We start from the raw sequence: 57671 nt of genomic DNA, 5'->3' as shown, positions 1-57671 counted from the left end.
ACGTGTCGGCGTACTGGTCGGCGGCCTGGGCGGGCGGCAGCGTCCAGCATTTCGCGGGGACGGTGCCGGGCCGGGTGGCCAGGTCGGTGGCCCAGGCGCGGACCGCGTCGACCGCTGCGGGGTTGCCGGGCACCTCGCCGACGATCACCTGCGGCACCGGGGCAGGCGGCGTGGTGGTCGTGGGCTCGGCGGCGGATGTGGGCGCGGACACGGTGTCGGCCGGGGGCTCGTCCGTCGGGATGCCGGACTGCGAATCGCACGCCACCCCCGCGCCGAGGATCACCGCGACGACCGGCGCGATGAGCGCCCTCCTGCCCCTGCCAGCCATCTCCAGCGCGCCCTTTCTCTCGACTCCCCACCGAATGTCCGTCCCCGACGGCGGGCCAGATCGCGGATACCCGGCTACGCTAGCCGATTGTGGAACCCGTCTACCGAACCGTCATCGGCATCGCCCGCACCGTATTCGCCCTCGAGGGGCTGAAGTTCACGGTCGAGGGCGATCAGCACATTCCGTCGACGGGTGGGGCGGTGATCGCGATCAATCACACCGGCTACATGGACTTCACCTACGCCGGACTTCCGGCCCGCAGGGTGAAGCGGTACGTCCGCTTCATGGCGAAGAAGGAAGTGTTCGACAACAAGATCTCGGGCCCGATCATGCGCGCGCTCAAGCACATTCCGGTCGACCGGGCCGCCGGCGCGGATTCGTACAAGGCGGCCGTCGACTTCCTGCGCCGCGGCGAACTGGTGGGCGTCTACCCGGAGGCCACCATCAGCCGGAGCTTCGAGATCAAGGAATTCAAGTCGGGTGCCGCGCGCATGGCGATCGAGGCGAATGTCCCGATCATCCCGGTGGTCATCTGGGGGGCGCAGCGGGTGTGGACCAAGGGGTTCCCGAAGCGGCTGGGCCGCACGAACACTCCCATCTCGATCGCCGTCGGTGAGCCGATCCAGCCGTTCGAACCCGCGGCCGAGCTGACCGCGAAGCTGCACGCCACGATGACGACGATGCTCGCCGACCTCCAGCAGGGCTACGACCACCCGGCGGGCGAGTACTGGGTGCCCGCGCGCCTCGGTGGCAGCGCGCCGACACTCGACGAAGCGAACAAGATGGACGCCGCCGACGCCGAGGCGAAGGCGCAGTCCCGTCGGGCCCGGGAGACCGGTAGCTAGAGGGTGGCGGTGGAGCCTGTCTACGCGGCTGTCGAGTCGACGGCCAAGGCGTTGTCCCTGTTCCAGGGATTGAGGATGACGCGAGTCGGCCTGGACAACATTCCCACCGAGGGTGGTGCGGTGCTCGCGGTCAATCACACCGGCTACCTGGACTTCGTCCAGCTGGCACTGGCGGTCGGTGCGGTGGACCGCAAACTGCGGCTGATGGCCAAGGCCGAACTCGCGAACAACACGGTGATGGCGTTCCTGATGCGCGGGTGCGGGGTCATCCCGGTCGACCGGACCGCAGGCGCGGGCGCGTACCTCGCTGCGGTGGACCGGCTGCGCGAGGGCGAATTGGTGGGTGTGTACCCGGAGGCGACCATCAGCCGGAGCTTCGAGATCAAGGAACTGAAGTCGGGTGCGGCGCGCATGGCGATCGACGCCCGGGTGCCGCTCGTGCCCGTCATCGTGTGGGGCGCTCATCGGATCGCCACCAAAGGGCAGCCGAGACAACTTGGGCGGCATCGGTTCCCGGTGACCGTCGAGGTCGGCAGGCCGATCGAGCCGCGAGAACCGGCGGAGGCCCTCACCGCGACCCTGCACACGGAGATGGACGCGATCCTGCGCCGGGTTCAGGGCGGATTCGACCATCCGGCGGGCGCGTACTGGGTGCCCCGGCGACTCGGCGGTAGCGCGCCGACCATCGAGGAGGCCACCGAGATGGACCGCCGCGAAGCCGAGGAACGGCGGACCCGGTAACGGCCGCCCGGCGGCGCCGCGGACTCGGCAGGCAGAATGGCTGGGTGAGCCCAGACCGACCGAGCCTTGTAGCGTCCGATGTCGACGGCACCCTGATCGGGGAGGACGAGCGCATCAGCGCCCGCACCCGCGACGCCGTCGCGTCGGTGGTCGCGTCGGGAACGCCGTTCGTGCTGGCCACCGGCCGGCCCCCGCGCTGGATCCATCCCGTGGTCGAGGGCCTCGGCTACGCGCCGCTCGCCGTTTGCGCGAACGGTGCCGTCATCTACGACAGCGACAGCGACCGCGTGCTCAGCGCCGCGACCCTCGACGTCGACACCCTCACCTGGCTGTCGGAGATCGCGCTCCGCGTGCTGCCGGGCGCCGGGCTCGCGGCCGAGCGTGTCGGGGTCAGCGCCCACGACGCCGCGACACCGCAGTTCGTGAGCTCACCCGGCTACCAGCACGCCTGGCTCAACCCCGACAACACCGAGATGTCCGAGAACGAGGTCGTCGCGGCCCCCGCGGTGAAGTTGCTGATCCGGGTGCCGGAAATGTCCAGTCAGGCGATGGTCGACGCGCTGGCGCCGCACATCGGTCGCCGGGCGGATGTCACGTTCTCCACCGACAACGGGCTGATCGAACTGTCGGCGTCGGGAATCACGAAGGCGTCGGGTCTCGCGCTGGTGGCGGAACGGCTCGGCGTGACGGCGTCGCGGATCGTGGCCTTCGGTGACATGCCCAACGACATTCCGATGCTGAACCTCGCGGGCCGGGGTGTCGCCGTCGAGAACGCGCACCCCGACGCCAAGGCCGCCGCCGACGAGGTGACGGCCACCAACTGGGACGACGGGGTCGCGAAAGTGCTCGAGCGCTGGTGGTCCTGAGACCACCAGCGCCCGAGAGGGTGAAACCCGATCAGCCGGCTGGAACCGGTGCCGGCTCGACGGGTGCGGGTGCGGGAGCCGGAGCGGGCTCTACCGGAGCCGGCGGAACCTGCGCCGGGTCCGCGGGCGGTGCGACGGGGGCCGCGGCATCGACCGGGGCACCGTTCTTGTAGGCCTCCGCGTAGGTGTCGTTGTACGTCTTCAGCACCTTGGTGACGATGCCGGTGATCTCGTTGAAGATCAGCGAACCGTTCTCGAAGTCGGTGCGCAGACCTCCCGGGATCGGGTACTCGTCACTGGTCGGCAGACCCAGTTCGCCGTTGTCGGCTCCGAGGTTCTGCCACGTCTTGAAGATCTGGCCGAGGACCGCCCACACACCGCCGTTGGGCGAGGTGAAGATGGCGCCGTTGGCGAACTGTGCGCCCGAGTTCCCGGCCTTGGCCTGCAGCAGTCCGGTGATGGCCTGGCCGAGCCGGCCGGTGTCGCCGCCTTCCGCCACCCACTTCTGGGCGACCGGCGACGGGTCGGTGAGCCGCAGCAGTTCGTTGACCAGTGCGGGGATCCCGGAACCGAGGCTGGAGCTGGCGTCCGTGCCGGGACCGCCGGACGGCGCCGGAGCCTCACCCGAGGGTGCGTCCGCGGCCAGCGAGGCGTTGCCGCCGCCGAGGCTGGCCGCCGCGATCTGCCGGATCTCGTCCATGTGTGAGTACGCCGCGTCTCCCGGGCAGGATGTGTTGCCGACGTCGCGGTGCGCGAAGATCACCGGAAGATCGACAGCCTCACCCTCCGCGTAGGGAGTGAATTCGGTGCCCTCGGAGTACATCGTCGTCTCACCGAGTGGGTCGAGTCCGGCCTTGCCGAGCTTCCAGCCGAGGAACTTGCCGACGGCGTCGAGGGTGGCCTGCGGCGGATCCTCGGACGAGAAGTCGCCCATCATCGCGACTCCGGTGGTGTTCTCGTTGAACCCGCCGGCGTGCGCGCCCTGGACCGGACGGTCGAGACCGCCTGCGCGGCCCTCGAAGATCTGGCCGTACTTGTCGACCAGTGCGTTGTATCCGATGTCGCACCAGCCCAGCGTCTGCGCGTGGTAGGCGTAGATCGCGCGGACGATCTCGGCCGATTCGGCCTTCGAGTAGTCGTTGGCTCCCGCGGTGTGGTGCACGGTGGCACCGCCGATGAAGTCGTCGTAGTCGGGGTCCTGGCACCGGATGGACTCGTCGGCACCCCACTGCTGGCGGCTGATGACCTTGGGACCGCCGCTGTCGAGCGGGCTCGCGATGTCGCCGAGCGTCGCGTCGCCGGGGCCGCTGCCCGGTTCGATGAGGACGGCCGTGACGTCGTCGGCGCCAGCGCGTGCCGGCTGCTGCCGCAACGGCGTGTTGACGGCGGCGGGCGTGTAACCGAGCGGTGCGGCACCTCCGGCTGCGGGAGCCGGTGCGGGAGCAGGGGCTTCGGGTGCCGGTGCGGGAGCGGGAACTGCAGCGGGTGCACCGGCCGGTGTGGGCGTCGAGGTGGGGGTCAGGATCTGGATCGCCTTCGTCAGCCCGACGTAGACGGGTTCGGTGGCGACCTTGCCGTCCGACGCCGTCTTGTCCGTGCGACGCGTGTCGATCATGTCGGGGGAGACCCACTGTCCCCACGTTCCGTCGGCCTGCAGCGCGCGGACCTTCGACTCCGCGGACGCGAGGGTCTCGGAGGTGAGCGCCACCATGCTGAACGGGGTGTCGCGGGACAGTTCCTTGACGATCGCGCCGGGCTGCTGATCGGCCGGGGGCAGGATCGCGGGGTCGGAGACGTCGGCCGGCGCGGGGAGCTTCAACGGGATCTGCAGGTTCGGGATCTGGATTCCGCCGGGGAGCTGCACATTGCTGGGGATGTGGAGGTACGGCGGGATCTTCAGGTTCCGCAGGTCGCCGATGTTGACGTCGGGCAGGTTCAGCCCGGTCAGTTCCTTCAGCGGGATCACGATGTCGGGGATCTGCGACAGCACGACCTGCGCGATCTCGGTGGACACTGCGGAGTTGGAGGTTTCGTTCGTGGATTTGACGTCGGAGGGTGCGCTACTGATGCCGTAGACCGCAACGGGACTTGCGACAGCCAGAGCGGCGACAGCCCCGAGGACAATCGAGGGCTTCGGTCGACGGTGCGGCAAGGGGGACTCTCCTCAGTTGTAGTTTCCTGCGAGCGACCTCGCGTGTCTGCAACTCGTGATGCTCGTGTGACTGAAGAGACTGTTGTTGCTAACTCCAACCACTCTTGCCACACTAGTCACACAGGTCCATAACGCTCAACCTTACATTGAGACTTTATCCCGAATTTCTCGGACCCGCTGAGACGAGGTGCACGCCCCGTCTCAGCGCTCGTTGTTCAGCGATGAGGAGTGCAGTGATGGCGAAGACCGAATTCGGGGTTCGTGCAGGTAGACCTGCCTGGACCCGCAGGAGGCGGTACATCGCGGGCCCTCCCGCCCCGCGCGGATTCCGGGCCAAGCTTCTGCGCGCGTCGGCGCTCGGCATCGCACCCGTCCTCGTCATCGGCGCCGTCACCGGCGTCGTCGTGCACCTGCGCTCCTCCGGTCAGGACGTCCGGGAAACCGTCGCCTCCGACACGCCGTTCACGCTCTCCGGGCACGGCAACGGCCACGGCCGCGGGATGGGCCAGTGGGGCGCCTACGGATACGCGAAGGATCAGGGGTGGGCGGCCGAGCGCATCCTCGGTCACTACTACGGCGGCACCACACTCGGCACCCTCGCCGACGCACAGATCAGCGTCCGGCTGCAGGCGCGTGACGATCAGCCGCTCGACGTCTACTCGGACGCCGGCGCCGTCGTCGCCGGCAAACCCGTCGGACCGGGGGAGGCCGTCCACCTCACGCCGACCGCCGACGGCGGCGCCAACGTCGTGGTCACCCGCGGATGTGCCGGCGAGGTCCTGTGGCAGGACGCCACCGACCACCCGTGGGTGGACCCGGTCGACCTGGCCCCGGACCGTCCCGCGAACGAGCACTTGAAGCTGTGCGCCGGTGACACCCCCTATCGCGGCGCCCTCGGGGTCGCACTCGACGGCGCCGCCGTGCGCACCGTCAACGTCCTCGACATGGACGACTACCTCCTCGGTGTCGTGCCCGCCGAGGCGAAGGCCGGCTGGGCCGACACCGGTGGGGCCGAGGCGCTTCGGGCGCAGGCCGTCGCGGCCCGCTCCTACGCCGCCGCCGAGAACCGGGAAGAGTGGGCGAAGACCTGCGACACCCAGAGCTGCCAGGTGTACGGGGGTTCGGCGAAGGAAGACCCGCGGACCACCGACGCCGTCCGTTCCACCAAGGGCATGATTCTGACAAAAGACAACAAGCCCGTCGCCGCCGAATTCTCCTCGTCCACAGGCGGATACACCGCGGGCGGCGAGTTCCCGGCCGTCGAGGACCAGGGCGACACCGTGTCGCCGAACCACGACTGGGCGGTGACCCTCACCGCGGGCGACATCGCATCCGCGTTCAACGTCGGAGACCTCGAATCGTTCGAGGTGGTCACCCGCAACAACTTCGGGGTCGACGGCGGACGCGTCACCGGTGTGAAGGTGGTCGGATCGTCGGGCACCGCCGAGGCGACGGGCGCCGAGGCGCGGTCGAAGCTGAAGCTCAAGTCCGACTGGTTCACGGTCGGTGACGGGCTCGGCGTCCCCGCGCCGCCGGCCGCCCCCGAACCCGAGTCCACCCTCGCGTCCGCGGGCGAGGACGAGGACACCGTCGGCACCACCGAGGGTTCGCCGATCGCCGAGAAGTACAAGGAACTCGGCGGCGTCAACAGCACGCTGGGAGCGCCGATCGGTCCCGAGTTGATGCTGCCGTCGGAGGCGGGGAAGTTCCGGATGTACACCAACGGAACCATCATCTGGACCAAGAAGCTGGGCGCACAGGTGATCGACGCCAGCGTGCTGCGCGAGTGGTTACCGACGGGCGGCAGTTAGGCCGGGCAGCGAGGACCGGTTCCCTCGAGTACCGCGAGCATCCCGTCGACGGACTCGCCCCAGCCGAAGTCCTCGGCCCGCCGGCGGGCCGACGCCCGGCGCGTGCGCGAGGGGATCGCGAGAATGCCGCTGACCGCTTCGGCGAACGCAGGACCGCGGTCCCGGGCCAGGGCGCCGCAGCCGGGTGTGATGATCTCGGCGAGCGCCGACGACTGTGACGCGACCACCGGGGTGCCCGCCGCCAGCGACTCGAGCGCCGACAGGCAGAACGTCTCGTGCGGCCCAGGTGCCAGCGACACGTCCGCCGACGCGAACAGCGACGCCAGGCGGCCCTTGTCGCTGATGAACCCGGTGAAGTGCACGGGGAGCCCCCGGGCCCGGTACTGCAGCGCCTCGCGCCGCGGGCCGTCCCCGGCGATGACCAGCCGGGCGTCGTGACCCTGCCGGCGCAACAGCCGGACGGCGTCGATGCTCCGTTCCACCTGCTTCTCCACCGACAGCCGGCCGCAGTGCAGAAGGAAGCGTTGCGCCGGGTCGGCGAACGAGTCGCGCATCACCTGGTCGTGTTTGCCGGGGTGGAACATCGTCAGGTCCACACCGAGCGGGACCCGGTGCAGGTTGGGGGCCCCGATGCGGGTGAACTCCTCGCTCGCGAAGTCCGTCGTGCAGACGACGGCGTCGTAGTTGCGTGCCATCCGGCGGTTCGCGACATCGGCCCAGCCGCGGGCCACGCGGCGCGGAGCGACTTGGCCGAGCAGCCGGTCGAGGCGTTCGTGTGACACGACCACACTGCGCACCCCGCGGGCGCGGGCCCAGCCCCCGAAACCGCGCAGTGTGAGCCGGTCGGACACCTCCAGGACGTCGGGCCGCAGACCGCTGACCACGTCGGCCACCCGCCGCGGATTGACCACGCGATAACCCCCGGTCGCGGGGATGGTGGGAGCCGACCGGGTGATCCGCAGGACCCCGCTCGGCAGCAGCTCCTCGCAGTCGCGCTGACCTGGGACGACGAGGATCACCTCGTGTCCGCGTTCGACGTAGCCCTGACCCCAGTTGTGGAGGGCGGTGCGGAGCCCACCGGACCGCGGTCCGTAGAAGTTCGCCAGCTGGACGATGCGCACCCGCTCATCAAGCGCGATCGCCGCGTCGGCGGGAACAACGAGGTCTGCAGAACCGGTGAATACAGGGAGAACTCCTCGTGCGTGCCGAGGGGGTGCTTGCCCCCCTTGGCCGCGCACGGGCGGCGGAGTCGCTTACCCTGGTTCATCGTGACCGCTGCAACCCCAGAGACAACCGCCCCTGGCCGGTACGACCTCATCGTCGTCGGCTCCGGATTTTTCGGACTGACCGTCGCCGAGCGTGCAGCAACACAGCTGGGTAAGCGTGTGCTGGTGCTCGACCGTCGTCATCACCTGGGCGGAAACGCCTATTCGGAGGCCGAGCCCGAGACCGGCATCGAGATCCACAAGTACGGTGCGCACCTGTTCCACACCTCGAACAAGAGGGTGTGGGACTACGTCACCCAGTTCACCGAATTCACGAACTACCAGCACCGCGTGTTCGCGCTGCACAAGGGGCAGGCGTACCAGTTCCCGATGGGGCTGGGCCTGGTGTCGCAGTTCTTCGGGCGCTACTTCACCCCGGACGAGGCGCGGAAGCTGATCGCCGAGCAGTCCAGCGAGATCGACTCCGCATCTGCGTCCAACTTGGAGGAGAAGGCGATCTCCCTGATCGGGCGGCCGCTGTACGAGGCGTTCGTGCGCGACTACACCGCCAAGCAGTGGCAGACGGACCCCAAGAACCTGCCCGCGGGCAACATCACCCGCCTGCCGGTGCGGTACACGTTCGACAACCGCTACTTCAACGACACGTACGAGGGCCTGCCCGTCGACGGCTACACCGCGTGGCTCGAGAACATGGCGAAGGACCCGAAGATCGAGGTCCGGCTCGAGACCGACTGGTTCGACGTCCGCGACGACCTGCGCGCCGAGAGCCCCGACGCCCCCGTCGTCTACACCGGCCCCCTCGACCGCTACTTCGACTACTCCGAGGGCGAGCTGGGCTGGCGCACCCTCGACTTCGAGACCCAGGTGCTGGAGACCGGTGACTTCCAGGGAACCCCGGTCATGAACTACAACGACGCCGACGTGCCCTTCACCCGGATCCACGAGTTCCGCCACTTCCACCCGGAGCGGGACTACCCGAAGGACAAGACGGTCATCATGCGGGAGTTCTCGCGGTTCGCGGAGAGCAAGGACGAGCCGTACTACCCGATCAACACTCCCGACGACCGCGCGATGCTCGCCGCCTACCGCGACCGCGCGAAGGAGGAGATGGCGTCGAACAAGGTTCTGTTCGGTGGCCGTCTCGGCACCTACCAGTACCTGGACATGCACATGGCGATCGCCAGCGCGCTGTCGATGTTCGACAACTCCCTGCGTCCGCACTTCGAATCCGGTGCGGCCCTCGTGGGGGATGCCGAATGAGCGCCCGACATCTGCTCGAGTCCGAGAAGGTCACCGACGACGCCCCGTTACTCGGCAAGTCGCTGCTGCAGCGGGTGATCCTGCCGCGCGCCGGTGAGCCGCTCGACGTCCGCACCCTCTACCTGGAGGAGGCGAAGACCAACAGCCGCCGCGCGCATTCGCTGTCGCGCACCTCGCTGTCGGTCGGCGCCGAGGCGGAGGCGTCGTTCTGCACCTACTTCAACGCGTTCCCGGCCAGCTACTGGCGCCGGTGGAGCACCCTGAACTCGGTGGTGCTGCGTCTCGAGCTGTCGGGGCACTGCCGCATCGACGTGTACCGCTCGAAGGCCGACTCGTCGCGCATCCACGTCGAGGGCCGCGAGTTCCAGGACGGTGACGCCGCGCTGGAGTTCGAGATCGAACTCGCCCCGTTCGAGGACGGCGGCTGGATCTGGTTCGACATCACCACCGACACCGAGGTCGTGCTGGAGAGCGCCGGCTGGTACGCACCGGTCGATGCCCCCGGTGAGGCCACCGTCGCCGTCGGCATCCCCACGTTCAACCGGCCCACCGACTGCGTCAAGGCACTGACGGCGCTGGCGTCCGACGAACTCGTCATGGACGTGGTCAAGGCCGTCATCATCCCGGACCAGGGCACCCGCAAGGTCAAGGACGAGCCCGGCTTCACGGAGGCCGCCGAAGCGCTCGGCGACCGGCTGGCCATCCACGACCAGGCGAACCTCGGCGGGTCCGGCGGCTACAGCCGGATCATGTACGAGGCGCTGAAGACCACCGACTGCCAGCACATCCTGTTCATGGACGACGACATCGAGATCGAGCCCGACTCGATCCTGCGCGCGCTGGCGATGTCGCGGTTCGCGAAGACGCCGATGCTCGTCGGCGGGCAGATGCTGAACCTCCAGGAGCGCAGTCACCTGCATTCGATGGGCGAGGTCGTCGACCGGTCCATCTTCATGTGGACGGCCGCCCCGAACGTCGAGTACGACCACGACTTCTCCCGCTACCCGCTCAGCGACCGCGAGAACTCGCGTCTGCTGCACCGCCGGATCGACGTCGACTACAACGGCTGGTGGATGTGCATGATCCCGCGGCAGGCCGCCGAGGAACTCGGTCAGCCGCTGCCGCTGTTCATCAAATGGGACGACGCCGAATACGGCCTGCGTGCCCGCGATGCCGGCTACCCGACCGTCACCATGCCCGGCGCCGCGATCTGGCACATGGCGTGGAGTGACAAGGACGACGCCATCGACTGGCAGGCGTACTTCCACCTGCGGAACCGGCTCGTCGTCGCGTCCCTGCACATGCCGGGCAACGGCCGCGGCCTGGTGATCAACACCGTCAAGGCCACGATCAAGCACCTGCTGTGCCTCGAATACTCGACAGTCGCGATCCAGAACCAGGCCATCGCCGACTTCCTGCAGGGCCCCGAGCACATCTTCGAACTGCTCCCCACCGCGCTCGGCAACGTCCACGCGATGCGCAAGGAGTACCCGGACGCGGTGGTCCTGCCGTCGTCGACGAGCCTGCCGCTGCCTTCCGGTGAGGAAGTCGGCGCGGTCGGCCTGCCCACGAACCCGCTCGCGAAGATCGTGCGCCTCGGCAAGGGTCTGATCCACAACGTCAAGCCCGCGCACGAGCAGCACCACGAGCGCCCCCAGCTCAACGTGCCCACCATCGACGCGCGGTGGTTCCTGCTGTCCCAGGTGGACGGCGTCACCGTCACCACCGCGGACGGGCGGGGAGTCGTCTACCGCAAGCGCAACCCCAAGCTGGCGCTCGCGCTGCTGAAGGAAGCGATCCGGCTGCGCCGCGAACTGGCCCAGCGCTTCCCCGAACTCAAGCGCGAGTACCAGGACGCCGTTCCTGCCCTGACCAGTAAGGAGAGGTGGGAACGTGTCTTCGGCATCAAGTGAGGTCCAGATCCTGCAGGCCGTCCAATCGACGATCGCGAGCCGTCCCGGCGTCGTCTCGACGGCACGGGGTATGTCCCATTTCGGTGAGCACGCCCTCGGGTGGGTGGCCGTCGCCGGCATCGGCGCGGCACTCGACAAGCCTCGTCGCCGGCAGTGGGCGGGAGTCGCGGTGGGTGCCGTCGGCGCCCACGCCGCGTCGATCGTGATCAAACGCATCGTCCGCCGCCCCCGGCCGAATGACCCGTCGATCCAGGTCAACGTGTCGACGCCCAGCAAATTGAGCTTCCCTTCGTCGCACGCGACGTCCACGACAGCGGCTGCCGTGCTGCTCGGCCGCCTCACCGGGCTACCCTTGCCTGCGTTGTTGGTACCGCCGATGCTGCTCTCCCGGCTCGTTCTGGGAGTGCACTACCCGACCGATGTGCTCGCCGGATCTGCCCTGGGGGCCGCCTCTGCGGTCGCGGTGCTGAAGGCCGAGCAGAAGTTTGGAGAGAAATGAGCGAGGAACCGGCCGTCGTCACCGGACCCCCGACATCCCTGGCGGCAGGCATCGTCAAGGCCGTTCGCCCGCGTCAGTGGGTCAAGAACGTCCTGGTCCTCGCAGCTCCCGTCGCCGCGGGCACGGCGACGGAATCCGACGTCCTGCTTCCCGTCGCACTCGCCTTCGTGGTGTTCTGCATGGCAGCGTCCGGCATCTACCTCGTCAACGACGCGATGGACGTCGAGGCCGACCGCGCGCACCCCACCAAGCGATTCCGTCCCATCGCGGCCGGTGTGCTGCCCGTCAACCTGGCGTTCGGCATGGCGGTCGTGCTGCTCGGTGCGTCGATCGCCCTGTCGTTCCTCGCCAACTGGCAGCTGGCGGTGGTGATGGCCGTCTACATCGGCATCCAGCTGGCCTACTGCTTCGGTCTCAAACACCAGGCCGTCCTCGACATCTGCATCGTCTCGTCCGGGTTCCTGCTGCGCGCCATCGCCGGTGGTGTTGCCGCCGAGATCGCACTGTCGCAGTGGTTCCTGCTGGTCATGGCTTTCGGTTCGCTGTTCATGGCGGCCGGTAAGCGGTACGCCGAACTGCAGCTCGCGGAGCGCACCGGCGCGAAGATCCGCAAATCCCTCGAGAACTACACCACGACGTACCTGCGTTTCGTCTGGACGCTCAGCGCCACCGCGGTCGTGCTCTGCTACGGGCTGTGGGCGTTCCAGCAAGACGACCTGAAGGCCACCAACTGGTACGCCATCTCCATGGTGCCGTTCACCATCGCGATCCTGCGTTACGCCGTGGACGTCGACGGCGGTGAGGCGGGGGAGCCCGAGGAGATTGCGCTGGGCGACCGCGTGCTCCAACTCCTCGCGATTGCCTGGATCGGAGTGGTGGGTGTCGCTGTCTACCTCGTCTGACTTGGTAGGAGGCGCCGAGGACTCGGACGCCGCCGCGGAGCGGACCACCGAACGCCACCGGAAGGCCATCCTCTCGAGGGTGGTCTTCCTCGGGGGTGTGGCCGTCTCGGCTCTCCTGATGTTCTGGGGTGCCTGGGAACGGCGATGGATTGCCGACGACGGCCTGATCGTGCTGCGCACGGTCCGCAACCTCCTCGCAGGCAACGGTCCGGTCTTCAACTCGGGCGAGCGTGTCGAGGCCAACACCAGCACCGCGTGGACGTACATCGTCTACGCGTTCGGCTGGCTCTCCCAGGCCCGGCTCGAATACGTCGTCCTGACGATCGCGCTGATCCTGTCCACGGCGGCGATCGTGCTCGCCATGTTCGGCACCGCGCGCCTGTACCGCGGTGGGTCCTTCGCCGGCGGCGGCACGCTGTTCCTGATGCCCGCCGGTGTGCTCGTCTACATCGCGGTGCCCCCGGCCCGCGACTTCGCGACGTCGGGTCTCGAAAGCTGCCTCGTCATCTTCTGGATCGCGCTGCTCTGGCTGCTGCTGGTCCGATGGAGTCAGGCGACCACCCCGTCCACCACCTCGGTGCTCGTGCTCTCGTTCGTCGCGGGCATGGGGCCCCTCGTGCGCCCCGAGTTGGCGATCCTGGGTGTGCTGTCGCTGGCCATGATCTTCCTCGCGCCCGGTCTCACGTGGGTGGTGCGCGTGGCGATGGTGTTCGTCGCCGGCATCGTTCCGGTGGGCTACCAGATCTGGCGCATGGGTTACTACGCCCTCCCGTACCCGAACACCGCGGTGTCGAAGGACGCCGGCGGCGCCAAGTGGGCGCAGGGTTTCGCCTACCTCTGGAATTTGCTGGGCCCGTACCTGCTGTGGCTGCCGCTGGTCTTCCTTTTCGCCGGCGCCGTGATCGCCTGGCGGGGCCGGGACAAGTCCATCGAAGATGGTGTTCGTCACACCGCGGGGAATCGGCTGACGCGTCTGCGCGGATGGCTGCGGACGCAGAATGCCGTCGTCGTCTTCATTCTCGGGAGTGGGCTGATCCTCGGTCTGTACTCGTTGCGCGTCGGCGGCGACTTCATGCACGGCCGCGTTCTTCTCCCCGTTCTGTTCTGTTTCATCGTTCCCGTCGCCGTAATTCCGGTGCGTATTCCGGACCGGGCCGCGTGGGGGCGTAATAGGGAATCGTCGATTTTCCTCGCAATGGCTTCCCTGTGGGTCGGCACCGTCGTGTGGGCATTCTTCGCGTCGAACACGACGGGAATGCCGGAGGGTGTCGTTATCGGACGGTCCGGAATTGTCGACGAACGCGCCTTCTACGTTCTCAACACCGGTCATGCGCACCCGATTCGCGCGGACGATTATCTGGACTACCCGCGGATGCGCGCCATGGTCCAGACCATCTCGGACACCCCCGACGGCGGCCTGCTCATCCCGTCCGCCGATTACACGTACTGGTTCGTCGTTCCTCCGCCCCTTCCGATCCCGGACGGCGGCGCAGGCCACACCGTGTACTTCCTGAACCTGGGCATGACGAGCATGAACGTCGGACTCGACGTGCGGGTGCTGGACCAGATGGGTCTCGCCTACCCGCTCGCGGCGCACACCGAGCGGTTGGACGACGGCCGTATCGGGCACGACAAGGCCCTCTACCCCGACTGGGTCGTGGTGGACACGGGAATGATCGACAAGCACCCGTGGATGCCCGGATTCCTCGACGAGGAATGGGTGACCGAGGCGCGGGTCGCGCTCACGTGCCCCGAGACGCAGGACCTGCTGACGTCGTACCGGTCGGAACTGACGTGGCCGCGATTCAAGCAGAATTTCAAGGATGCGCTGCATTTCGCGAGTTATCGATTCGAGCGAGTGCCCGCATATGAAATTCAGCGGTGCAATCTCGAGCCGCCGTTCCCGGAACCGGCCAAATAGGGCGAACCGGGCGGGGCGGGTGTCACCGGGGCGTCCCGGGTAGATCTCGATGTCGGAACATCAGATCTCGTTTGTGTAACGCGGGAACTGTCGGCGACGATGTACGTCGATGATGAGTCATCGTGACGGTGGTCTGGAAGTTCCTCGAAAAGCGCTCCGTGAGCGTTTGTCAGGGAAGTTCGTGTGACATACAGTCCACCGAGCGCAGTGTGACTTGGAAGAGGTCCGCTGCCGACCCGGCTTCAACGCCCGGGCCGGCAGGTCGCCTGTTCCCCGACGGAATCCGCCGGAGCCGCCCAGTGGCGGAGTCCGCAGACGAAGAGAGTGAGCAGTATTCATGCGTTTTGCCAGACCGAGGTTGTCTCAGCGCCTCAAGCAGCGTGCGATGGCCATCGGAGCCGTCGCACTGGTACTGCCTATGGGCGCAGGAATCGCTGGCGGAGCCGTCGCCGCAGCAGCACCGACGCACGCGGGTCCCGCCAAGACCGCGCCCGCCGGTGGCTACGAGGAACTGTGGGTTCCCTCTTCCATGGGACCGATCAAGGTCCAGGTCCAGTGGGCAGCCCGCGGCGGTAGCGCCGCCCTGTACCTGCTCGACGGACTGCGCGCCCGCAACGACCGCAACGCGTGGAGCTTCGAGACCAACGCGTTCGACCAGTACCGCAACGACAACGTGACCCTGGTCATGCCCGTCGGCGGCGAGTCCAGCTTCTACTCCGACTGGTACTCGGCGAGCAACTTCAACGGTCAGCCCGTCACGTACAAGTGGGAGACGTTCCTGACGCAGGAACTGCCCGACTTCCTGGCCAACTACGGCGTCTCGCGCACCAACAACGCCGTCCTAGGCCTGTCGATGGGTGGCAGTGCCGCCCTGACCCTCGCCGCGTACCACCGCGACCAGTTCAAGTTCGCCGGTTCGCTGTCCGGCTACCTGAACATCTCGGCTCCCGGCATGCGTGAGGCGATCCGCGTCGCGATGCTCGACGCCGGCCGCTTCAACGTCGACTCGATGTGGGGCCCGCCGTGGAACCCGGCGTGGCTGCGCAACGACCCGTTCGTGTTCGCGCCGCGTCTGCAGGGCCTGTCGATGTTCATCTCGGCTGCCAGCGGTCTGCCCGGTGAGTTCGACCACCCGCGCGCTCCGATCGACTACTACAACACCGCCAACGGCATGGGCCTCGAGGCTCTCGCCCTGGCCAACACCCGCGCCTTCCAGGTGCGTCTGGCCACCCTCGGTGTCCCGGCCACCTTCGACTTCCCCGCCAACGGCACGCACTCGTGGCCGTACTGGGGTTCGGAGCTGTTCAAGGCGCGCGGCCAGATCCTGGACACACTGGGCGCCTGGTGATCTGACACCACCCTCGTGACGAATGCCGCCCCGCCTCTGTCAGTAAGGTGATCCCGTCGAGACGCCACCCGCGCAGCGAGCGCTGCGCGGGTGGCGTCTGTACGTGAGATTTTCACGAGAGTTATCGAGAGGTTGCCGCGGCCGCGGCGCGAGACGGATCAAGCGGAGGGAAGACGAGTTCATGCGAGTTGGGGGTTCGACGAGAACAAGCGGATGGGCCAGGCGTACCGCCGCCGCGATTGCTCTGGCGGTCGCACTGCCGCTGGGCGTGACCATGGTGGGCGGCGGCGCAACGGCATCCGCAGCCTTCGATCCCGCCGCGCAGGACTTCTGGGTCGATTCCGCCATGGGACCGATCAAGAGCCGCATCTGGCGTGCCGCCGACGGCAACACCAACCGGGTCGTCTATCTGCTCGACGGTCTGCGCGCGCAGGACGACCTGAGCGGCTGGGAGGTCAACACCGATGCGGGCCCGTTCCTCGCGTCGCAGAACATCAACGTCGTCCAGCCGGTCGGCGGACAGTCCAGCTTCTACTCCGACTGGATTTCGAACTCGAACCTCAACGGCCAGAAGACCCCGTACAAGTGGGAGACGTTCCTCACTCAGGAACTTCGCGACGCACTGGCGAACCGCCTCGGGTTCCAGTCCACCCGTAACGGCGTCATCGGCCTGTCGATGGGTGGCAGCGCCGCCCTGACCCTCGCCGCCTACCACCCCGAGCAGTTCAACTACGCGGGCTCGCTGTCCGGCTACCTGAACATCTCGGCTCCCGGCATGCGTGAGGCGATCCGCATCGCGATGCTCGACGCGGGCCGCTACAACGTCGACTCGATGTGGGGCCCGCCGTGGAACCCGGCGTGGCTGCGCAACGACCCGTTCGTGTTCGCGAACAAGCTTCGCGACAACAACACCCGCCTGTGGGTGTCGGCCGCCAACGGCATTCCCGCCCCCGGCGGAGCCGCACCGACCGGATTCATGGACGTCTTCAACGCGAGCACCGGCGCGAGCCTCGAGGCGCTGTCGCTGGCGAACACCCGTGCCTTCCAGGTCAAGATGGCGACCCTCGGCGCGAAGAACGTCACCTACAGCTTCCCGCCCCGCGGCATCCACACGTGGCGTTACTGGCAGCAGCAGATCCACGATCTGGCCGGCGACCTCGGCAACACGATCGGGTAGCTCGGAAGTAACAATTGCACCAGCTGTAACAGCGCGGCACTCCCACTCGTCTGTCGTTTGCGTGTAGAAAGAACCGGAACGCGAGGCCGTGCTCCGTGTTGGCCTCGACGCGCAGAGAGAGAGTGAACGTCATGCGAGTAGGCCTGTTCAAGGCAGAACGTCAGCGTTCGTCGGCCGGAAATGTTCGAAGGCGGACGCTGGCCTCGCTTGCCGCTGTGCTCGTGGTGCCGGTGGCGGTCGGGTTCGCCCAGACCGCCACCGTCTCGGCTGCGCCCGCCGCCGCGCACGCTCCGGTGGCCACACAGGCCCCGGGCGGCGCGACGATCCATCACGTCGACTGGCTCACCGACCGTCGGGTGGCGATCTGGATCAACTCCCCGTCGATGGGCGTGCCGATCCAGGTGCAGATGTTGCTTGCGCGCGACTGGAACTCGAAGCCCACCGAGAAGTTCCCGTCCGTCTACATGCTCGACGGACTCCGCGCGCAGGACAACGAGAACGGCTGGACGCTCGAGACCGACGCCGAATCGTTCTTCGCCGACAAGAACATCAACGTCGTCCTCCCGGTCGGCGGCCAGTCCAGCTTCTACTCCGACTGGGTGGCCCAGGACAACGGTCAGAACTACCAGTGGGAGACGTTCCTCACGAAGGAACTGCCCCCGATCCTCGAAAGCGACTGGCGCACCACGCAGACCCGCGGCGTCATCGGACTCTCGATGGGCGGCACCTCCGCGATGTTCCTCGCGGCCCGCAACCAGGGATTCTTCACGTTCGCCGCGTCGCTGTCGGGCATGCTCACCACCACCGCGCTCGGCATGCCGCAGGCCGTCGCGTACGCGATGAGCGACGCGGGCGGATTCGACGCGGACGCGATGTGGGGTCCCCCGACCAGTTCGGCGTGGGAGGAACACGACCCCTACCTGCTGGCCGACAAGCTCAAGGGCGTCAGCCTGTACATCTCCAGCGGTAGCGGAACCACGGGCCCGTACGACCAGCCCTCCGGAATCCCCGGCGTCAGCACCAATTACGCGGGCATGGGCCTCGAGATCCTGTCGCGGCTCACGTCCCAGACCTTCGCGACCAAGCTCAACAAGCTGGGCATCCCCGCCCAGGTCAACTACCGGCCGTCCGGCACGCACTCGTGGCCGTACTGGCAGTTCGAGCTCCACCAGCTGTGGCCGCAGCTCGCCAGCGCCGTCGACGTCGAACCCGACAAGCCGGTGTGCACCACAGGCGGTTCCATCGCCGGGGTCGCCGGCGCGAACCCGTGGATCGGCGACTGCCTGACCCCCGAGTACAGCCTCGCAGGCGGCACGGTCCAGGACTTCCGCAACGGCCGGATCTTCGCCAAGTCCGACACCGGCGCGCAGCCGGTGGCCGGCGCCATCGGCGGCGTCTACCAGGCGACCGGCGGTCCGGGTGGGCCGCTCGGCTACCCGACGACGCCCGAACTGGCCACACCCGACGGTCGCGGTCGCTTCAACCACTTCGAGCACGGGTCCGTCTACTGGTCGCCGCAGACCGGGGCGCACGCCGTCCGCGGCGCGATCCGCGACGAGTGGGCACGTCAGGGCTGGGAGGGCGGACCGCTCGGATACCCGGTGGCCGAGGAAGTTCCGACGCCAGGCAAGGACGGCGCGGTGCAGGGCTTCGAGATCGGCGCCATGTACTTCAGTCCCGCGAACGGCACCCACCGCGTGCAGGGAATGATCATGGGCAAGTACGCCGAACTCGGTTACGAGGGCGGGTGGCTCGGATTCCCGAAGACCAGCGAGATCGCGGTCAAGGACGGCGGCCGGTTCAACCAGTTCGAGGGCGGCAACATCTACTGGAGTCCGCTGTCGGGTGCGTGGGCCGTCGAGAACGGACCGATCTTCGACGCCTGGAAGAGCGCCGGCTACGAGGGCGGCCGACTCGGCTTCCCGATCAGCGACAAATTCGCCATCCCCGGCGGAGTTCAGCAGAACTTCCAGACCGGTTACGTCACAGTGATCGACAACAAGGCCGAGATTCACTGATGGCCGGACCGCACTAGAAATCTCACGCGCAGCGGGCGGGGCGGGGTCCAGCGGACCCGGCTTCCGCCCGATCTGCGTCTGTACCCTGTCGAGAGACAACGACTTGGAAAGCAAGGACGGAAATAGATGCCGCAGCACTCACGTATCAGCACCACCTTCCGACGGGCGATCGCCGTAGGCGCGCTCGCCGTCGCAGCGAGCGGATTGTTGGTCGGGTGCGGCAGCGACGATTCCACGGCGACGTCGAACCCGTCCACCAGCGCCGCGACGTCGGCTGCGGCGTCCAGTTCCGCCGAGAGTTCGGCGTCCGCCGCGCCCAGCGCGAGCGCCTCGGCTTCGGCCTCCGCGCCGGTGACGAGCCCGGGTGAGGCGGCGACCGCGCCCCCGCAGCAGCCCGAGGAAGTTCCGGGCGATTTCCCCGGCCCCGCCGAGGTCCCGGTCAGCGCCGAAGGCCAGAAGTTCCTCGACGCGCTGAAGAGCAAGGGCATCGAGCCGGCCGCTGACGGCACCATGGCCGTGAGCACCGCCGACTTCATCTGCCAGGCCAAGGCCGAAGGCAAGAGCGACGCCGAAGCGATGGTGTTCGTCACAGCGATGGTCGGCACCGAGGCGTCGGCTGCGGGTCAGGAACTGACCCAGGAGCAGGCGACGGCCAACGCCCAGACCTACATGGATGTCGCCCACGCGACGTACTGCAAGTAGACGCCGATGTCGTTGACCGGGCGCGGAACGCGGAAGAAGAAGAGCAGCCTCCTGCGCAAGCTGATGGTGCTGATCGTGATCCTGTTGGTGATTCTCGTCGCAGTGATCGCGCTCTGGTATCTCCTCGCAGGGCGGCTGCCCAAGCCGATCCCGACCCCTCCCGGTCCCGAGCGTCCCAACGCCCAGCCGGCCAGCTGCCCCGACGTCCAGGTGGTGGTCGTCCCGGGCACGTGGGAGTCCAGCGCCGTCGACGACCCGTATAACCCGACGGCCAACCCGGCGTCGCTGATGCTCAACGTGTCGCGGCCGCTGCAGGAGCAGTTCGAGCCGTCGCGCGCCGATGTGTACACGGTTCCGTACGTCGCACAGTTCTCCAACCCGGTCGCCTTCCCGCCGGACGGGCAGCAGTCGTACAACAACAGCCGCGGCGCGGGCACGGCCGCCACCAACGACATCCTGATCCGTCGTCACGCCGAGTGCCCGCTGACCAGCTTCCTGCTCACCGGATTCTCCCAGGGCGCGGTCATCGCCGGCGACGTCGCGTCGAGTATCGGCGCAGGTGACGGTCCTGTTCCGGCGGATCTCGTACTGGGTGTCGGGCTCATCGCCGACGGTCGCCGCGACCCGGCCGCCGCCACGAATATCGGGCAGCCGGTCGCCGGTGTCGGAGCCGAACTGTCGCTGGCCGGTCTGCAGATCCCGGGAATCACGATGACCGGTCCCCGCCCCGGCGGTTTCGGTGATCTCACCGACCGGGCGTTCGAGATCTGCGCCCCGTCGGACGGAATCTGTGACGCCCCGGCGCAGGCGTTGAAACCGAGCAACTGGATCGGAAGCGGTCTGCGTCTGCTCGAGTACAACAACAACCCCGTCCACGCGCTGTACAACTCGTACGTCGTCGACGACTCCGGCACCACGGCCACGCAGTGGATCGCCGGTTGGGCTGCCGAGAAGATCGAAGCCGCTCCGACCCCGGCACACAGTTGATTTTGTGGCGGATGGGTTCACCGTGGTCGGTGAGCCGTGAAACGTCCCAAACAGATAGGCGAGACGCGTACTGGCCGGTAGTGTGCGTTTCTCGGCACCGGTAGAGTGCTGCACTGTTGCGGCATCACCGGTGCCCGACCCCACCGATGTTCACGTCCTGAAACGCGGGCGTTTCACCACAGGAGAAGCTATTCATGAGTTCCGACGCCAGCTCGTTGCGTAAGTTCCGATTCGCAGCAGGCGGAGAGGGCAACGCGGACGAGGGCGGCGCGCGTCGGTTCGTCAAGCTCGCGCAGAAGGCCGAGGAACTCGGGTTCGACAGCTTCATGATCCCCGACCACCTGGGTAACCAGGTGGGACCGATCGCCGCTCTGGGTGCACTCGCGATCGCCACGGACAAGATCCGGCTCGGCACCGCCGTCCTCGCGAACGGGTTCCGGCACCCGGCGATCCTCGCCAAGGACGCCGCCACCATCGACGTCCTGTCGGGTGGTCGCCTCGAACTCGGCATCGGCGCAGGCTGGATGAAGGAAGAGTTCGACAAGGGCGGCATCGACTACGAGCGCCCGGGCATCCGGATCGCCAAGCTCGAGGAGACCCTGCAGATCCTCGACGTGCTGCTGCGCGGCCAGGAGTGCAACTTCGACGGCAAGTACTACCAGATCAAGGGCCTGACGGGCAGCCCGCGACCGCGGCAGGGCCCGCGTCCCCCGATCGCCGTCGGCGGCGGCGGCCCCAAGATGCTGGCGCTCGCGGCCAAGTACGCCGACATCATCTCCGTGGCGACGCCGACCAGCAAGGAAGGCAAGCTCCTGCTCTCGGGTGTCACGCTCGAGAAGACGATGGAGCGCGTCGACCGGATCCGGGAGGCTGCCGGCGACCGGTTCGACGACATCGAACTGAACTGGACGATCACCACCATCGTCATCACCGACGACCGTGAGCAGACCGCCGAGATGGCGCTCGCCGCACTCGATCAGGGCTTCCCGCCGAACATCGAGGTCGACACCAAACTGTCCGTCGAAGACATCCTGAGCTCGCCGTATCTCGCGATCGGAAGCTTCGAGGAGATCGCCGATCAGATACGTATGGTGCGAGAAAAGACGACAATGTCTTACGTCGGTGTGTTCCCCACACAGATGGATGCGTTCGCGCCGATCATCTCGCAACTGAAGGGCGAGTAGACGCAGCGTACCGAGGGCGGCGATGCCAATCTGTAACATATCGATGGTTTGGAATCGATGAACTTATTCGGGTGAGTGGCGTGTTACGTCATTCCCCACGAGTTGTACAAGATCCGATTCGGCGAAGGAAGTCTGGGGCGCAGTCATGCCGGTGGCATGCCTGTGTGATCGCTTCGGAGGAGATGGAATGAACGCGAAGTTCGATGATTTTATCGACGAGAAGGGCCATATCAGGCTCGATTCGGGAAGCACGCTGGTCGACTACGTCCAGCGGCACACCCGGGAGAACTCGGACGAGCTGGCATACCGCTACATCGACTATTCGCGGGACAGAGACGGCGAAGCACAGGAGCTGACCTGGGAACAGTTCGGCCACCGCCTGCGCGCCGTCGCGGCTCGCCTCCAGCAGGTCACCAAGCCCGGCGACCGTGTCGCAGTCCTGGCGCCGCAGGGTCTCGATTACGTCATCTCCTTCTTCGCCGCCATCCACGCCGGAACGATTTCGGTGCCGCTGTTCGACCCCGACGAACCCGGCCACACCGACCGTCTGCACGCCGTCCTCGGTGACTGCACGCCTGCCGCCATCCTCACGGCCACCTCCTCCGCCGCGGGTGTTCGACAGTTCTTCCGGTCCCTCCCCGCCGCCCAGCGCCCCCGCATCATCGCCGTCGACGCCATCCCCGACAGCGTCGGCGAGTCCTGGGTGCGCCCCGAGATCGATCTCGACGACGTCGCGTACCTGCAGTACACGTCCGGTTCCACCCGTGTGCCCGCCGGTGTGGAGATCACGCACCGCGCCGTCGGCACCAACGCGCTGCAGATGGTCGACTCCATCGAGCTCAACGAGAATTCGCGCGGCGTCACATGGCTGCCGCTGTTCCACGACATGGGTCTGCTGACCGTCATCCTGCCCGCCCTGGGCGGCAAGTACATCACCATCATGAGCCCGCGCGCGTTCGTGCAGCGGCCGTACCGGTGGATCAAGGAACTGGCAGCGGTGTCCGACGGTGCGGGCACGTTCGCGGCCGCACCCAACTTCGCGTTCGAGCACGCGGCCGCCCGCGGTTTGCCGAAGAACGGTGAGAGCCTCGACCTGAGCAACGTGATCGGTCTCATCAACGGCAGCGAGCCGGTCACCACGTCGTCGATGCGCAAGTTCAACGAGGCGTTCGCGCCGTACGGCCTGCCGAAGACGGCGATCAAGCCCTCGTACGGCATGGCCGAGGCCACCCTGTTCGTGTCCTCCACCCGGCACTCGGACGAGGCCCGCGTCATCTACGTCGACCGCGACGAGCTCAACGCCGGTCGCGTCGTGAAGGTGGACCAGGACGCCGAGAACGCCATCCCGCAGGTGTCGTGCGGCTACGTCGCCCGCAGCCAGTGGGCCGCCATCGTCGACCCGGAGTCGCGGATCGAGCAGCCCGACGACCGGGTCGGAGAGATCTGGCTGCACGGCGAGAACATCGGGATCGGCTACTGGGGTCGCACCGACGAGACCGCCGAGACGTTCCACAACAAGCTCACCAACCGGCTCGCCGAGGGCAGCCACGCGGAGGGCACGCCCGAGGACGCCAACTGGATGCGGACCGGCGACTACGGCGTCTACATCGACGGCGAGCTGTTCATCACGGGCCGCGTCAAGGACCTCGTGATCGTCGACGGCCGCAACCACTACCCGCAGGACCTCGAGTACTCGGCGCAGGAGGCGAGCACCGCGCTCCGCCCCGGTTTCGTCGCCGCGTTCGCGGTCCCGGCCAACCAGCTGCCCGCCGTCGTGTTCGAGAACACACATTCGGGTCTGAACTATGACGCGGGCGACTCCTCCGAGCAGCTCGTGATCGTCGCCGAGCGCGCACCGGGTGCGGGCAAGGCTGACCCCCAGCCGATCGCCGACACGGTGCGGGCGGCGTTGTCGAGCAGGCACGGGGTCACCGCGCGCGACATCCTGCTGGTGCCCGCGGGCTCGATTCCTCGTACGTCGAGCGGCAAGATCGCCCGCCGCGCGTGCAAGGCGAGCTACATCGAAGGCACCCTGCGCGGCGGATACACGCAGACGGCCTTCCCCGATAGCGTTTCCGAATAGTCCACTTCCTGACGGGTAGCTTGGTGAGTTGATGGCTGAAAAAGATGATGACCGGACCAGCAGCACAGGTGACATGACGGTCGCGCAGCTGCGCGAGTGGCTGCGTAACTGGATTGCCGACGCAACCGGGCAACCGGTCGGTCAGATCACCGACGACCGTCCGATGGAAGAGTTCGGTCTGTCGTCTCGCGACGCCGTCGCGCTCAGCGGCGAGATCGAGGAATTGGTCGGCGTCACGCTCACCGCGACCGTCGCCTACCAGCACCCCACCATCGCGTCGCTGGCCACCCGCATCATCGAGGGCGAACCCGAGCAGCTCGACGACTCCGCGGACGCCGCGTACTACGCGTCGGCGCCGACGTCGGATGCGCACGACATCGCGATCGTGGGCTTGGCCTCCCGTTTCCCCGGCGCGGGAAAGACTCCTGCCGAGATGTGGCAGATGCTCGCGGAGGGCCGCGACGGCATCTCCGACCTGCCCGAGGGTCGCTGGGAGGAGTTCACCTCCGACCCGCAGATCAAGGCGGCCGTCGAGAAGGCCAACACGCAGGGTGGCTACCTCGACGACGTGAAGACCTTCGATGCGGAGTTCTTCGCGATGTCCCCGCTGGAGGTCGCGAACGTCGACCCGCAGCAGCGCCTCGCGATGGAACTGACGTGGGAGGCACTCGAGCACGCTCGCATCCCGGCCAGCGACCTCAAGGGTGAGCAGGTCGGTGTGTTCATCGGCAGCTCGGCCAACGACTACCAGCTGCTCGCGGTCAGCGACCCCGTCCACGCGCACCCGTATGCGCTGACCGGTACGTCGACGTCGATCGTCGCCAACCGGGTTTCCTACTTCTACGACTTCCGCGGGCCGTCCATCGCCCTCGACACGGCGTGCTCGTCGTCGCTCGTCGCGGTGCACCAGGCGGTGCGCTCGCTGCGGTCCGGTGAGTCGGATCTCGCGCTCGCCGGCGGCGTGAACATGCTCGTGGCGCCGCCCGCCACGCTGGGCTTCGACCAGCTGGGTGTGATGGCCCCCAACGGCCGCATCAAGGCGTTCTCCTCCGACGCCGACGGCATGATTCGCGCCGAGGGCGGCGGTCTCGTGGTCCTGAAGCGTCTCGAGGACGCGGAGCGGGACGGCGACGAGATCCTCGCCGTCATCGCCGGCAGCGCGGTCAACCAGGACGGCCGCTCCAACGGTCTCGCGGCGCCGAACCCGGATGCGCAGGCCGACGTCCTGCGTCACGCCTACCGGGACGCGGGCATCAACCCGGCCGGCGTCGACTACATCGAGGCGCATGGCACCGGCACCATCCTCGGCGACCCCATCGAGGCGGATGCGCTCGGACGCGTCGTCGGGCGTGGACGCGCCGACGACCAGCCCGCGCTGCTCGGCTCTGCCAAGACCAACTTCGGTCACCTCGAGGCAGCCGCAGGCGCCGCAGGCCTGATCAAGGTCGTGCTGTCGATGCAGGAAGACACCCTGCCGCCGACGCTGAACTTCGCCGGACCCAACCCGTACATCGCGTTCGACAAGGCGCACCTGCAGGTCATTCCCGAGGGTGCGGCGTGGCCGCGCTACACGGGCACGGCCGTCGCCGGTGTGTCCGGCTTCGGGTTCGGTGGCACCAACGCGCACGTCGTCGTGCGCGAGTACACCGGGCCTGCCGCCGACGACGCCGACGACGCGGCCGAGGTCACCGAGCCCGCTGTTCCCGCCGAGGAATCGGTCGCCGAGGCCGTCGAGCCGACGGTCGTTCTCGCGGTGTCGGGTGCGCTGCCGTCGCGTCGTCGCCGTGCCGCCGCGGATCTGGCCGACTGGCTGGAGACCGAAGAGGGCAGCACCACTCCGCTCGCCGACGTCGCGCGCTCTCTCGCCCGCCGCAACCACGGACGCTCGCGTGCCGTGGTCCTGGCGAAGACCCGCTCCGAGGCCGTCACCGGGCTCCGCGCCATCGCCGCCGGAAAGCCGGGGCAGGGTGTGTTCTCGGCGGATTCGCCGTCGTCGAAGGGCGCCGTCTGGGTTCTGTCGGGCTTCGGTTCGCAGCACCGCAAGATGGCCAAGCAGCTCTACCTGGAGAACCCGATCTTCGCGGCCGCCATCGACGAGGTCGACGCGCTGATCGAGGACGAGGCCGGCTACTCCATGAAGGAGAAGTTCCTCGACGACGCGATCGACTACGACGTCGAGACCTCCCAGGTCGGCATCTTCACCATCCAGATCGGTCTGGCGGCTCTGCTGCGTCACCACGGCGCCGAGCCCGAGGCCGTGGTCGGACACTCGATGGGCGAGGCCGCCGCCGCGTACATCTCGGGTGGTCTGCCGCTCGAGGACGCGGTGCGGGTCATCTGCGCCCGGTCCCGCCTCATGGGTGAGGCCGAGGCCACGCTCGAGGGCGACGACATCCGCCTGATGGCGCTCGTCGAGTACAGCGCGTCCGAGATCGAGACCGTCCTCACCGACTTCCCGCACCTCGAGGTCTGCGTGTACGCGGCCCCGACGCACACCGTGATCGGTGGCCCCGAGCCTGAGGTCAACGCCATCGTCGCGCGCGCCGAGGGCGAGGAGAAGATGGCCCGCGTCCTCAAGACGAAGGGCGCCAGCCACACCTCCCAGGTCGATCCGCTGCTGGGTGAGTTGGCCGCGGAACTGGCGGGCATCGAGCCGACCAAGCTGAAGCTGGGTGTGTACTCGTCGGTCGACCAGGACACGTACTACCGCGCCGGCCACGAGCCGATCCACCGCGAGGAGTACTGGACCAAGGGTCTGCGCCACAGCGTGTACTTCACCAACGCCGTCCGCCTCGCCGTGGGCAGCGGGCACACCACGTTCGTGGAGCTGGCGCCCAACCCGGTGGCCCTGATGTCCGTCGCCGCCACCGCGTTCGACGCCGGTCTGCACGACATGCAGCTCATCCAAACGCTCAAGCGCAAGGAGGACGAGCCGCTCAGTGTCCTCGCCGCGCTCGCGCAGCTGTACGTGCACGGGCACGCCGTCGACCTGTCGTCGCTGCTCCCCGAGGGCGACTTCGCGTCCGTTCCGCGCACCGCGTGGATCCGGAAGCCGTACTGGGTGGAGACCCGCATCGATTCCAGCGGCAACACCCGCGTCCCCGGTGCGCACGTGTCGCTGCCCGACGGCCGCCACGTGTGGGAGGTCCAGGCCGGCGCGGTCACCGACCTGCCCGCATTGGTCACCGCCGCCGCGTCGCAGGTGCTGTCGGACGTGACGCTCGCCGCGTCCGTTCTGCACGCCCACGCTCCGGCGGAGGGAACGCTCACCACCACGCTCAACCCGCATCCGGGTGGCGCGTCGCTGCAGGTGCACGCGAAGAGCGGCCCGAGTTTCACGCTGCTGTTCGATGCCGCCGTCACGTCCGGTGAGGCGCTTCCCGAACCCGTCGTCGCGCCGCCGGTGCAGTCGACCTCCCCGGTGGAGGAGCTGCCCGAGGTCGTCGAGGATATCGGCGAGAAGTGGGACCCCAACGGTTCGCAGACCCTCGAAGACCGTCTGGCGCTGATCGTCGCCGAGTCCATGGGCTACGCCCCGGAAGACCTGCCCGCCGAGATCCCGCTCATCGAGTTGGGCCTCGACTCGCTGATGGCCGTCCGCATCAAGAACCGCGTCGAGTACGAGTTCGACATCCCGCAGCTGCAGCTTCAGGCGGTCCGCGACGCGAATCTGATGGAGGTCGGCAAGTACCTGCGCTACGCGGTCGAGAACCGCGAAGAGGTGCAGGCGATGGCGGACAAGCAGAAGGCCGAGAAGGAGGCGGAGGAGGCCGCGGAGGCCGACCGTGACTCGGAGGCTTCCGGCTCCCCGCTCGACGCCGAGGACACGTCCGTGGAGGCCGAGGCCGAGGCGGTCCTTGCGGCCACCCCGGTGCCGGAGACGGCCGCCGCTCCCGAGGCAGCCGCCGTGGACAGCAAGGAGGCGTTCGCCGACGCGACCGGTTCCGACGTTCCGCCGCGCGATGCCGCCGAGCGTCTGACGTTCGCCACGTGGGCCGTCGTCACCGGCGAGTCCGCCAAGGGCATCTTCAACACGCTGCCGATCTTGAACGACGAGACGGCCGAGAAGCTGGCGGCGCGGTTGTCGGAACGCGCGAACGGTGAGATCACGTTCGACGACGTCCTCGACTCCACCACCATCGAGGAACTGGCCAACGTGGTGCGTGGATTCCTCGAGGATTCCGGCAAGATCGACGGGCTGGTCCGCGCGCTGCGGCCTCGCCCGGAAGGATCCGACGCCGTCCCCGTGTTCGTGTTCCACCCGGCCGGTGGTTCGACCGTCGCGTACGAGCCGCTGCTGAAGCGTCTGCCCGAGGGCACGCCGATGTACGGGTTCGAGCGCACCGAGGGTCCGATCGAGGTCCGGGCAGCGGAGTACCTGCCGCTGATCCGCGAGATCCAGGGTGACGGACCGTACGTGCTGTACGGCTGGTCGCTGGGCGGTGTGCTGGCCTACGCGGTGGCGAAGCTGCTGCGTGAGTCGGGCGCAGACGTCCGGATCGTCGGCCTGATCGACACGGTCATGGCCGGTGAGAAGGTCGAGGACACCCCGGACGAGATCCGTAAGCGCTGGCAGCGGTACGCCGCGTTCGCGAAGAAGACGTACAACGTGGACTACCCGCTGCCGTACGACAAACTCGCCGCGGCGGAGAGCGACGAAGAGCAGATCAAGATCCTGACGGAACTGCTCAAGCTGAGTGGCACGAAGATTCCGGGCGGAATCATCGAGCACCAGCGCACGTCGTGGCTCGACAACCGGGCCATCCAGACCGCCGAGCTCGAGCAGTACGACGGCGACGTCGTCCTGTACATGGCCGACCGCTACCACGACGACGTGATGAACCTGGAGCCCGCGTTCAAGACCCGGAAGCCGGACGGCGGCTGGGGCGACGCGGTGAAGAACCTGGAGATCATCCACGTGGGCGGCGATCACATCCAGATCGTCGACGAGCCGTACATCGCGAAGGTCGGTGCCGACCTCACCAAGAAGCTGGCGGCGATCCAGGCCGCCGGAACCGGAGCGCATCAGTGACCACCACCACCGCAGAGAAGCTTGCCGAACTGCGCGAAAAGCTTGAAACGGCAAAGGAACCCGCGGGCGAACAGGCTATCGCCAAGCGCGCGAAGAAGGGCATTCCGAGCGCGCGCGAACGCATCGACATGCTGCTCGACCCGGGAAGTTTCATCGAGGTCGGCGGCCTGATGCGCCAGCCCGGTGATCCGGGTGCCCTGTACAGCGACGGCGTGGTCACCGGCCACGGAACCGTCGAGGGACGCCCGGTCGCGGTGTTCTCGCACGATCAGACCGTGTTCGGCGGTTCCGTCGGCGAGATGTTCGGCCGCAAGGTCGCCGCGATCATGGAGTTCGCCGCCAAGATCGGCTGCCCCTGCGTCGGCATCAACGACTCCGGTGGAGCGCGGGTGCAGGATGCGGTGACGTCGCTGGCCTGGTACGCGGAGCTCGGCCGTCGGCAGGAACCGCTGTCGGGTATGTGCCCGCAGATCTCGATGATCCTCGGCAAGTGCGCGGGCGGTGCGGTGTACGCGCCGATCAACACCGACGTCCTGGTGGCCACCGAGGAGTCGTACATGTTTGTCACCGGACCCGACGTGGTCCGGAAGATCACCGGCGAGGACGTCAGTCTCGAAGAACTCGGCGGCGCCCGGAACCAGGCCCAGTACGGCAACCTGCACCATGTGGCGGCCGACGAGAAGGCCGCGTTCGAGTGGGTGCGCAAGTACCTCAGCTTCCTGCCGTCGAGTTGCATGGAGAAGCCGCCGGTGGTCAACCCGGGTCTGGAACCGGAGATCACGGACTCCGACCGCGACCTCGACACGTTCATCCCGGACGCCGACAACGCCGGCTACGACATGCACGACATCCTGCTGCGGATATTCGACGACGGTGAGTTCCACGAGATCGGCGGGCAGGTGGCGCTGAACATCATCACCGGCTTCGCCCGCGTGGACGGGCGCACGGTCGGCGTGATCGCCAACCAGCCGCTGGTCGCGGCGGGCGCGCTGGACGCCCAGGCCTCGGACAAGGCCGCGCATTTCATCCGCATCTGCGACGCCTTCGACATCCCGCTGGTGTTCGCGGTCGACACGCCCGGGTTCCTTCCCGGCCTCGAACAGGAGCGGATCGGCGTCATCAAGCGTGGCGGCCGGTTCATCTTCGCGTTCGTGACGGCGACGGTCCCGAAGGTGACCGTCGTGATCCGCAAGGCGTACGGCGGCGCGTACGCCGTCATGGGCTCGAAGCAGCTGGGCGCCGACATCAACTTCGCGTGGCCGACCGCCCGCATCGCGGTGATGGGCGCGGAGGGTGCTGTCGACCTCATCGGGCGCAGGCAGATCGAGGCCGCGGGTGAGAACGCTCCCGCCGTCCGCAGGCAGCTGATCAACTTCTACAACGAGAACATCGCGACGCCGTACATCGCGGCGGAGCGTGGCTACATCGACGCCGTCATCGAGCCCGCCACCACCCGGCTCGAGATTCGCAAGGCGCTGACGATGCTGCGCGACAAGAAGGTGCAGCGCAACCCGCGCAAGCACGATCTGATGCCTCTGTAGGTGACTCATGCCGACCGCAGCTTCGGTTCGGTGTGGACGAACACCGGCGGCCGCGGGCGCGACGCCGCGAGCGTGTGCGCCGCGCGGAGGTCCGCGAGCACCGTCGCCGGGTCGGCCTGAATCTGCTTCGGCAGGTGCGTCACGACGATGATGCCCTCGCGCTGCATGCGCGCCCGCCGCCTCATCGTCGCCTCGTGGAGTTCGGGCGAGAAGTGGTACTTCAGCGAGTCGATCTCCCAGGCGACGGCGACATCGTCCAGCCAGCCGTCGGGACGGGCGATCCATAGCCCGGCAGCGGACAGGACGTCCACGTTGTGCCGCATCGGCGGAAGACCACTCGTCGCATACACCTTCTGCGCGTGGACCTCGGCGACGGAATGCGCATCGTCGCTCAGTTCACGCAGGACCGCGCGGGGCAGGCGGCTTCCGCGGTCGCTGCCGTGCGCGAGTTCACGAACGAGTTCGTCGACGGTCACGTCGCCGCGCTGGATGCCGCCGGCGAGGAGCGCCCGGCAGCTGTCGGCCTGAAGCGTGCGACGTCCGGCGTCCAGGAGGCTGCGCGCCGGGGGAGCGAGGCGCAGGAGCCCCCGGTGGACCGGTGCGGGCATGCGCCACGTCCGCTCGACCTTCACGTACGCCCAGTCCCGACGGTGCCGGGTGGACGGGATGAGCAGCAGCACGTCGTTCCGGGCCGCCGACGACGTGTAGCCGAACGCGGCGAGCGCGGCGTGACCCGACAGCAGCGCGTCCGGACCGCCGTACTCGAGCGCCGCCAGATTGCGTTGCAGCGTCGTCGGCGGCCCGTTGTGCAGCAGGACCACGCCGGGGAGGATCCGCTGCCAGGGACCGCCGTCGGTGCAGCGTGCGGAGATGGTGCCCTTCGCGACCCCCAGCCGTTCCAGGGTGGCCGCGCGGATCACACCGTCGCGGCTGACGGCGGCTATCGCAGAGAGATCTTCGGCCCAGGTTCCTCGTCGCATGGGTCCGAGCATGCCGCGGGCGAATCGGACCGTCGCCGGAAAGCGCACGTCGGAAATCGCCCTGTGGATGGACGGAAGGTTGTGGACAACTCCGCGGGCGGCGGAGCTGTCTCGCCGTTTCGGACCGCCCGGCGCGGCGCCCGATGTGACATTCGTTCAGTCAGAGTGAACGCGTGTCACATCGGGCGACGCAAGCAGAGCAGGCGCAGGCAGGCAGGCAGGTCTATGGGCTGCTGTACACCCGCAGGGTGCCCGGCTTCCACAGTCCGGAGCGGGTGGCGGTCTCGGTGTCGACCGTGGCCGCGGTGGCGTCCGGGTAATACCGGTCGAAGCGCTCGAGGGAGCCCCAGTCGCGGCCCCAGTCGTCCCGCATGTAGGTGGGGATGGCCGTGGCGCTGGCGAGCAGTTCGGTGAAGCCGAGGGGGCCACCGTTCTCCGGGGACTGCCAGGTGTCGGTCGAGCTGACGGCCAGCGGGCGGTCGGGGAGGATGCGGTAGTTCGGCATCTCCGCGACACCGTACTGGTGGTCGAACGGACGCTGGCACGGGAACTGCAGCCCGACGGCCCAGTCCAGCAGCACCGGCTGTGAGCTGCCGATCGTCGAGTTGAGGGTCTCGAGCTTCGGAACCCGCGGCGGGGTGAAGGCCAGCCACTGGTCGCCGGTGAGGTTGGGATCGTTGGCGACGATCCGAACGGAGTCGGCGTCGGGGGACAGTTCGCTGATCGGGACGCGCAGGTTGCGCCACGACGGTGCGGGACCGATGTCCTTGGGCAGGTAGGTGCCCTGGGCCTGCACGGTGCCGTCGGGCTGACGCTTGCCGTATTCGAGGAGCAGTGACTGACCGTAGGTGAGGGCGCCGGTCGAGTCGACCGACCAGATGCGGCCCGCGGCGGACATGACGATCAGCGGGGCGTCGTCGCTGCGCTCGGGGAGTGCGTACCAGCTGGACGACAGCGTCGCCGGTTCCTGCACGCCTTCCTGGTAGCTGCCCATGACGGGTGTGGTGCCGGGGTCGAGTCCGAACGGCAGCTTGGCGGTACTGCCGTTGACGCCGACGTTGCCGGTGCCGCCGCTGGTTCCGGCGCTCGATCCGGTCTCGAAGCTGGGCCCGACGCTCTGGTTGTCGGTGTTGCCCATGCCCTGCTTGACCTCGACGTAGTCGGCGGTCAGGTCGGACGGCACCCCGTTGGGGGAGAAGCCGACGGGATCGGCTCCGCCGAGCGGGTCGGCGGGGTTCGCCAGCGGCTGCGCGGGATCGTTGATGGGTGTGAGGTTTCCGCCGTTGGTGTCGCCTTCGACGAGGACGTCCTCGGCGAGTCCGCACGTCTGCCCGGTGAGGGAGTCGAAGTTCGAGCGTGCCAGCGAGTACGCCGGGTACTGGGAGACGGCGCCCTTGAGGAGCGAGAGGACCTCGAACAGCACCATGATGCCGGCGATGACGGTGAGCGGGGCGGCCGCGAATTTCCTGATCCGCCTGCCCTTCTCGGTGTTGGCGCGGGCGGGTGGCGCCGCGAATCCCTCACGCAGGTACTGCCAGGCGGCCAGCGCGACGGCCAGCGCGAACAGGACGAGGAAGAACGTGTTGGACTGGCGGCCGCCGATGGAGACGGTCTTGTCGAACCACGGCACCCCGTAACTCGAGACGTACCAGTAGCCGTTGATGCCCGCGAACGTCAGGGCCAGCATGAGGAGCAGGCCGGCGAGGAAGATCGTGCGGTTGCGGCGCGACCGCAGCGCGGACGCCGACACCGCGACGGCGGTGAGTGCGGCCAGGGAACCGGCGATGCCCGCGTACGCCCCGAAGTGGTGGGTCCACTTGGTGGGGTTGAACATCATGAAGAAGATCGTGCCGAACACGACACCGAGCAGACGCCACGACGGTCCGGTGGCGGCGCCGGGGATCCGCTTGCGGCGCAACAGGATGAACAGCGTCGTCAGCAGACACAGAATCATCGTCAGGAACGCGAAACGACGAGCCACGGAACCGTCGACGGTCGGGACGAAGAGGTAGTAGTAGCGCAGGAAATCCTTGTACCACTCGAGGTTCGGGCCGATCAGGGTGCGGACCCGGGTGGCCTCCATCACCGCGGCGACGGTCTGGTCGGCGAACACGACCACCAGGACGATCGTGCCCGCGGCCGCGATCGGAGCCAGCAGTGGCAGTGTCCCCACCTGGCGGTGGCGCTTGACGACGATCCGGACGAGCGGACGTGCGCCGGCGAGCAGGGCCGCCACACACATCAGTCCCGTCGGGGCGGCCGCGAGCGTGAACGCGCCGATCAGGACGGCGACAGCCGCGGGGAGGAGACGTCCGGTCGCGATGGAACGCTCGATGGAGCACCACGTGAGCAGGGCGCCGAGCGCCACGATGGGCTCGGGCCGCAGTCCGTTGTTGTAGGGCAGCCAGAACGCGAGGAAGACGAGTCCGCCGGTCCACAGCGCGACCTTGTTGCGCCGGACGGACCGGCCGAGGCGCGGAGCGACCTCCCGGCTGATCACCATCCAGCACAGGATGCCGGCGATGAGGGCGGGCAGTCGCATGAACGGGCTGGCCGTCGAGATCTTCGCCATCGCGGCCAGGACGTCGTAGTACCAGCCGAACGGCGCCTCGGGGACACCGAACCAGCGGAAGTAGTTGGCCATGTAGCCGGCGTGATCGGAGACCCGGGCCATGGTGAGCAGGTAGCCGTCGTCGGACGTGTTGGCGCCGATGAAGTGCCACAGCACCAGCGTGCCCACGACGATCGTGTCGAGTCCGGTGAACTTCCACCAGTGTGACGGCAGGAAGTTGCGGTGCCCGCGCCCGTCCGTGCCGTCGAGGCGGCCGAGGGCGACCAGGGCGACGGCCGTGGCAAGGAGGGCCACGATCATGGCGACGAGCTTGATCAGCGTGGGGCTCGACGAGAACCGGGAGTCGACGTTCATCGTGAACGACAGGCCTGCCGGCGCCGCCCCGTCACGGAGGTCGCTGAACACGCCCACCACCTGCGGGCGGAGGTCGCCGGTGAGGGAACCGGCGATCGGGTCACCGGTCGGAGTGGTCAGACCCACGAATTCGGCGGACGTCGCGTCGATGTTCGACGTGATGCGGATCTCGGTGCAGGCGCCCGACTGCACCTGTTCGCGCGGCGCCGTCGCGATGGTGACGTTGCGGTCGAGCACGTCGACGGACCTGTCCGATACCCGCACGAACATCGCATTCAGTGCCGCACCCTCGCCCTGTGCGGGGGCGGTGGCCAGCAGGATTCCGCCCTGCGGGGGGAGCCCGGCCACGGCGGAACACGGGATCGCCGCCGACAGATCGACCGGGACCTGCGACATCAGCGGTGCCTCGAGGTCGCCGACGACGCCGTTCTCCGGCCAGTTCACCGCTGCGGTGGTCTGTTGCACCGGCATGAACGGGGTGGCTACTGCCAGCACGAACCCGATGAGTCCGGTGACGATGGCGATCAGACGAGCGGTCCGGTATTCACTCCGCCGGTCCTGGCGAGCAGGTGGCGAAGTGGATTCGGCGTCGGAGACGGAAGTTGTCAGAGCGTCGGGCACGGTTGTCGATGGTATGTCAGGAACCTGAGTAGGCATATTGCCGCCTACCAGAGGGTAGGGACACTTCTAGTAGTAACGCACCGGTCCGGCCGACCAGGTACCCGACCTGGTCACCTGTTCGGATTCGACCCGCGCGGGCGTCGCCGACTCGTCGAGCGGTGTGTACCGCTCGAGCGAGCCCCAGTCGCGGTCCCAGTCGTTGGACAGGTAGGTGGCCATGGTGCTCGCCGACAACAGCTGGTCGGTCCAGCCCAGCGGGCCGCCGCCGAACTTGTCCTGCCAGGCATTGGTGGACTCGGCGCCGATGCGGTCGGGGAGAACACGCCACTGCGGGACCTCGGCGACGCCGTAGCGGTGGTCGAAGGGCCGCTGGCAGGGGAAAGCGAGCCCGACGGCCCAGTCGAGGAGCACGGGGTCGCTGGAGCCGACGACGGTCTGCAGGGTCTGCATCGTCGGCACCCGGGGCGGTGTGACCGCCAGCCACTGGCCGGGGTCGGTATCCGGGTCGTCCGCGACGAGCCGGACCGTGTTCGCCTCGGCGGGCAGCTGGTCGAGTGGCACGCGCAGGTTGCGCCACGACGGGGACGGCCCGATGTCGATCGGGTCGACGGTGCCGAGCGCGGTGACGGACCCGTCGGGGCCGGTGACCCCGTACCAGACCTTCAGACTCTGACCGGGGGTGACGACGCCGTCCGCGTCGACCGACCGGATGCGCCCGGCGGCCGAGAGGGTGAGGATCGGTGCGTCGTCGCTGCGGTCGGGCAGCCCGTACCAGCCGGTGGTGAGGGAGGCGGGTGTCTGATCCCCGCCCGGCTGGTAGCTGCCGAGAACCGGGGTCCGGGCGGGGTCGAGGCCGAACGGCAGCGTCACGGTGCTGCCGTTGACGCCGGCGGTGGCCTCGGTACCGCCACCGGTGCCGGAGCTGGTGCCCGTCGTCGTCTCGTCGGTCTCGGTGTCGACGGTGTTCGCGCCGCCGGTGGCGATCTTCTCGGAGTCGGCGGTGAGGTCGTCGGCGATGCCGTTGGGGGTGAAGCCCTCCGCGGACGTCGTGCCGAACGCGCCTGCACCGTTCGGGTCGGTGACCGGGGTGAGCGGCTGCAGCAGTGCGGCGGTGGGGTCGGTCTCGACGAGGACCTCGTCGGCGAGCGCGCACGAGTTGCCGGTCACCGACTCGATGTTGGCCTTCGCGATGGAGTACCCGGGGTACTGCGCGACAGCCCCCTTCAGCAGCGACAGCACCTCGAACAGGACGACGGCACCGGCCGCGACGGTCAGCGGCGACGGCGCCAGCATCCGGGCACGTTTGCCGTTGGGTTTCTTGCCGCTCTCGTACGGTTCGCGGACGTGGTACCAGGCGGCGAGGAGCAGCGTCAGGACCGTGAGGCCCAGGAACAGCGTGGAGAAGCCCTTGCCCGCGATCATCGGCGGCTTGTCCCACCACGGGACGCCGTAGCTGGACACGTACCACCAGCCGTTGGAGCTGGTGAACGCGACCGCGAGGATGAACAGGACACCCGCGGCGAACAGGGTGCGGTTCCGTTTGGAGCGGATGCTCGCGGCTCCCACCCCGACCGCGGCGAGCACCGCGACGGAGCCGGCGAGACCCGCGTACACACCGAAGTGGTGGGTCCATTTGGTGGGCGTGAACATCATCAGCAGCAGCGACGCGAACACGATGCCGAGGATTCGGCGGGACGGTCCGATCGCGGTCCCGGGCACCTTCCCCTTGCGCAGGATCAGCATCACGCAGACCACGACGCACAGCAGCATCACGAACACGCCGAAGCGGCGGGCCAGCGAGCCGTCCGGCGAGATCCCCATGAGCGAATCCCAGCGCAGCCGCTCGTCGAACCAGGCCACGTTGGGGCCGAGGGCGGTGCGGACCCGCGTCGACTCGAGCACCGTCGCCAATGTCTGATCCGCGAAGACGGCCACCATCACGACGGTTCCCGCGGCGAGGATCGGCAGGATCTGGGACGCGAATCCCACCCGGTGGCCGCGCGCGATGACGATCTGCAGGATCGGCCGCGCACCGGCGATCAGGGCGGCGATGCAGATCAGGCCCGACGGTCCGGCCGCGAGAGAGAACGCGGCGATGAGCACGGCGACGGCACCGGGGAGGAGTCGTCCGGTGGCGATGGCGCGCTCGATGGAACACCACGTGAGGAGGGCGCCGAGCGCGATGACCGGTTCGGGACGCAGCCCGTTGTCGTACGGCAACCAGAACGCCAGGAAGACCAGCCCGCCGGTCCAGAGGGCAGTTCTGTTGCGCCGCACGGCCACACCGAGGCGGGGAATGACCTCCCGGCTGATCACCATCCAGCAGAGCAGGGCGGCGAGGAGCGTCGGCAGTCTCATCCACATGCTCGCCGTGCTCACCTTCGCCAGCGCCGCGAGGAGTTCGTACGACCACCCGAACGGCGCCTCGGGGACACCGAACCAGCGGAAGTAGTTGGCCATGTAGCCGGAATGCTCCGACACCCGCGCCATGCCGAGGAGATAACCGTCGTCGGAGGTGTTGGCGCCGACCACGTGCCACAGCAGCAGCGTCCCGATCACCACGGCGTCGACACCGGTGAACTTCCACCAGTGCGCGGGCAGGAAGCGGCGCGCGCGGCGACCGTCGATGCCGTCCACACGGTGCAACGCGTACAGCGACGTCAGTGTTGCGAGGACGCACACGATCATCGCCAGCAGTTTGAGCAGGGTGGGGCTGGACGAGAATCGGGAGTCCGGGTGGACGTGCACGTTCAAACCTGCCGGCGCCGCCCCCTGCAGGTCGGTGAACAGGCCGACCATCTGCGGGCGCTGGTCGCCCTCGACGGAACCGGCGAGGGGTTCGGCGGTGCCCGTGATCTCCGCCGACGTCCGCTGGTGGTCGGACGTGACGGTGAGGGCGCTGCAGCCCTGGATATCCGCGGCGTCCGCCGAGATCAGGGAGATGCCGCGAATCGTGACGTCGACCGTGCCGCCGGCGCCGCCCTTCACCACGAGGCCGTTCTTCTCGAAGTCGGGCGCGCGATCCGGGAGGGTGGAGACGACGGTGCCGCCGTCGGGTCCGAGTTGCGTGAACACCGAGCACGGCACGGTCACCTGCATGTCCAGCGGTGTGTACGAGACCAGTGGCGCCTCGACGCTGTTCACGGTGCCGTCCTGCGGCCAGTCGATCGACGCGGCGTCCTGCTTCACCGGGAGGAACGGGGTGGCCAGCGCGAGCACGAACCCGATCAGGCCGGTGACGATCGCGACGAGCCGGGAAGTGCGGATGGTCCGAAGGTCAGGCGGCGGGGGTTGGGACGGCACAGGACGATGTTAGGCGATGGTGGCTCCGCCACCCGTGAGTACTTGTTAACGCGCGGCGGTTAAGAAGTACTCACGGGACCGAAGGTCACGACCGCGGCGAGGTCGTCGAGGGAGAGGTCCAGAACCCGGGCGACCGCGGCGATCGTGAAGAACGCGGGTGTGGCGATGCGTCCGGTCTCGATCTTGCGCAGGGTTTCGACTGAGATGCCCGCGTCGAGTGCGACCGTGACCATGCTCATGTCTCCCCGCGCGGATCGCAGCAGCTCACCCAGCCTCTGCCCGCGTTCGAGTTCCTCTGCTGTCAACGGCACACGCACCATGTGCCATATAGTAATACCGGTATAGAAATTGGATTCCGACGTGGAGGGTGAGCCGTGGTCGAGTTGAAGTCGGCGGCCGAGGTGCAGGCGATGCGCGCGGCGGGCCGGGTGGTGGCCGACGCCCTGGCCGCAGTGCGCGAGGCGGCCGCGATCGGGGTGACACTCCAGGGCCTCGATGCGGTGGCCGCGACGGTGATCCGCGACGCGGGGGCGGAGCCCGTGTTCCTGAACTATCACCCGAGCTGGGCGCCCAGCCCGTTTCCCGGGGTCATCTGCGCGAGCGTGAACGATGCGGTGGTGCACGGCATTCCCGGCGAGTACCGACTCCGCGACGGTGACCTCGTCAGCATCGACTGTGGCGCCAGGCTCGCCGGCTGGTGCGGGGACGCCGCCGTGAGTTTCGTCGTCGGAACGGCCGACCCGGCCGACATCGCCCTCGTCGAGGCTACCGAAGCCGCTCTCGCGCACGGTATTGTGGCCGCCCGGCCGGGAAACCGGTTGGGAGACATCGGTGCCGCCATCGGACTGTTCGCGCGCGGCGCGGGGTACGGGATGCTCGCCGACCACGGCGGGCACGGCATCGGCAGGCAGATGCACGAAGATCCGCACGTGCCCAACGAGGGTCGCGTCGGGAAGGGGATGCTGTTGCGTCCCGGGATGGTGATCGCGATCGAACCCATGCTCATCGCCGACGGCACCGACGACTACCGGCACGAGGCCGACGGCTGGACGCTCCGCACGGCGACGGGCGCCCGTGCCGCGCACAGCGAGCACACCGTCGCCATCGGTGAGGACGGACCGGAAGTGTTGACGCGGTAGAACTTTCCTACGTCAGTGCTCGCACGTCCCACACCCACACGCCGTCGACCGGCTTCGCGGGTGCCCCGACGAGCTGCTGGACCGTCTCGCGCAGAACGCGATCGTTCTGGGTGTGCGGCAGGACCAGGACGTCGGCGTTCCAGAATTTCAGGTCCGCCAGTGCCTGGGCTTCCGTGGCCTCGTCGATGGCAGGCACCTGGCCGGACGACTGCGCGGACGCGAGCAGTAGGGCGGTGGGGCGGTCGTCGGGACCGTACTTACCCCTGTCCTCGCTGCCGGCCGGTCCGACGAAATACCCACCGGCGATGGGGAATGCGAGATCCTGCTCGGTCTGCCAGCGCAGCATCCGCGCGTTCTCCGGGGAGGGAAGCGGCACCGTGACGACGGAGCCGTCGGTGACGTACTCCCGCCACGTGCCGTCGGCGAAGAAACTCGGTGCGGTGTCGCGTTGGACGACGGCGAGCGGCGTGGGCGCCAGCGGAAGCAGCGCCACCGCGAGCCAGCCGACCCACAGCAGGGTGGTGGTCCGCTGGCCCTCGCGGGCGGACGCCAGGGCGCGGTCGGTGCCCAGCGCGAGCAGCAGGGCGGCGGCGGGCAGGCAGCCCATCGCGAAGCGCGATTCGAGTACGGATTCGAGAAGCGGCAGGTGTGAGATCAGCTTCCACGGCAGGGGAATTCCGGTGTCCCAGCCACCGATCGTCAGCGAAGTTCCGAGCGACAGGACGCCCATCACTGCGACGGTCGCGGCCGCGGCGCGAGCCAGCGGCATGCGCCACAGCCACAGAGCCGACAGGCCGAGGAGGATCAGCAGGGGCCAGCCGAAATACGCGTTCTCCTCGGTGGCGTTCATGCTGAACTCGGCGGACCCGGGCTCGCCTGCCAGCGAGGACGTCGGAAAGCTGGTGAACGCTTCGGTGTCGTTGCCGACGGGGCCGTGTTCGATCGCCCGGTAGCTGTCGGGCCCGAAGAACTGCCACCACAGGGGCACGGCGGCGATCGCCAGCGCGACGCCGCCGGCAATCGCGAAACCCTTGATGCTGCGCGTGACCGCCGCGAATGCCGCGCGCGGACGCGACGCCGCGAAGGCGGCACCGAAAACCGCGAACGCCAGCGCGTAGATAAGCAGAGGTTCTTCGCCGAGGAAGATCTGATAGGCGATCAGCAAGCCGAGGACGATGCCGTCGCGCACCGGGCGCGCACCGCTGCCCAGCCTGATCACGGCCAGCGCGATGAAGGGCAACAGGAACAGGGCGACGAAGTTGGGGTGCCCGTTGGTGTGCGAGATCAGGGCGGGGGCGAAACCGCACAGACCACCGCCGACGGCGGCCGCGAGTCGCGACGACACGACATGCCGCGAAAACACCCAATACCAGGCAATTGCCGTGCCCGACAGGCCAAGTGTGAGCGCGAGAGTGAAGGTGACGTTCGGTCCGAACAACAGCGTGACCGGCGCCAGCGGAATGCTGATGCCGAACATCGCCGTGTTGCCCATGAGATTGACGCCCAGCGGGTAGTTCTGCAGGTCGCTGGAGAGCGGATTGTCGAGATGGACCAGTGAGCGTGCGGCGACCGCGAAGAACCACTCCCACATCGTCTGGTCCTGGCCGCTGCGCACCAGATAGCCGGTCCCGAGGTGTTTCCACTGGCGGGCCAACACGAATGCCGCGAGGCCGACGTAGAAGACGACCGCCGCGACATCGGCCGGGTGTGGCCGGAGACGGGAGCGGAGAGGGCGAGCAGTGGTGCTGGTGCTCTCTGCCTGCCGAGTGGTCTCGACCTGGGTGAGTATCTCAGTCACGCAGCTGCGCCTCCGGTTCTCGGGTCGATGTCAATCGACCGAGGGTACCGGAGGTCGCTGAGAGCTTCCTGGGTTGCGATCGCGTGATTGTTGCGTGTATCACAACAAGTTGATTTGTGAACTTCTGATCAATACAGGGATATTCTCCTGCCCCACTGGTTACGCTCAGCATGCTTTTTCGTATCGGTTGCAGTGCACTCTGAATGGGGTCGGCATGACGGACATCAGCACATCTCGATTTGGGTACAAACGGTTTACACGCTCGGTGGCAGTCGCTGGCATCGCCGCGCTCGCCATGGTCATGGGCAATGGCACCGCGTCGGCCGGCGTGGACAATTCCAGTTCCGTGATCGATGCACAGGGAAATCGCATCGAAGTCGTGCAGGGCGACACGCAGTATCAGACAGTTCCGCCGCTGGACGGCGTACCCACCAGCGTGGAGTTCTTCCACAACGGCTACGCCGGGGTCGCCATCACCGGGCCGAACGCGGAAGAGTTCGAGGGAACTCAGCTCACCGTCGGCTATCAGATCGGTTACCCGGTCGCACTGGCCGGCGCGACGATTGTCCTGAACACGCCCGGACTCGGGTTCGCGATCGGGTCGAGCAACGGAATCGACCTGGGACTCCTCCCGGAGCTCTCGCTGGGTCTGAATGCCGGGACGAACGTCGAACTCGCCGGTGACATCATTCCGTCGCAGGAACTCGACATCGACCTGGAGCCCGGTGGAATCACCACCGTTCCGATCCTCGAGGGTCAGGAGTTCGACGGATCGGCCGCTGTGGTCAGGATGCAGGGAGTTCATGGCTCCATCTCCGGTGCTATCGGGCCGGTCACCATCCGTCCGTACGCAATGGCCGTGACGGAGAACGGTGACACCGTGATGACTTACGGTGTGCCGCAGAAGCTCAACTAGGCAGCCCGCCCGACAGGGTGCCTGACAGGGGTCGCCGGACTGATGTCCGGCGACCTTTGTCGACTGACATGGACGACGGCGTCGCCTGTGATCCATACGGCGGCGCCGAGCAAGGCGATTACGAAAAGCGCCCAGTGCCCGGCGTAGACACCGACGATCGCTCCGATCGTCACGGCGAGTCCGGCATGCACGACCACCTCACCGCCGGCGGTGCCGAGGAGATAGTCTTCGGCACCGCTATCGGCACGTCGAGGCTCCACTGCATCCGGCATGACCGCTCCTCGCGACGACCCGACAATTCCCCTCGGGGCGCGGGAAATACCCGCCTCCCTGATTGGCTGCGGGGTTCCCGCGAGGTGGCGAGATAAACGTGAACAGACCGATCAGTTTCTTGTGACGACCACGAACGGCCCGGTCTCCGACACCGTGAATCGGGGGTCGTCGAACAGTTCTTTCGGGAACGTGACGGTGTAGCGGCGCACGTTGGGATCGTTGGGATACACGTCCTCGGCGAGCCGCAAGGTGTACCCGTCGGGGCCCTGGCGGAACACGAACGCGTCGGGGGCGCGCCACGGCGCCGCGTCGAGTGCGGTCACCAGCTGGTCGGGCGTCTCGAGTTCGCTCCAGTCCGCGATGGTCCCGGCGCGTCCGGCGAAGTCCGCCAGGGGATTCGAGTAGTGCGACGTCAGCGCCTGGAACCCGAGGTAGGGGTAGAAGCTGAGGAAACTGGTGTCGGCGGTGAGGACGACCGTGTCGTCGCGGTCGCGGGGGACCTGCGCCTGGATCAGCTCGTCGACTGCCGCGTAGTGAGCGGCGGCGCCGGGTGGGCGCTGGTCGGCGCGTTCACCGTTGCCGTCGGTGTCGGTGTAGGCGACGGCGATGTCGGAGTCGAGGAACTTGGGGATGTTCTGGACGAACGACAGCGCGCCCAGCACGCCGATCACCAGGACCGCCCCCTTGACCCGCGGGTTGTCGCTGGTCGCGAGCACGAGCCAGCCTGCGAATTCGACGAATCCGAAGACACCTGCTGCGCCGAGCAGGACGATCAGCACAGGCTCGAGTCGGAACGAGAGGAGGGTGCTGCCGAGCACGGTGACCGCCATCGACAGCAGCGACCACAGGTAGATGGCCACCACCCCGATGCCGAGTGCCTGCGCGCGCCGCGACGTCGACGCGCGGGCGACGAGCCAGATGGTGCCGAGCAGGCACAGTGCCCCGGTGAGGGAGAAGTGGATCATCGGCAGTGGCAGATGTGCGCCTGCCTCGGGCAGATAGTGCAGCGCTGTTCCCGACGCCGCGGGCGAACCGCCCACGACCTTCAGCAGATACGGCAACCAGACCGTCAGTGCGAGAAGGCCGGACACGGCGGCGATCACGATCAGCCGGACCAGCGGATCGATCGCCGCCCGCCACGACTTCCGGGCGCGTATCCGCAGGGTCGCGGCGAGCAGTGCGAGCAGGGTGATCGCGAAGGCGGCGAGCCCGAGATACAGCGTGTAGAACGTAGCGGCGAGGCCGAGGAACAGTCCGGTGCCGATCACGGCGCCCCAGCCGCCGCGCCCGTCGACGCGGTTCAGCCCGCCCCAGGCGAGGACTAGTGCGGGACCGATCAGCAGGGTGATGACGGCGCCGTACGGTTCGGGTGATCCGTAGGCCAGGACGAGTGCCGTGGTCGCGAGGGACACGACGATGGCCAGGTAGTGGCGGATCAGGTTGCTCCACAACACCAGTGCCACGACGGCTGCGACGGCGAGTGATCCGATGGCGTACGGCTTGAAGGCTTCCCAGCCGTCCATGCCGAGGAGGTTGGCGACGCGCCCGCCCACCCAGAACCAGCCGGCCGGGTAGTACGGCGGCAGGTCGGCATATGTCATGTCGCGCAACGCCGCCGAGTCGGTCAGCCGCGTGAGGTACTCGGTGCGGAACTCCTGGTCGACGGAGACGCCGTGCAGGTAGAGCTTGGTGGCTGCGAGAGGCAGACCGAGGGTGACGGTCACGAACCCGGACAGGCTCGCCCACGACAGCAGCCGGGCGAACCGCGGGGCCCGGTGCAGTCGTACGAGCAGGACGGACACCGCGATACCTGCGATGGCCACGACCTGGCCGACCGTGGTGACGGCCTGGGTCACGTTGGACGAGTTGAACGCCGGCCACTGCACCCGCGCGAACGCGAACAGTCCGACCGCCGCCACCACTGCGGCCACGACGGCCCCCAGCAGCATTTCGACAGCTGTCGACAGGGACCGTCGGGCCGGTGCTACGTCTGCTTCCGTCACGAGGGCGAAGCTTAGATGGGCAGCTTCTTGAAGATCGGTCGCGGGATGTGCCGCAGGATCATCATCACGTAGCGGAAGGCGCCCGGCGCCCACACGAGATCCTTGCCCTTCTCCGCCGACGTGACGGCGAGCTTGGCCACGTCTTCCTTGTTCACGGTGAGCGGGGCTTCCTTCACGTCCGCGGACATGCGGGTGCGGACCTGGCCGGGACGGATGACGAGGACGCGCGGACCGAACTCGCGCAGCGCCTCACCGAGTCCGAGGTAGAAGCCGTCGAGTCCGGCCTTGGTGGATCCGTACACGAAGTTGGAGCGGCGCACGCGCTCGCCCGCGGCGGACGACATGGCGATGATCTGGCCGAAGCCCTGTGCCTTCATCTTCTCGCCCACGAGCACGCCCACCGACACCGCGGCCGTGTAGTTGACCTCGGCGATCTGGACGGCCTTGCGCTGGTTCTGCCACAGTTCCTCGGCGTCGCCGAGCAGGCCGAACGCGACGATGGCGACGTCGACGTCGCTCTTCGCCCACGCCTCGTCGATGACCTTCGGGTGGCTCTCGGTGTCGACGGCGTCGAAGTCGATGACGTCGACGGCGTTGGCGCCGGCCGCTTTCAACTGGGCGACGGCGGCATCGCGACCGGGATCACCCGGCAGCGCGGCGAGGATCACCCGCATCGGCGCCTTCTTCAGGTACTCCTCGCAGATCGCGAGACCGATCTCGGAGGTGCCACCGAGCAGCAGCAGTGTCTGGGGGTTCCCGACAGCGTTGATCACTAGAGTTCCAACCTTCTGGACATATCGGAGGCGAAGACATTGGTGGGGTCGTACTTGCGGCGGGTGGCGATCCACTCGTCGATCCGCGGGTACATGGCGTGGAAGGTCTCGGCGGTGGTCCGCGAGTCCTTGGCCGTGTAGAGGCGGCCGCCGAACTTCAGGACCCGCTTGTCGAGTTCGGTGACGAACTCGTTCAGGCCGGGCTTGATGCGGAAGTCGACACAGATGTTCCAGCCCGGGATCGGGAAGCTCAGCGGGGCCTGGTTGCCCTCGCCGAACAGCTTGAACACATTGAGGAACGAGTAGTGCCCCGACTTCTGGATGTCGCGAATGATGGCCTTGAATTCCTCGACCGCGGTGGTCGGCACCACGAACTGGTACTGCAGGAACCCGTTGGATCCGTAGGCGCGGTTCCACTCACCGAACATGTCGAGCGGGTGGTAGAACTGCGTCAAGTTCTGAACCTTGTCCCGGTAGGTGCCGGACTTTCGGAACCACAGCTCGCCGATCATCGAGAAGTTGAACTTGTTGGCGAGGCCGTTCGGGAAGACGTCCGGGAACGTCAGCAGCTGCGGGGCATCGAACGCGAGGGGGTTCTTCTGCAGCTTGGCCGGCAACTGGTCGAGCTTCGCGAGCGAACCGCGGGAGATCGCCGCGCGACCCAGCTTCGGCGGCGCCGCGATGGCGTCGAACCAGGCGCTCGAGTACTCGTAGTTGGATTCGCTGCCGTCACTGTGCAGCGCGATGGTCTCGTCGAGCGTCTGGGTGACGTCGCCGTCGGCGATGAAGTACGCCGTCTCGGTGGGCGTCATCTTGATGGTCGCCTTGAGGATGATGCCCGTCAGGCCCATGCCGCCGATCGTCGCCCAGAACAGCGCGCCCTTGGGGTCGTTGCGGCCGCCCTTCGGCGTCAGTGTGCGCACCTTGCCGTCGGCGGTGAGCAGGTCCAGCGACACCACATGGTTGCCGAAGCTGCCGGCGCTGTGATGGTTCTTGCCGTGGATGTCGGAGCCGATCGCGCCGCCGATGGTGACCTGCCGGGTGCCCGGCAGCACCGGAACCCACAGACCGAACGGCAGGGCCGCCTTCATCAGCTGGTCCAGGTTGACGCCGGCGTCGACCTCCACCAGGTGGGTGTCGCGGTCGATGCGGTGGATCCGGTTCAGCGCATTCATGTCGATGACCAGGCCACCGGCGTTCTGCGCCGGGTCGCCGTAGGAGCGGCCGAGGCCGCGGGCGATCACCCCACGCTGCAGGTGAGCGGGCTTCGACTCGTTCTGCTCCGCGACCTGGGCGACCGCTCGCGCGATCACTTCCACGTCGGGAGTGGACAGCACCTGCGCGGTGGTGGGCGCGGTGCGTCCCCAGCCGGTGAGGGTGCGGGTCTGTGTGGGGAGCGCCTGGGTGGGCGTCTCTTCTGCTGTCGTGGACATCGAGGTAGAGGGTACCCGGAGGCCGGCCCCGCGGGCCCGTGCGTGCTTATCCACCGCACGCGGTCGACAAGTACTCACGGGGCGCTAGCCTCGTCGTCGTGTCAGAAACCCAGCCGAGTCACGAGCACGAACCGCACGTTCCGCTCCCCGTCGAGATCCCCGTCACCGAGAACATCGCGGACGACGCACTGGACCTGAAGACGCAGATCATCCGTTTCGTCCTGACCGGCGGATTGTCGGCGATCGTCGACTTCGGACTGTACGTCCTGCTGTTCGAAGTGGTCGGGCTCCCCGTGAACGTGGCGAAGTCGATCAGCTTCATCGCGGGCACCACCACCGCGTACCTGATCAACCGCCGGTGGACGTTCAAGGCCGAACCGAGCCGTGCCCGCTTCGTGGCCGTCGTCATCCTCTACGCGGTCACGTTCGCCGTGCAGGTGGGCCTCAACTGGGTGATGTATCACGCTTTCCCCGACGAATGGTGGCGTCTGCCGCTTGCGTTCGTCATCGCCCAGGGCACGGCGACGGTTATCAATTTCGTCGTGCAGCGCGCGGTGATCTTCAAGATCCACTAGGGCCTGCCGGGCAACCACACGGCAATGCCCCGATGGGTGCTGCGATGACCCCGATCCGGGTGTTTCGGTAACGACTCAGCAACTTCTCTGGCGCGGCAGGCGTGTTCGGTGAGAATCGATCAATGCTGATTGTTCTCGACACCTCGGCCGTCACACGAGACGCGCGCTTCGAGACGTTCGTCCGCGACGCCCTCGACCACGGCAGCCGGGTGCTCGTTCCCCGCCTCGTCCTCGTCGAGGTAGCGCACCGGTACCAGCGGGAATCCGTCGCCATGATCGACGCCCTGACCGTCCAGGCGCGGATGTACGACCGGCTCGGGCTCCGGGAGGACCTGTCGGTCTTCGTGGACGCCGCCCGGGCCAAGGCCGACGGGTACGTCGACTCGCTCGCCCGGCAGCTGGAGGCGATGGGCTGCGACGTGATCGAGCCGGCCCACGTATCGCACCTCGACATCGCCGGTCGCGAGTTGCAGCGTCGTCGCCCGTACGTGGACAAGAAGCGGTACGGCTACACCGCCACGGTGAACTGGCTGACGGTCCTGGACATCGCCGATCGCCGCCCGTCCGAGGACGTGGTGTGGGTCAGTGCGAACTCCCGGGCGTTCGGCAGCGGCGAACCCTCGACGTGGCACGACGAGATCTGGGCCGAGCTGCAGGACCGCGGCCTCGAGAACCGGGTGCGGTGGGTGGTCGATCTCGACGACGTCGATCTCCGGGACACGGACGTGCCTCGCCGCGAGCGGGTCTTCGAACCGGTCCTGCCGCCGCCGCCCGCGATCGCGGTGCCGGCTCCGCTCCCGCCCCGGCCTCCCCTCCCGCCCCGGGCACCCGTAGCGACTCCCGACACCGTGGAACCCCCGGCCGCGACGCTTCCCCCCGTGCACGTGGCACGACCCCGGGTGGCGCCGCAGCGGATCCTGCCCTCGGGCAACGCGGACGCCGGCGGGCGTCGCGGCATCGGCAGGATGATGGGCGGACGAAAGCGCAAGGTCACCGTGGTGGACGAGCTCGACGAGCTCGATTTCGGCTGAGTCGACCCCTCGATGGCCCACTTGCCACGCCTGCGATAACGATTCGGGCAAAGGGGATAACGACTTGGGGCCGAAGCCACCATGAGTGACACACGACCGCGGCGGGTACTCCAAGGTTGAAGTTACGTATCCGTCAACGGCGACGGGTACCGGCGACCAGGGGAGAAGGCATGAAATCTGTGCCGAACGACCGCAAGCCGTCCGCGCAGCAGCGGAGCGGGACACCGATCGTCCAGTACCGTTCGGGGGCGAGGCTGGCGGGGCCGAGTATCGAATCCCAGGTTCTCTACCAGGCGTGCAGGTGGTTTCTCCGGCCTGTGGTGCGGATGGCCCCGATCAACGAATCGGCGATTCGCAGGGCCGCGTTGCTGGACTTGGCGGCGGGGATCCGTCCCGCGTCCGGAATTCGCCGACAGAAGGTGCGACTGCCCGGATTCGACGCGGAGATCGTGCGCGCGCCGGGGGTGTCTCCGGATCTGGGTGACGGTGTAGTCCTCTACCTGCACGGCGGCGGGTTTCTGTGTTGCGGGCTGAACACGCATCGGCCGGTGGTCGCGACGATCGCGAAGCTGACCGGGCTGCCGGTGATGCACGTCGGCTACCGGCAACTGCCTGACACGAACATCAGCGGTTCGGTCGACGACTGCCTGACGGCGTACAAGTGGTTGCTGGAGAACGGAGCCCGCGCGGGCGGGACGGTGTTCGCCGGCGACTCGGCCGGCGGGTTCCTCGTCTTCGCGACCGCGCTGAAGGCCCGCGAGGAGGGCGTCGATCTGCCCGCCGGCCTGGTCGGACTGTCGCCGCTGCTGGACCTGGACTGCGCAGACAAGCTGGTGCACGCCAATGCCGCCCGCGACGTGTTCGCGCCCGTGGAGGCGCTCGTCACCATCGGCAAGCTCGGCGGCGAGGTGGACGGCGTGCTCGACCCCGCGCTGTCGCCCGTGAACGGGACTCTCGAGGGTCTGCCGCCTGCGCTGCTGGTCGCTGCGGAAGGTGAGGTGCTGAGGTCGGATTCGGAGCTGATGGCGTATCGGCTGAGCGCTGCGGGTGTTCCGACGACGCTGCAGATCTGGGACGGCCAGGTGCACGCGTTCCCGGCGTTGTGGCCCGGTCTGCCGGAAAGCCGTGCGGTGCTTCGGCGTATCGCGCGTTTCGTCACGACACGCGTGCGACCGGACGACGGTGTCGCCCGGGACAAGACCGCTTGACTACCGCGGCGGGCCTTTCTCGAGCACGATCGTCGTCGATCGCTGTTGTCCGCTCTCGTCGAACCAGCGCACCGCGACCTCGTCGCCGGGGTGCCGCGCGATCATGCGTTTGCTGAGATCGTCCGAGGACCGGACGGGTGTTCCGTCGAATTCGGTGATGACGTCTCCGATCTCGATGCCGGCGTCGTCGGCGGGGGTGCCGATGCTGACCCAGAGCACTTCGGCGCCCCGATCGTCGTCGGTGACGCTGATCCCGAGGAGAGGGGTGTCGCCGATGTGCACGGTGGCGGACGTGGTTCCGGCGCGGACCTGATCGACGATCGTCATCGCGATGTCGATGGGCACCGCATACGATCTCGGCTGAATGGGAGCGGGTTTCGTGGGGTCGGAGTCGGCGTTGCCCGCGGTGTTGACGCCGATGACGGCGGCGGTGGCGTCGACGAGGGGGCCGCCGGAGTCGCCGGGACGTACGGCCGCGTCGATCTGGATCAGCCCGTTCAGCCGGTTCCGGGAACCGTCGGTGGAACTGCGGGCGGTGATCGTCTGCTCGACGTCGGTCACGAACCCGCGGGCCGCCACCGGAACCCCGCCTCCCTCCGCGTTACCCACCGCGGTAACCGGGTCGCCGATTCCGATGGTGGTGTCCTTCGCGAGGGTCGCCACCGGGAGGTCGCCCGCGCCCTGGAGGCGGAGTACCGCGACGTCGCGGGAACTGTCGTACCCGAGGACGTCCGCGACGTACTCCGCACCGTTGCCCAGGCTCACCGCGCTGATGTCGAGGGCGCCGTCGATCACGTGATGGTTGGTGAGGACGACGCCGTCGGGGGTGAGCACGATCCCCGTTCCCGCGGTTTCGACGAGGCCCGAATCCGCGACGAGGGTGACGATCGCCGGGATCGCCCTGGCCTCGACCTCCTCCGGGGTCAGGACCACGGGCGGCGGCGGAGGAGGCGCTGCGGGCTGAGCGACCGTCGCCGCGGGCGTCCCCGGTTCGCGGACCGGTGGTGCGCTCAGCAGCAGGCTGCCGATCACCGCCGTGGCCACGGCGAGGACCGTTGCGACGCGGGGGGTCGTCATGCCCGGTTGTCGTCGTCGCGGAGTCGGTTCAGGACTGTTTCAGCGATCCCCAGCCGTGCCAGGTGTCGATCTCGATCCAGGCGCTGACCCGTTTGCGGTCGCGGACGGGGTACGGCTTGCCGGTGTAATGCGTCGCGAGGCGGTCGATGTCGGCGAGTTCTTCGTCGTCCACGAACTCGGCCACCCGGCCCTGGACGCTGACGTGGGTGATCCAGTCGTCGGGGTCCATCGCGGTGAGGCTGACGCGGGGGTCGCCGCGCAGGTAGTCCAGGCGTCGACGCTCGGCGTCCATGTTGACCAGCACCCTGCCGTCTTCGAACAGGTACCAGGTGGCCACGGACACGGGCTGGCCGTCGGGTCGGACGCAGGCGATGGTGGCGTAATTGGGCCGAGCGAACATCTCGGCGGCTTTCGGTGTCAGAGGTGGCTTCGACATGTCCGAAAGATACTCCGAAGGCCTTCGGCCCTGTGCGTGGTTGACGAGTCTCGGCCCTCGTCAACCCCGCACGGGGCAGGCGGCCTAGCGCCGGTCCCGGAACCGGGGTTCGCGCTTGTCCTTCCGCGCGGCGGTGGCCTCCTCGAAGTTGTCGGTCAGCAGCCGCACCAGCAGCTGCCCGAGACCCTCCTGGTGGATGTGGGCTTCGAGTGAGGCGGCGTCGAGCCCGGACCACAGCGTGCGCTTCGTCAGTTCCAGGCCCGGCCGGGAGAACCGCGACATGCGCTCGGCGAGGTCGAAGCATTCGTCCAGGAGGTCCTCGCCGGGCACGCATCGCGACACGAGTCCGATCCGCTCGGCCTCGTCGGCGTGCACGTCGCGACCGGACAGCATGATCTCGAACGCCCGGGACGAACCGATCGCCCGGGGCAGCAGGTAGCTCAGGCCCAGCTCGCTCGCGGTCAGGCCGTTGTTGATGCCCGCCGCCCGGAAGTAGGCGTCGTCCGCCGCGATCCGGATGTCGGAGGCGAGCGCCAGGCACAGGCCGCCGCCGATGGCCGCGCCGTTGACCGCGCTGATCACCGGCTGGTGCATCCGGCGGAGCGAGAGCACCACGTTGTCGAGCATCTCCATGGCCCGCAGGGCGACGGTCGGCGGGGTGAGGCCGTCGACGTGGGGGAGCGTGCCCGCCGACCTCTGGTCGGCGCCGGAGCAGAAGCCGCGGCCCGCACCGGTGATCACCACCGCGCGCACCGCGTTGTCGTTGCTGATCTTCTCCAGCGCGTCGCGGAACGGGATCATCACGTCGAACGCCATCGCATTCATGCGTTCCGGGCGGTTGAGCGTTACCAGGGCGATGCCCGGCCGGGGGTGGTCGACGACGACGAAGTTCACGCCCTCGATACTAGAACACGTTTCAATTCTGTGGATCGATTTGTGGTCGCGGACGCCCGGGGGCGACCGTGCGCGCGAGGATGCCCAGCGTCGCGCGCAGGGCGTTCTCGGAAATCACCGGGAAGATCCCGGACTCGCGCCACACCGGGTCGATGGACGACCAGTCGTAGAACGACGTCACCATCGTTCCCTCGTCGATCGGCTCGAGCCGGTAGCCGTACACGTGCCCGATCTGCGGCCGGATCTGCCCGAGGACCTTCCAGGAGATCTCCCGGTCGGGCACGAACGTCTCGATCGTGACCGTCACGTCGTAGAGACCGAGGTCGAAGTCGTTCAACGCGTCGCGGTCCATGTGCACGACGAACGTGTCGCCCGCCGCCGTGACGCGGTCCCCTTCCGCGGACATCAGCATCCCGGAACTGTCGATCGCCACGTGTCCCGCGGGATCGCAGAGGAGGCCGAAGATCGTCGCCGGGTCCGCGGCGACAGCCCGCCGGACCTCCAACCGCTCGCCGGTGTCAGTTGTCATGTCCGCATCCTGCCACCCCATGTGAGTGCCATCGAGTGCGCGGGCACGCAAAAACACTCACATGGGGTAGGTGGGCAGCACTCCGGCGTCCAGGGCCTGCTTCAGAGACGGTGCGGCCGAATCCTTCTCGGACAGCTGGAACGTCAGCGGGCTGCCGTCCCGGCCCACCGTGGGCCAATCGATTCCCAGTTCGGGATCGAGTGGGTGGAGGTCGTGGTCGAGGGCGGGGGTGTACTCGATCGAGCACAGGTACATCACGGTCGACGCGTCCTCGAGGGACAGGATCGCGTGGCCGACACCGGCCGGAAGGTAGACCGCGCGGCGGTCGACGTCGTCGATGAGCACCGAATCCCACTGCCCGAACATCGGCGACCCGACGCGCAGGTCGACGATGACGTCGAGGAACGCACCCTTGACGCAGGTGACGTATTTCGCCTGCCCGGGCGGGTTGTCGGTGAAGTGGATGCCGCGCAGGACACCGGCGGCGGACACCGAGCAGTTGGCCTGCGCGAGTTCGAGGCTGTGCCCGACGGCGGCCTCGAACTCCGAGCCCTTGAACCATTCGAGGAACACGCCGCGGTCGTCGCCGAACTGCCGCGGGGTGATCTCCCAGGCGCCCGGAACCTTCAGTTCCCGATACTCCACGTCACCAGTCCTTGCCGCGTTCGAGAAGTTCGAGGAGATAGTCGCCGTATCCGGACTTTCCGAGAGTGTCGGCGCGGGCGCACAATTCGGCGTCGGTGATGAACCCGCGGCGCCACGCGACCTCTTCCGGGACGCCGATCTTCAGCCCCTGCCGGTGTTCGAGCGTGCGCACGAAGTTCGCCGCCTCGAGCAGCGAATCGACGGTGCCGGTGTCGAGCCAGGCGGTTCCGCGGGGAAGCACCTCGACCTGTAGCCGTCCGGCCTGCAGGTACGCCTGGTTGACGTCGGTGATCTCGTACTCGCCGCGGTCCGACGGGCTCAGGTCGCGCGCGATCGACACGACGTCGTTGTCGTAGAAATACAGTCCGGGGATCGAGAAGTTCGACTTCGGGGTGGCAGGCTTCTCCTCGATCGACATCGCCCGGCCCGTGTCGTCGAATTCGACCACACCATAGGAACTGGGATCGGATACCCAGTAGGCGAACACGGCGCCGCCGTCGATGTTCTCGAAGCGGTTCAGCCGGGAACCGAGTCCGGGGCCGTAGAAGATGTTGTCGCCGAGGACGAGGGACACGGACTCGTTGCCGATGTGGTCGGCGCCGAGCACGAACGCCTGCGCCAGGCCGTTCGGTTCCTCCTGCACCTTGTACGTGAGGTTCACCCCGAACTGGGAGCCGTCGCCGAGGAGCCGGCGGAACTGCTCCGCGTCGTGCGGGGTGGTGATGACGAGGATGTCCCGGATGTTGGCCAGCATCAGGGTGGAGAGCGGGTAGTAGATCATCGGCTTGTCGTAGACCGGGACCAGTTGCTTGCTCACTCCGAGAGTGATCGGGTGCAACCGGGACCCGGTACCGCCTGCCAGGATGATTCCGCGCATGTGCGCAGTGTTCCAGTGTTCGCGTCGGATAGAAACTCGGGCGCGCCACTAGGGTGGGTGCACATGAGGCTTCTCGTGACAGGCGGCGCCGGGTTCATCGGTGCGAATTTCGTGCACCAGACGGTCGCCGAGCGCCCGGACGCGCAGGTGACGGTGCTCGACGCGCTGACGTACGCCGGCAACCGGCGGTCGCTCGACCCGGTGGCCGACCGCATCGAGTTCGTGCACGGCGATGTGGCGGATTTCGCGCTGGTGGACCGTCTGGTCGCGGACTCGGACGCGGTGGTCCACTTCGCCGCGGAATCGCACAACGACAATTCGCTGGCCGACCCGACGCCGTTCGTGCAGACGAACGTGATGGGCACGTTCTCGCTGTTGCAGGCCGTCCGCGCCCACGACGTCCGGTATCACCACATCTCCACCGACGAGGTGTACGGCGACCTCGAACTGGACGACCCCGAGCGTTTCACCGAGTCGACCCCGTACAACCCGTCGAGCCCGTACTCGGCCACCAAGGCGTCCAGCGACCTGCTGGTGCGGGCCTGGGCGCGGTCGTTCGGGGTGCGGGCCACCCTGTCGAACTGTTCCAACAACTACGGCCCGTACCAGCACGTCGAGAAGTTCATTCCGCGCCAGATCACCAACCTGATCGACGGGGTGCGCCCCCGCCTGTACGGCAGCGGTAAGAACGTGCGCGACTGGATCCACGTCGACGACCACAACGCGGCCGTCTGGACGATCCTGGAGAAGGGGAGTCTCGGTCAGACGTATCTGATCGGCGCGGACGGCGAGGTCGACAACCGGACCGTCGTCGGAACGCTGCTCGAACTGTTCGGCCGCGACGCCGACGACCTCGACTTCGTCACCGACCGCCCGGGCCACGACCTGCGCTACGCGATCGATTCGACGCGGCTGCGCACCGAACTGGGCTGGACGCCGCAATACAAGGATTTCCGCAGCGGGCTCGAGGCCACCGTGCGGTGGTACCGCGACAACGAGTCGTGGTGGCGGGCGCAGAAGGAATCCGCGGAGAAGGCGTACGCGGCCACGGAATCCGTCATCGGCTGACGGTTCCGCGGAACGCCCACGCTCTCGCGGTCAGTGCGATGCGGCCTGCGTCGTCGCGCCTCGAGCGGGCATCGAGCAGGTCGCGAAGCTCGTCTCGACGTAAGGCGGGCAGGGACGCGCAGTATCCGGGCGCCGGTCCCTGCCCGCCCAGAAACGGCCGCCAGAAATCGTCGAAGTCGGCGAACACGGTGGGCACGTCGAGCGGGTGCACCTCCACCGCGGCCAGCCCCGCGGTGGACAGTGCGTCGCGGAGAGGCTGCGGCCGGCAGAGCGGGAAGCGGACGCCCTCGTCGAGGTCCGCGGCCTTCTCGTCGAGTTCGCGGGCGGCGTCCCAGAACGCGCGAATCATCTGCATTCCCTCGGCGTAGTCCCACACGTACCCGGCGACCGTCCCGCCGGTGCGCGTGACTCGGCGCATCGCGGCGAGCCCGTCGATCGGATGGGGAACGAAATTGAGGACGAGCCCGGACACCACGCGGTCGAACTCGCCGTCCTCGGCGGGGATGGATTCGGCGGTGCCAGACCGGACGTCGAAGCGGGGATCGTCCGTGCCGGCCCGAGCCGCCGCCGCGAAGGGCTGCGACGGTTCGACGCCGACCACCCGGGCCGGATCCGCCGTGCGGAGAACGGTGTGGGCGAGGGCGCCCGTCCCGCAACCCACGTCGCACCATGCGCCGCCCGGGCCGGCGGCCAGCCACCGTAGGAACTGCGTCGCGACCGGCCGGCTCCAGCGGCCGATGTAGCGCTCGTACGCGGGATCGATCTCCCAGGCGTCCGTCATCGCGATCTCCTCAGGACGGCTGCGGAACCCGGGAGTCCTCGTGGACGAGGGCGTTGCGCAGCGAACGCGAACCGGCGATCGCGGCGACGAAGCCGGCGAGCACCTCGCACAGCGTGAACACCAGGCGTGACGCGAGGGCCAGCCCGAGCGCGACCCCGCTGTCCATGAACGGGGACAGAGCCGCGACGACGACGGCCTCGCGGACCCCGATGCCGGACGGCGCGACGACCACCAGCACGCCGGCGCACATGCCGAGGGCGATCGCGCCGATGCACTGCACCAGGGTGCCCGCCTCGAATCCCGCCGAACTCGACGCGAGGAACCAGAGGTGCACGCCGTAGAGGACCCAGCTGACGGCGCACCAGCCGAGGGCCAGCCCGATCTTGTGCATGGTCAGCTGCCGCTGCAGCGGGGCACGCCGCAGGATCCGCAGGGCCAGGTTCACGAGCCGGGTGAGGACCGGTGGGTAGCAGCAGACGAGCGCGATCGGGACGAGAACGATCACCGCGACCGCCGCGACGGTGCTGATGTGGAACAGGGCGGGCAGCGCCAGCAGCCCGACGACCAGCGCCGACGTGATGCTCAGCCCGACGGTGACGAGGACGGCGACGAATCCGTTGGCCCGCGACACCCCGGCCCGGCGCACGAGCTCGGTCTGGAGGACGAACGCCCACACGCTGCCCGGCAGATACTTGCCGAGCTGGCCGACCAGGTAGCAGCGGGCGGCGTCGAAGGCGGGGATCGGGTGTTCGAGGGCGCCGAGCGCGTGCTGCCATGCGCGCACCGCCGCGCCCATGCCGAGGAAGACGAACACCGCGGAGACGGCGAGCGCCCACCAGTCCAGCTGGGTGATCGTGTCCCTGACCTCGGCCCACTGCGATTTCACGGCGAACACGACGGCGACGACGATCGCGAGGGTGACGAGGATCCGCAGCGCGTTCATCAGGACGGCGCGACCGCCGCGGTCCGGGACGATCTCGGGATCGGCGTCCACGAGGACCACCCCCTCACCGGCAGTGCGCTGCGACGGTGCAGCGTTCGTTTCCGACGATAGCAATCGGTGGGCGCCGGATCAGGAAACGAGCGGTTTCACCGCCAGCTCCCGCCACCAGGCGAACGCGCCGGCGAGCGACTGGGGGAGTTCCGCGTCGGCGTCGAGCCGCCCCGAGGCGTACAGCGCCGCCACGGCCGCGATGTCCCGGTCGGCGATCCCGGCGCGGCTCATGCCCACCCGGTTGGTGCCGCGCAGGGCGGCCGGATTGCCGAACACCGTGGCGAACGGCGGAATGTCCTTGGCGACGACCGATCCCATTCCCACCATCGCGCGCGCACCGATCACCCGCCGCTGATGCACCACCGCGCTCATGCCGAGATTGACTCCGTCGCCGAGGGTCACGTGACCGCCGAGGGTGCTGGACGGCGAGAGGACGCAGTCTTCGCCGATCCGGACGTCGTGCTCGACGGACGTGTGGTTCATGACGAATCCGCCGCGCCCGATGGTCGTCGGCCGCTCGGCTCCCTGCTGGACGGCGCTCATCTCCCGGATCACGGTGCCCGCGCCGATCACGACCCCCTGGTGCGGGCTGATCTCCGTCCACGTGCGGGGATGCGTCTTCCCGATCCACTCCGGCGGCGCCCCGAGCGTCGCGTGGGCGCCGATCCAGCAGTCGTCGCCGATGTCGAGCGGGCCGGTGAGGACGGCATACGGTCCGATGCTCACGCGGTCCCCGATCGTGACGCCGTCGCCTATCACGACGGTCGGGTGGATCTCGCAGTTTTCACCGATGGTCATGAAAGTTGGCGATTCCTTCCAGGAGCCGTGCAGACCGTGGGAACCTTCAAGAGGGTG

At 68.1% G+C, this 57671-nt stretch carries 45 protein-coding genes (1 of these 45 only partly in view); 24 read left to right on the top strand and 21 right to left on the bottom strand.

The genetic code is table 11. From position 1 onward, the window contains the following. Positions 1-328, bottom strand: partial view of a hypothetical protein gene (locus tag ACNJ7E_RS33245; RefSeq protein WP_418341903.1) — the 5' end (the start) only. It extends 500 nt beyond the left edge of the window; the window shows 328 of its 828 coding nt (coding positions 1-328); it begins with the start codon at positions 326-328; the stop codon falls past the left edge of the window. Between the two features lie 89 nt (positions 329-417). On the opposite strand from ACNJ7E_RS33245, the gene ACNJ7E_RS33240 reads away from it, so the two are divergent. From ACNJ7E_RS33240 to ACNJ7E_RS33230, 3 genes are read left to right on the top strand one after another with little or no spacing between them, the layout of a single operon-like run. Beyond that, positions 418-1173, top strand: a complete 756-nt coding sequence (locus ACNJ7E_RS33240; RefSeq protein ID WP_007298314.1) for a lysophospholipid acyltransferase family protein — start codon at positions 418-420, stop codon at positions 1171-1173. A gap of 9 nt (positions 1174-1182) precedes the next feature. Then, positions 1183-1914: a lysophospholipid acyltransferase family protein gene (locus tag ACNJ7E_RS33235; protein WP_418341902.1), complete on the top strand. Its 732-nt coding sequence runs from the start codon at positions 1183-1185 to the stop codon at positions 1912-1914. Positions 1915-1958: 44 nt separating this feature from the next. Next, on the top strand, positions 1959-2780 hold the full coding sequence (locus tag ACNJ7E_RS33230; RefSeq protein WP_005260447.1) for a Cof-type HAD-IIB family hydrolase: 822 nt from the start codon (positions 1959-1961) through the stop codon (positions 2778-2780). A 31-nt stretch (positions 2781-2811) separates the two neighbouring features. Here the strand turns inward: ACNJ7E_RS33230 and ACNJ7E_RS33225 are convergent, their stop codons facing one another. Then, positions 2812-4932, bottom strand: a complete 2121-nt coding sequence (locus tag ACNJ7E_RS33225; protein WP_280781883.1) for an N-acetylmuramoyl-L-alanine amidase — start codon at positions 4930-4932, stop codon at positions 2812-2814. A gap of 236 nt (positions 4933-5168) precedes the next feature. Here ACNJ7E_RS33225 and ACNJ7E_RS33220 point away from each other — a divergent pair, with 236 nt between their 5' ends. Continuing rightward, complete coding sequence (locus ACNJ7E_RS33220; RefSeq protein ID WP_280781882.1) at positions 5169-6743, top strand: SpoIID/LytB domain-containing protein; 1575 nt, start codon at positions 5169-5171, stop codon at positions 6741-6743. Here ACNJ7E_RS33220 and ACNJ7E_RS33215 read toward each other — a convergent pair. Further along, entirely contained in the window at positions 6740-7864 is a 1125-nt protein-coding gene (locus ACNJ7E_RS33215) for a glycosyltransferase (RefSeq protein WP_011596558.1), read from the bottom strand. The two genes, ACNJ7E_RS33220 and ACNJ7E_RS33215, sit on opposite strands and share 4 nt — an antisense overlap. A gap of 147 nt (positions 7865-8011) precedes the next feature. Between ACNJ7E_RS33215 and glf the strand changes: the two genes are divergently transcribed. From glf to ACNJ7E_RS33145, 14 genes are all read left to right on the top strand, one after another. Next, a complete protein-coding gene (gene glf / locus ACNJ7E_RS33210) occupies positions 8012-9229 on the top strand; it encodes a UDP-galactopyranose mutase (RefSeq protein WP_280781880.1) in 1218 nt (405 codons plus the stop codon). Further along, on the top strand, positions 9226-11142 hold the full coding sequence (locus ACNJ7E_RS33205; RefSeq protein ID WP_280781879.1) for a glycosyltransferase: 1917 nt from the start codon (positions 9226-9228) through the stop codon (positions 11140-11142). The genes glf and ACNJ7E_RS33205 overlap by 4 nt, the downstream gene beginning before the upstream one ends. Next, positions 11123-11641 carry a phosphatase PAP2 family protein gene (locus ACNJ7E_RS33200; RefSeq protein ID WP_009477133.1) on the top strand — a complete coding sequence of 173 codons (519 nt, stop codon included), beginning with the start codon at positions 11123-11125 and terminating at the stop codon, positions 11639-11641. The genes ACNJ7E_RS33205 and ACNJ7E_RS33200 overlap by 20 nt, the downstream gene beginning before the upstream one ends. Further along, positions 11638-12543 (top strand): decaprenyl-phosphate phosphoribosyltransferase, encoded by a 906-nt coding sequence (locus tag ACNJ7E_RS33195; RefSeq protein ID WP_280781878.1) that lies wholly within the window; start codon positions 11638-11640, stop codon positions 12541-12543. The genes ACNJ7E_RS33200 and ACNJ7E_RS33195 overlap by 4 nt, the downstream gene beginning before the upstream one ends. A 1-nt stretch (position 12544) precedes the next feature. Next, complete coding sequence (locus tag ACNJ7E_RS33190; RefSeq protein ID WP_418341943.1) at positions 12545-14464, top strand: arabinofuranosyltransferase AftB family protein; 1920 nt, start codon at positions 12545-12547, stop codon at positions 14462-14464. A 337-nt stretch (positions 14465-14801) separates the two neighbouring features. Then, a complete protein-coding gene (locus ACNJ7E_RS33185; protein WP_043789365.1) occupies positions 14802-15812 on the top strand; it encodes an alpha/beta hydrolase in 1011 nt (336 codons plus the stop codon). 181 nt (positions 15813-15993) lie between these two features. After that, on the top strand, positions 15994-16989 hold the full coding sequence (locus ACNJ7E_RS33180; RefSeq protein WP_280781876.1) for an alpha/beta hydrolase: 996 nt from the start codon (positions 15994-15996) through the stop codon (positions 16987-16989). A gap of 131 nt (positions 16990-17120) precedes the next feature. Next, positions 17121-19007, top strand: coding sequence for an alpha/beta hydrolase-fold protein (locus ACNJ7E_RS33175; RefSeq protein WP_418341901.1), 1887 nt, complete (start codon positions 17121-17123; stop codon positions 19005-19007). Positions 19008-19133: 126 nt separating this feature from the next. Next, positions 19134-19709, top strand: a complete 576-nt coding sequence (locus ACNJ7E_RS33170) for a DUF732 domain-containing protein (RefSeq protein ID WP_005260437.1) — start codon at positions 19134-19136, stop codon at positions 19707-19709. 6 nt (positions 19710-19715) lie between these two features. Then, the gene (locus ACNJ7E_RS33165; protein WP_418341900.1) at positions 19716-20696 is read left to right on the top strand and encodes a cutinase family protein; all 981 of its coding nucleotides are present in this window, start codon (positions 19716-19718) and stop codon (positions 20694-20696) included. A gap of 194 nt (positions 20697-20890) precedes the next feature. Further along, positions 20891-21880, top strand: coding sequence for an LLM class F420-dependent oxidoreductase (locus tag ACNJ7E_RS33160; RefSeq protein WP_005248835.1), 990 nt, complete (start codon positions 20891-20893; stop codon positions 21878-21880). A 187-nt stretch (positions 21881-22067) separates the two neighbouring features. Beyond that, the gene (fadD32, locus tag ACNJ7E_RS33155; protein ID WP_009477141.1) at positions 22068-23963 is read left to right on the top strand and encodes a long-chain-fatty-acid--AMP ligase FadD32; all 1896 of its coding nucleotides are present in this window, start codon (positions 22068-22070) and stop codon (positions 23961-23963) included. Positions 23964-24036: 73 nt separating this feature from the next. Further along, positions 24037-28995 (top strand): polyketide synthase Pks13, encoded by a 4959-nt coding sequence (gene pks13, locus ACNJ7E_RS33150; RefSeq protein WP_418341899.1) that lies wholly within the window; start codon positions 24037-24039, stop codon positions 28993-28995. Beyond that, a complete protein-coding gene (locus ACNJ7E_RS33145) occupies positions 28992-30536 on the top strand; it encodes an acyl-CoA carboxylase subunit beta (protein ID WP_005565873.1) in 1545 nt (514 codons plus the stop codon). The genes pks13 and ACNJ7E_RS33145 overlap by 4 nt, the downstream gene beginning before the upstream one ends. A gap of 5 nt (positions 30537-30541) precedes the next feature. Here the strand turns inward: ACNJ7E_RS33145 and ACNJ7E_RS33140 are convergent, their stop codons facing one another. The 4 genes from ACNJ7E_RS33140 to ACNJ7E_RS33125 all read right to left on the bottom strand — a co-directional run bounded on the left by ACNJ7E_RS33140 (position 30542) and on the right by ACNJ7E_RS33125 (position 38686). Further along, complete coding sequence (locus tag ACNJ7E_RS33140; protein ID WP_280781873.1) at positions 30542-31516, bottom strand: hypothetical protein; 975 nt, start codon at positions 31514-31516, stop codon at positions 30542-30544. A gap of 223 nt (positions 31517-31739) precedes the next feature. After that, a complete protein-coding gene (locus ACNJ7E_RS33135; protein ID WP_280781872.1) occupies positions 31740-35063 on the bottom strand; it encodes an arabinosyltransferase domain-containing protein in 3324 nt (1107 codons plus the stop codon). A gap of 66 nt (positions 35064-35129) precedes the next feature. Then, entirely contained in the window at positions 35130-38366 is a 3237-nt protein-coding gene (locus tag ACNJ7E_RS33130; protein WP_418341898.1) for an arabinosyltransferase domain-containing protein, read from the bottom strand. A 59-nt stretch (positions 38367-38425) separates the two neighbouring features. After that, the gene (locus ACNJ7E_RS33125) at positions 38426-38686 is read right to left on the bottom strand and encodes a helix-turn-helix domain-containing protein (RefSeq protein ID WP_418341897.1); all 261 of its coding nucleotides are present in this window, start codon (positions 38684-38686) and stop codon (positions 38426-38428) included. 54 nt (positions 38687-38740) lie between these two features. Between ACNJ7E_RS33125 and map the strand changes: the two genes are divergently transcribed. Continuing rightward, entirely contained in the window at positions 38741-39505 is a 765-nt protein-coding gene (gene map, locus ACNJ7E_RS33120) for a type I methionyl aminopeptidase (RefSeq protein WP_418341896.1), read from the top strand. A 7-nt stretch (positions 39506-39512) separates the two neighbouring features. On the opposite strand, the gene ACNJ7E_RS33115 is transcribed toward map, so the two are convergent. Continuing rightward, positions 39513-41303, bottom strand: coding sequence for a glycosyltransferase family protein (locus ACNJ7E_RS33115; protein ID WP_418341895.1), 1791 nt, complete (start codon positions 41301-41303; stop codon positions 39513-39515). 214 nt (positions 41304-41517) lie between these two features. On the opposite strand from ACNJ7E_RS33115, the gene ACNJ7E_RS33110 reads away from it, so the two are divergent. Next, on the top strand, positions 41518-42219 hold the full coding sequence (locus ACNJ7E_RS33110; RefSeq protein ID WP_280781868.1) for an MspA family porin: 702 nt from the start codon (positions 41518-41520) through the stop codon (positions 42217-42219). Here the strand turns inward: ACNJ7E_RS33110 and ACNJ7E_RS33105 are convergent. The 4 genes from ACNJ7E_RS33105 to dprE1 all read right to left on the bottom strand — a co-directional run bounded on the left by ACNJ7E_RS33105 (position 42216) and on the right by dprE1 (position 46701). Then, positions 42216-42491 carry a hypothetical protein gene (locus ACNJ7E_RS33105; RefSeq protein ID WP_280781867.1) on the bottom strand — a complete coding sequence of 92 codons (276 nt, stop codon included), beginning with the start codon at positions 42489-42491 and terminating at the stop codon, positions 42216-42218. The genes ACNJ7E_RS33110 and ACNJ7E_RS33105 overlap by 4 nt on opposite strands. A gap of 111 nt (positions 42492-42602) precedes the next feature. Further along, on the bottom strand, positions 42603-44495 hold the full coding sequence (locus tag ACNJ7E_RS33100) for a galactan 5-O-arabinofuranosyltransferase (RefSeq protein WP_418341894.1): 1893 nt from the start codon (positions 44493-44495) through the stop codon (positions 42603-42605). Positions 44496-44506: 11 nt separating this feature from the next. Further along, on the bottom strand, positions 44507-45268 hold the full coding sequence (gene dprE2, locus ACNJ7E_RS33095; protein ID WP_005248822.1) for a decaprenylphospho-beta-D-erythro-pentofuranosid-2-ulose 2-reductase: 762 nt from the start codon (positions 45266-45268) through the stop codon (positions 44507-44509). Next, the gene (gene dprE1 / locus ACNJ7E_RS33090) at positions 45268-46701 is read right to left on the bottom strand and encodes a decaprenylphosphoryl-beta-D-ribose oxidase (RefSeq protein ID WP_005253221.1); all 1434 of its coding nucleotides are present in this window, start codon (positions 46699-46701) and stop codon (positions 45268-45270) included. Before dprE1 ends, dprE2 begins: the two co-directional genes overlap by 1 nt. Positions 46702-46799: 98 nt before the next feature. On the opposite strand from dprE1, the gene ACNJ7E_RS33085 reads away from it, so the two are divergent. The 3 genes from ACNJ7E_RS33085 to ACNJ7E_RS33075 all read left to right on the top strand — a co-directional run bounded on the left by ACNJ7E_RS33085 (position 46800) and on the right by ACNJ7E_RS33075 (position 49515). Further along, positions 46800-47276 (top strand): GtrA family protein, encoded by a 477-nt coding sequence (locus tag ACNJ7E_RS33085; protein ID WP_009477153.1) that lies wholly within the window; start codon positions 46800-46802, stop codon positions 47274-47276. A gap of 122 nt (positions 47277-47398) precedes the next feature. Next, positions 47399-48307 carry a PIN domain-containing protein gene (locus tag ACNJ7E_RS33080; protein ID WP_418341893.1) on the top strand — a complete coding sequence of 303 codons (909 nt, stop codon included), beginning with the start codon at positions 47399-47401 and terminating at the stop codon, positions 48305-48307. Positions 48308-48477: 170 nt separating this feature from the next. Beyond that, positions 48478-49515: an alpha/beta hydrolase gene (locus ACNJ7E_RS33075; protein ID WP_105414014.1), complete on the top strand. Its 1038-nt coding sequence runs from the start codon at positions 48478-48480 to the stop codon at positions 49513-49515. Here the strand turns inward: ACNJ7E_RS33075 and ACNJ7E_RS33070 are convergent, their stop codons facing one another. The 6 genes from ACNJ7E_RS33070 to rfbA form a co-directional block, all read right to left on the bottom strand. Then, positions 49516-50592, bottom strand: a complete 1077-nt coding sequence (locus ACNJ7E_RS33070) for a S1C family serine protease (RefSeq protein WP_418341892.1) — start codon at positions 50590-50592, stop codon at positions 49516-49518. A 28-nt stretch (positions 50593-50620) separates the two neighbouring features. Continuing rightward, positions 50621-51028: a TIGR03618 family F420-dependent PPOX class oxidoreductase gene (locus tag ACNJ7E_RS33065; protein ID WP_105414012.1), complete on the bottom strand. Its 408-nt coding sequence runs from the start codon at positions 51026-51028 to the stop codon at positions 50621-50623. A gap of 84 nt (positions 51029-51112) precedes the next feature. After that, entirely contained in the window at positions 51113-51922 is an 810-nt protein-coding gene (locus tag ACNJ7E_RS33060; protein WP_105414011.1) for an enoyl-CoA hydratase, read from the bottom strand. A gap of 22 nt (positions 51923-51944) precedes the next feature. Then, positions 51945-52451, bottom strand: a complete 507-nt coding sequence (locus ACNJ7E_RS33055) for an SRPBCC family protein (RefSeq protein ID WP_011596589.1) — start codon at positions 52449-52451, stop codon at positions 51945-51947. A gap of 57 nt (positions 52452-52508) precedes the next feature. Further along, positions 52509-53096 carry a dTDP-4-dehydrorhamnose 3,5-epimerase family protein gene (locus tag ACNJ7E_RS33050; protein WP_280781860.1) on the bottom strand — a complete coding sequence of 196 codons (588 nt, stop codon included), beginning with the start codon at positions 53094-53096 and terminating at the stop codon, positions 52509-52511. 1 nt (position 53097) lies between these two features. Further along, a complete protein-coding gene (gene rfbA / locus ACNJ7E_RS33045; RefSeq protein ID WP_418341891.1) occupies positions 53098-53973 on the bottom strand; it encodes a glucose-1-phosphate thymidylyltransferase RfbA in 876 nt (291 codons plus the stop codon). A 63-nt stretch (positions 53974-54036) separates the two neighbouring features. Between rfbA and rfbB the strand changes: the two genes are divergently transcribed. Beyond that, positions 54037-55041, top strand: coding sequence for a dTDP-glucose 4,6-dehydratase (gene rfbB / locus ACNJ7E_RS33040; RefSeq protein ID WP_418341890.1), 1005 nt, complete (start codon positions 54037-54039; stop codon positions 55039-55041). Here the strand turns inward: rfbB and ACNJ7E_RS33035 are convergent. The 3 genes from ACNJ7E_RS33035 to ACNJ7E_RS33025 form a co-directional block, all read right to left on the bottom strand. Next, positions 55031-55822 (bottom strand): class I SAM-dependent methyltransferase, encoded by a 792-nt coding sequence (locus ACNJ7E_RS33035; protein WP_418341889.1) that lies wholly within the window; start codon positions 55820-55822, stop codon positions 55031-55033. The genes rfbB and ACNJ7E_RS33035 overlap by 11 nt on opposite strands. Before the next feature lie 10 nt (positions 55823-55832). After that, positions 55833-56825, bottom strand: coding sequence for a lysylphosphatidylglycerol synthase transmembrane domain-containing protein (locus ACNJ7E_RS33030; RefSeq protein ID WP_005253238.1), 993 nt, complete (start codon positions 56823-56825; stop codon positions 55833-55835). Positions 56826-56894: 69 nt separating this feature from the next. After that, positions 56895-57614 (bottom strand): DapH/DapD/GlmU-related protein, encoded by a 720-nt coding sequence (locus tag ACNJ7E_RS33025; RefSeq protein WP_280781856.1) that lies wholly within the window; start codon positions 57612-57614, stop codon positions 56895-56897. Positions 57615-57671: the final 57 nt, after the last annotated feature.

The organism is Rhodococcus mengyinensis, from assembly GCF_048381435.1.
GTDB classification, from domain to species: domain Bacteria; phylum Actinomycetota; class Actinomycetes; order Mycobacteriales; family Mycobacteriaceae; genus Rhodococcus_F; species Rhodococcus_F opacus_D.
This window is presented reverse-complemented; position numbering and strand designations above follow the sequence as displayed.

Coding starts and splice junctions, on each gene's coding strand:
- ACNJ7E_RS33220 (WP_280781882.1), top strand. CDS start 5,169: ATGGCGAAGACCGAATTCGGGGTTCGTGCAGGTAGACCTGCCTGGACC.
- ACNJ7E_RS33205 (WP_280781879.1), top strand. CDS start 9,226: ATGAGCGCCCGACATCTGCTCGAGTCCGAGAAGGTCACCGACGACGCC.
- ACNJ7E_RS33195 (WP_280781878.1), top strand. CDS start 11,638: ATGAGCGAGGAACCGGCCGTCGTCACCGGACCCCCGACATCCCTGGCG.
- ACNJ7E_RS33185 (WP_043789365.1), top strand. CDS start 14,802: ATGCGTTTTGCCAGACCGAGGTTGTCTCAGCGCCTCAAGCAGCGTGCG.
- ACNJ7E_RS33180 (WP_280781876.1), top strand. CDS start 15,994: ATGCGAGTTGGGGGTTCGACGAGAACAAGCGGATGGGCCAGGCGTACC.
- ACNJ7E_RS33175 (WP_418341901.1), top strand. CDS start 17,121: ATGCGAGTAGGCCTGTTCAAGGCAGAACGTCAGCGTTCGTCGGCCGGA.
- ACNJ7E_RS33170 (WP_005260437.1), top strand. CDS start 19,134: ATGCCGCAGCACTCACGTATCAGCACCACCTTCCGACGGGCGATCGCC.
- ACNJ7E_RS33165 (WP_418341900.1), top strand. CDS start 19,716: ATGTCGTTGACCGGGCGCGGAACGCGGAAGAAGAAGAGCAGCCTCCTG.
- ACNJ7E_RS33160 (WP_005248835.1), top strand. CDS start 20,891: ATGAGTTCCGACGCCAGCTCGTTGCGTAAGTTCCGATTCGCAGCAGGC.
- fadD32 (WP_009477141.1), top strand. CDS start 22,068: ATGAACGCGAAGTTCGATGATTTTATCGACGAGAAGGGCCATATCAGG.
- pks13 (WP_418341899.1), top strand. CDS start 24,037: ATGACGGTCGCGCAGCTGCGCGAGTGGCTGCGTAACTGGATTGCCGAC.
- ACNJ7E_RS33140 (WP_280781873.1), bottom strand. CDS start 31,516: ATGCGACGAGGAACCTGGGCCGAAGATCTCTCTGCGATAGCCGCCGTC.
- ACNJ7E_RS33125 (WP_418341897.1), bottom strand. CDS start 38,686: ATGGTGCGTGTGCCGTTGACAGCAGAGGAACTCGAACGCGGGCAGAGG.
- ACNJ7E_RS33110 (WP_280781868.1), top strand. CDS start 41,518: ATGACGGACATCAGCACATCTCGATTTGGGTACAAACGGTTTACACGC.
- ACNJ7E_RS33105 (WP_280781867.1), bottom strand. CDS start 42,491: ATGCCGGATGCAGTGGAGCCTCGACGTGCCGATAGCGGTGCCGAAGAC.
- dprE1 (WP_005253221.1), bottom strand. CDS start 46,701: ATGTCCACGACAGCAGAAGAGACGCCCACCCAGGCGCTCCCCACACAG.
- ACNJ7E_RS33080 (WP_418341893.1), top strand. CDS start 47,399: ATGCTGATTGTTCTCGACACCTCGGCCGTCACACGAGACGCGCGCTTC.
- ACNJ7E_RS33075 (WP_105414014.1), top strand. CDS start 48,478: ATGAAATCTGTGCCGAACGACCGCAAGCCGTCCGCGCAGCAGCGGAGC.
- ACNJ7E_RS33070 (WP_418341892.1), bottom strand. CDS start 50,592: ATGACGACCCCCCGCGTCGCAACGGTCCTCGCCGTGGCCACGGCGGTG.
- ACNJ7E_RS33065 (WP_105414012.1), bottom strand. CDS start 51,028: ATGTCGAAGCCACCTCTGACACCGAAAGCCGCCGAGATGTTCGCTCGG.
- ACNJ7E_RS33055 (WP_011596589.1), bottom strand. CDS start 52,451: ATGACAACTGACACCGGCGAGCGGTTGGAGGTCCGGCGGGCTGTCGCC.
- rfbA (WP_418341891.1), bottom strand. CDS start 53,973: ATGCGCGGAATCATCCTGGCAGGCGGTACCGGGTCCCGGTTGCACCCG.
- rfbB (WP_418341890.1), top strand. CDS start 54,037: ATGAGGCTTCTCGTGACAGGCGGCGCCGGGTTCATCGGTGCGAATTTC.
- ACNJ7E_RS33035 (WP_418341889.1), bottom strand. CDS start 55,822: ATGACGGACGCCTGGGAGATCGATCCCGCGTACGAGCGCTACATCGGC.
- ACNJ7E_RS33025 (WP_280781856.1), bottom strand. CDS start 57,614: ATGACCATCGGTGAAAACTGCGAGATCCACCCGACCGTCGTGATAGGC.